Raw genomic sequence first — 57,671 nt, forward strand, 5'->3', positions numbered from 1 at the left:
CCCCCGCATCGATGATGGCCCGGATGTTCTCATAGCTGGAGACTGCAGGCCCCAGCGTTGCGACGATCTTGGCTCGTCTCATGTGTGTGTGTTCTCCATGATTTCTGCGCGCGAGGCGCTTCGGTACTCACTGCTCGGCATGATGCGTCCGACGCTTGTCGTCCGCTTGAAAGCCTAGAGGGAGATGGGCTGGTCCGTGGGACGGACCGGGAAGGGAAGCTGGGTCTCGCCCTCGAGGTACTGGTCGACGGCCGCCGCCGCAGCGCGGCCCTCGGCGATCGCCCACACGATGAGGGACTGGCCACGACCGGCGTCGCCCGCGACGAACACGCCGGGCTGGTTGGTCTGGTAATCGTGCTCCCGTGCCACGTTGCCGCGCCCGGTGAAGGGGAGCTGGAACTGCGACTCGAGGGTCTCGCCCTCCGGGCCCGTGAATCCGAGCGCGAGGAGCACGAGGTCGGCCGGGATCTCACGTTCGGTGCCGCTCTTCGGCACGCGACGGCCGTCGACGAACTCCGTCTCGGCGACGCGGATCGCCCGCACCTCGCCGGCCTCGTTGGCGAGGAACTCGACGGTCGACACCAGGTACTCGCGGTTGCCGCCCTCCTCGTGTGCGCTCGCGACCTCGAAGAGCGTCGGCATCATGGGCCACGGCTGGTGCTCGGGCCGCTCCCCCGCCGGCTGCGTGCCGATGGCGAGGTTCGTGACGGAGGCGGCACCCTGACGGTGCGCCGTGCCGATGCAGTCGGCACCGGTGTCGCCGCCGCCGAGGACCACCACGTGCTTGTCCTCCGCCGTGATCTGGTCGGCGACCGTGTCGCCGGCGCCGACGCGGTTCGCCTGCACGAGGTACTCCATCGCGAAGTGGACCCCGGAGAGGTCACGACCGGGGATCGGGAGGTCGCGTGGCACCATCGCGCCGGTGGCGATGACGACGGCGTCGTAGCGGGCGCGGAGCTCGTCCCAGCTGATGTCGACCCCGATGTTCACGCCGGCGCGGAACCGGGTGCCCTCGTCCTGCATCTGCTTCAGCCGGATGTCGAGGTGCTTCTTCTCCATCTTGAAGTCGGGGATGCCGTAGCGCAGCAGACCACCGATGCGGTCGTCGCGCTCGTAGACCGCGACGGTGTGGCCAGCACGCGTCAGCTGCTGGGCTGCGGCGAGGCCGGCCGGCCCGGAGCCGACGACGGCGACCGTCTTGCCGGTCAGTCGCTCCGGCGGGTGGGACTCGACCCAACCGTTGGCGAACGCCTGATCGATGATCGAGACCTCGACCTGCTTGATGGTCACGGCGGGCTGGTTGATGCCCAGCACGCACGAACTCTCGCACGGCGCCGGGCAGAGACGGCCCGTGAACTCCGGGAAGTTGTTCGTGGCGTGCAGCCGTTCGATGGCCGAGCGTCCCTCGCCGCGCCACATGAGGTCGTTCCACTCCGGGATGAGGTTGCCCAGGGGGCAGCCCTGGTGGCAGAACGGGATGCCGCAGTCCATGCAGCGACCAGCCTGCTTGCGGACGGTCGCGGGGTCGCTCTGCTCGTAGACCTCTTTCCAGTCCATGATGCGGACCGGCACGGGCCGGCGCTTCGGGAGCTCGCGCTCCGGTACCTTCAGGAATCCCTTGGGATCAGCCACCGGTCACCTCCAGGATTCGGTTCCATACGATGTCGCCGTCGGGGTCGAGCCCCTCGTCGAGTGCGGTCTGTCGGGTCGCCAGGACCGCCGCGTAGTCACGCGGCAGGACCTTGACGAAGCGGGCGAGTGAGTCCTCGATGTCGGCGAGCAGCCGGCCGGCCAGCGGAGAACCGGTCTCCACGACGTGCCGTTCGAGGAGGTCGCGGACGATCTCGGCGTCGGCACTGTCGAGTTCGGACAGGGTGAGCTCCCCCGAGGCGAGGGAGTCTCGGTTGACCTGGTCGCGTTCGAGGTCGAACACGTAGGCCGTGCCGCCGGACATGCCCGCGCCGAGGTTCCGGCCGGTCTGGCCCAGGATGACGGCGAGACCGCCCGTCATGTACTCGAGCGCGTGGTCACCGACGCCTTCGACGACCGCCGTGGCGCCGGAGTTGCGCACCAGGAACCGCTCGCCGACGATCCCGCTCAGGAACATGGTGCCCTGGGTCGCGCCGTACCCGATGACGTTGCCGGCGATCACGTTCTCCTCGGGCGCGAAGGCGGCGCGCTCGGATGGCCGGACGACGATCTGTCCGCCGGACAGGCCCTTGCCGACGTAGTCGTTCGAGTCGCCGATGAGCCGCAGCGCGATGCCGCCGGGGAGGAACGCGCCGAAGGACTGCCCGGCCGAGCCGCGCAGGGTGATGTCGATGCTCCCTGCCGGGAGCCCGTTCTCGCCGTGCCGCCTGGTGACCTCGTGGCCGAGCATGGTGCCGACCGCCCGCTCCGTGTTGCGGATGGGCAGGTCGACCGAGAAGTGGCCACCGTGTTCGAGCACGTCCGAGGCGGCCGTGATGAGCTGCTGGTCGAAGTGCTTCTCGAGCTCGTGTTCCTGCGGCCGGCGGTTGATCCGCGGCTCGTCGTCGGCGAAGACGGGACCCACGAGGACCGGGGCCAGGTCGAGCCCGGACGCCTTCCAGTGGTCGATCGCCCGGTCGGCGTCGATCAGTTCGTTGTGGCCGATCGCCTCCTCGAGCGTCCGGAACCCGAGCTCGGCGAGGTACTCGCGCACCTCCTGGGCGATGAACTCGAAGAAGTTCACGACGAACTCCGGCTTGCCGGTGAACCGCTCGCGCAGCACCGGGTTCTGCGTCGCGACGCCGACCGGGCAGGTGTCGAGGTGGCACACGCGCATCATGACGCACCCGGAGACGACGAGCGGTGCCGTCGCGAAGCCGAACTCCTCCGCGCCGAGCAGTGCGCCGATGACGACGTCGCGTCCGGTCTTCATCTGACCGTCGACCTGCACCACGACGCGGTCGCGCATGTTGTTGAGCATGAGGGTCTGCTGCGTCTCAGCGAGACCCAGCTCCCAGGGCGTGCCCGCGTGCTTCAGGGAGTTCAACGGGCTCGCGCCGGTTCCGCCGTCGTGACCGGAGACGAGGATGACGTCCGAGAGCGCCTTCGCGACGCCTGCGGCCACGGCACCGATGCCGGACTGGCTGACCAGCTTGGTGTGGATCCGGGCCTTCGGGTTCGCACGCTTCAGGTCGAAGATGAGCTGCTTGAGGTCTTCGATGGAGTAGATGTCGTGGTGCGGCGGCGGCGAGATGAGGCCGACGCCCGCCGTGGCATGACGCGTCCGCGCCACCCACGGGTAGACCTTCGTCGGCGGCAACTGCCCGCCCTCACCGGGCTTCGCGCCCTGGGCGAGCTTGATCTGGATGTCGTCGGCGTGCGTGAGGTACATGCTCGTCACGCCGAACCGGCCGGAGGCGACCTGCTTGATCGCGCTGCGGCGCGTCGGGTCGAGGAGCCGGTCGACGTCCTCGCCACCCTCACCGGTGTTCGACTTGGCACCGATGCGGTTCATCGCGATCGCCAGCGTCTCGTGCGCCTCACGCGAGATGGAGCCGTAGCTCATCGCGCCGGTCGAGAACCGCTTCACGATCGAGGCGACCGACTCGACCTCGTCGAGCGGGACGGGCGGGCGGGCACCGGTGCGGAGGGTGAACATCCCGCGGAGCGTCATGAGCTGGGCCGCCTGGGAGTCGACCATGTGGGTGTACTCGCGGAAGATGTCGTACCGGCGCGTCTTGGTCGCGTGCTGGAGCTTGAAGACCGTCTCCGGGTTGAAGAGGTGCGGCGAACCGTCGCGACGCCACTGGTACTCACCGCCGGACTGCAGGCGCTCGTGGGCCGTCGATGCGGCGTCCTCGGGGTAGGCGTACCGGTGACGCTTCGCGTTCTCCTCGGCGATCACCTCGATGCCGACACCGCCGAGCTTCGTCTCCGTACCCGTGAAGTAGCTGTCGACGAGCTGCTGGCTCAGGCCGACGGCCTCGAAGGCCTGTGCTCCGGCGTAGGAGGACACCGTGGAGATGCCCATCTTCGACATGATCTTGAGCACGCCCTTGCCGAGCGCCTTGATCACGTTCTTGACGGCCTGCTCGCGGGTGACGCCCTGGATGAGGCCGCTGCGGACGAGGTCCTCGCAGCTCTCCATGGCCAGGTACGGGTTGATCGCGGAGGCGCCGAAGCCGATGAGCAGCGCGACGTGGTGGACCTCGCGCACGTCGCCGGCCTCGACGACGAGCCCGACCTTCATCCGGTTCTCGGCGCGGATGAGGTGGTGGTGCACGGCGGCGAGCGAGAGTAGCGACGGGATCGGCGCGAGGTCGGAGTTCGAGTCGCGGTCGCTCAGGACGATGAACTCCGAGCCGGCGAGGATCGCCTGGTCGACCTCGTCGCACATCTCGCGCAGGCGCGTCTCGAGTCCGGCCGAGCCGTCCTCGACGCGGTAGAGCGCCTTGACGGTCGTCGTCAGCGGGCTCGCCGGGTTCGGGTCGATGTGCTGGATCTTGGCGAGCTCGTCGTTGTCGATGACCGGGAAGTCGAGGACGACCTGCTTGGCGTGCTCGGGGCCCCACGAGAGGAGGTTGCGCTCCGGGCCGAGCCCGAGCTTCAGCGAGGTGACGACCTCCTCGCGGATCGAGTCGAGCGGCGGGTTGGTGACCTGGGCGAACTGCTGCACGAAGTAGTCGAACAGGAGCCGAGGGCGGTCGGAGAGCACCGCGATCGGGGTGTCCGAGCCCATCGCGCCGAGCGGCTCCGCACCGTTCTGGCCCATGGGCTGCAGGAGGATGCGCACCTCCTCCTCGGTGTACCCGAAGGTCCGCTGGCGGCGGGTGACGGATGCCGGCGTGTGCACGATGTGCTCGCGCTCCGGCAGGTCGCTCAGGTTGATGCGTCCGGCGTCGAGCCAGTCGCCCCAGGGTGCCGAAGCCGAGAGCTCGTCCTTGATCTCGTCGTCCTCGATGATCCGCCCGGCCTCGGTGTCGACGAGGAACATCTTCCCGGGACGCAGGCGGCCCTTGCGCTTGACGCGGCTCGGGTCGACGTCGAGGACGCCGATCTCGCTACCCAGGACGACGAGACCGTCGGTCGTCTCCAGCCACCGACCGGGACGCAGGCCGTTCCGGTCCAGGGTCGCGCCGACGAGTGAGCCGTCCGTGAAGGTGAGGGCGGCCGGACCGTCCCACGGCTCCATCTGCATGGAGTTGAACTCGTAGAAGTCGCGTCGCTCCTGCGACAGCCCGGTCTGTTTCTCCCAGGCCTCGGGGACCATCATCATCATGGCGTGCGGGAGGGACCGTCCGGTCAGTGTCAACAGCTCGAGGACCTCGTCGAACGAGGCGGAGTCGCTCGCTCCGGGCGTGATGATGGGGAGCAGCGGGCGGATGTCGCCGATGAGCTCGGACTCGAGCTGCGACTGCCGCGCGCGCATCCAGTTGCGGTTCCCCTCGACCGTGTTGATCTCGCCGTTGTGCGCCATCATGCGCAGCGGCTGGGCCAGCGGCCAGGACGGGAACGTGTTGGTGGAGTACCGCGAGTGGACGATGGCGAGCTTGGTCGCGAACCGCTCGTCGGACAGGTCGGGGTAGAACGGTTCGAGCTGGAGCGTCGTGACCATGCCCTTGTAGACGAGCGTGCGGCTCGACAGGGAGATGAAGTACGCCCCGAGCTCGCGCTCCGCCCGCTTCCGGAGCCGGAAGGCGAGTCGGTCGAGGGCGATCCCGGTCGGCGTCGAGGCTCCGGACCCGGTGACGAACAGTTGCTCGAACGCCGGCATGGCCGCACGGGCGAGCTTCCCCAACTCGTCGGGGTCGACCGGCACCTCGCGCCAGCCGAGGACGGTGAGTTCCTCCTCGGCGGCGATCGCGGCGATGCGGGTCTGGAGCTGTGCGCGCTCGGAGGCATCGGTGGGCAGGAAGGCGATGCCCACGGCGTACGCGCCGAGCGGCGGCAGTTCGAATCCGGCGACGCCGCGCAGGAAGGCGTCGGGCATCTGGGTGAGGATGCCCGCGCCGTCGCCGGTCCCGGCGTCGGAACCGATCGCGCCGCGGTGCTCCAGGTTGCGGAGCGAACCGAGCGCCGCGTCGATGATGCTGTGCGAGGCCTCGCCCGTCAGGGTCGCGACCATCGCCAGGCCACAGGCGTCCTTCTCGTTCGCCGGGTCGTACATGCCCTGCTTGGGCGGAACCGAGCTGAACGAAGCGTACGGTGCATGCGCCATGGAATTACCGTCCTCACGAAAGGGGATCAGAAGGGGACGTCGCTGGCCCTGGGATGAAACGGGTGATGGATCCCCTGCTGAGCCGGGATCCACCGGGCCGACGAGGGTGCGTTCAGCCTAGGAGCGAGAGCCGGTCTTGCTTGTGGCGACCGTGGCTTCGGACGACGGAGTGGAGGACGCAGTGCGGTCTGATCCGTCGGCATCGTCGTCGGCGGAGGCACTGCGCAGCCCCAGGTTCTCCGCGTCGGTGTCGTAGTAGTCTACCGCAGCCTTCGGATCGGCCCAGGAACGGCCGGGGACGTACGGCGACGGCTCGGCGCCCGTGTGGCGACGCGACTGGATGACGATGATCGCAAGTCCGACGACGATCGCGAGGATCGCGGCCCAGACGTTGGCGCGGATGCCGAAGAGGTACTCGCTCGGGTCGATCCGGATGGTCTCCCAGACCGTGCGACCGGCTCCATACCAGATGAGGTAGACACCGAACAGGCGGCCCCACTGCGGGTTGAAGCGGTGTCCGATCCAGAGGATGACGGCCACCCCCAGCAGGTTCCAGATGATCTCGTACAGGAACGTGGGGTGGAAGAGCGTGCCGGCGGGCAGACCGATCGGGAACGCGGGGTTGCTGGCCTCGATCTCGAGGCCCCAGGGCAGGTCCGTGGGGAGCCCGTAGAGCTCATGGTTGAAGTAGTTGCCGAGGCGACCGAACGCCTGGGCGAGCAGCAGGCCGGGCGCGAGGGCGTCGGCGAAGGTCCAGAACCGGATCCCCGTCATGCGGCAGCCGATGTAGGCGCCGACCGCTCCACCGATGAGCGAACCGAAGATCGCGATGCCGCCCTCCCAGATGTAGAGCGTCCGCAGGAGGTCCGCACCCGGGTAGAAGTAGTCGCCGGGGTGGGTCAGGACGTGGAAGATCCGCGCACCGATGATCCCCAAGGGGATGGCCCACAGGATGATGTCGAGCACGATGCCCGGCTCGGCACCGCGCTTCGTCAGCCGCCGGGAGGTGAGGATGGTGGCGGCGATGATCCCGGCGATGATGCAGAGCGCGTACATGTGCACCGTGAACGGGCCCACGCTGAAGGTCGCGATGTCCGGGTTCGGGCTCGGGATGCTGAGGGGTGCAATCACTGCAGTGGTCGCCTTTCGTTACGAACTCTGATCGAGTGTAGGGCTTTCAGCATCGCGGACGTGCTGAGGATACCCTCAGCGGGCGGTGCCGGCCGCGAGTGAACGGGCGACCTCGGTGATCGCCGGGACACCGCCGTCGGCGAGTGCCTTGACGAACACGGATCCGACGATGGCTCCGTCGGCGTACTCGAGGACCGAGCGGACCTGCTCCGCGGTCGAGATGCCGATGCCGACGCACGCGTGCTGTGCCCCGGCCGTGCGGAGCCGACCGACGAGGGTCTTCGCGGCGGCGTCGAGGTCCTGCCGGGCACCGGTGATGCCCATCGTGGAGACGGTGTAGACGAAGCCGCGGGAGTGTTCGGTCACGAGCGACAGGCGCTCGTCGCTCGAGGTCGGGGCTGCGAGGAAGACCCGGTCGAGGCCGTGTCGTTCGCTGGCGTCGAGCCAGTCCGCGGCGGCGTCGGGGGTGATGTCGGGCGTGATGAGCCCGGCTCCCCCGGCCGCTGCGAGATCGGAGGCGAACCGGTCGACGCCGTACTGCAGCACCGGGTTCCAGTACGTCATGACAAGGACCGGGACGTCCACGGCGGCGCGGATGGCGCTGATCGCCGTGAAGACGTCGCGCAACCGGAACCCCTCCGCGAGAGCCGTCATCGTCGCGGCCTGGATGACCGCTCCGTCCATGACGGGGTCCGAGTAGGGCACGCCGAGCTCGAGGACGTCGACGCCGTTCTGCGCGAGCGCGATGGCGGCGTCGATGCTCGTCTGGAGGTCGGGGAACCCGACGGGGAGGTATCCGATGAGGGCGCCGCGGCGGTCCACGGAGGCCGCGTCGATCGCCGATGCGACCGGTGAGACCGTCGTGTGACCGGTGGCCGGGGCGGTCATGCGTTCCGCCCGGCCTCGTCGAGGAGACCGAAGTAGGTCGCAGCCGTCTCGACGTCCTTGTCTCCGCGCCCGGAGAGGTTGATCAGGATGGTCGCCTCGGGGCCGAGCTCCTTGCCGAGGACGATGGCCCCGGCAAGCGCGTGTGCGGACTCGATCGCGGGGATGATGCCCTCGGTGCGGCTCAGGAGTCGGAAGGCCTCCATCGCCTCGGCGTCCGTGGCAGGGACGTACGTCGCCCGCCCGGTGTCGGCGAGCCAGGCGTGCTCCGGTCCGACGCCCGGGTAGTCGAGCCCGGCGGAGATCGAGTGGGACTCGACGGTCTGGCCGTCGTCGTCCTGCAGGACGAAGGTGCGGGCACCGTGGAGGACGCCCGGACGACCGCGTCCGATGGACGCGGCATGCCGTGGGGTGTCGACGCCCTCGCCGGCCGCCTCGACCCCGTAGAGCGCGACGTCCGCGTCGTCGAGGAAGGCGTGGAAGATCCCGATCGCGTTGGAGCCGCCGCCGACGCAGGCGACGACCGCGTCCGGGAGTGAACCGTTCAACTCGAGGAGCTGTGCGCGGGCCTCTTCGCCGATGATCTTCTGGAAGTCGCGCACCATCACTGGGAACGGGTGTGGGCCAGCTGCGGTGCCGAAGATGTAGTTCGTCGTCTCGACCGAGGCGACCCAGTCGCGGTACGCCTCGTTGATGGCGTCCTTGAGGGTCCGCGATCCGGTCGTCACGGGGATGACGGTCGCGCCGAGGAGTCGCATCCGGGCGACGTTGAGCGCCTGGCGTTCGGTGTCGACCTCGCCCATGTAGATCGTGCAGTCGAGGCCGAAGAGTGCGGCCGCGGTGGCCGTGGCCACACCGTGCTGACCGGCTCCGGTCTCGGCGATGACGCGGGTCTTGCCGATGCGCTTCGTGAGGAGCGCCTGGCCCAGGACGTTGTTGATCTTGTGCGAGCCGGTGTGGTTGAGGTCCTCGCGCTTGAGGAAGATGCGCGCGCCGCCCGCCGATGCGGCGAAGCGGGGCACCTCGGTGATGATCGACGGGCGGCCGGCGTAGTCGCGGAGCAGCGTCGTGAGCTCGGCCTGGAAGCTCTCGTCGGCCTTGGCGGCCTCGTAGGCCGTCGCGAGTTCGTCGACCGCGGCGATGAGCGCCTCAGGCATGTAGCGTCCGCCGAAGTCGCCGAAGAACGGGCCTGCCTCGTCTCGGAGGTGCGTCGATTCCGCGTGGGCGGGGGTGGCTGGTGACATGGTCATGCGGTGGCTCCCAGGAACTGTTCGAGGGTGGCGACGGGGTCGCCGGTGACGAGCGCCTCGCCGACCAGGACGACGTCGGCGCCGTCACGTCGGTAGGCGGCGACGTCGGCGGCGCGGAGCACGGCGGACTCGGCCACCTTGACGGCGTCGGCGGGGAAACGGTCGGTCAACGAGCCGAAGAGGTGTTGGTCGAGTTCGAAGGTGCTGAGATTCCGCGCGTTGACGCCGATGAGCCGGGCGCCGATGTCGCTCGCCCTCGACAGCTCATCGGCTGAATGGGTCTCGACCAGTGGCGTCATGCCGAGCTGCACGACGAGCTCGTGCAGCGACGACAGCGTGGCCTGATCGAGTCCGGCGACGATCAGGAGCACCAGGTCGGCGCCGGATGCCCGGGCTTCGAACACCTGGTACGGCAAGGAGATGAAGTCCTTGCGCAGGACCGGTATGCGGATCGCGGCCCGGACGGCCTCGAGGTCCTGCAGCGAACCACCGAACTTCCGGCCCTCGGTCAGCACACTGACCGCGCTGGCTCCACCCCGCTCGTAGAGCGAGGCGAGGAGCGCCGGGTCGGGGATGTCGGCCAATGCGCCGCGTGACGGGCTGGACCGCTTGACCTCGGCGATGATCTTGACCTGGTCGGCCGGGGCGAGCGCAGCGAGGGCGTCGATGGCCGGAGGGGCCTCGACGGCAGCGGCTTCGACGACTGCAGCCGGACGGCCAGCGAGGCGCCCGAGGGCGTCCTCCTTCGCGCCGGCCATCAGGTCGGCGAGCATGCTCAGTGCTCTTTCGCCACGGTCTTGGACCCACCGACGCCGTATCCCGCCTTGGCGAGGACACCGCCCGTGATCCACCCGAGGAGGAGGAGGCCGGCCGACGCCCACACGAGGACGGGCATGTCGAGCCAGAAGAAGACCGTACCGGCGGCGAACGCGACCAACATGATGATCACGGCCGTCCAGGCGGCGGGCGAGTGTCCGTGGCCGGGGTCCGAGGGGTCGGTGCTCATGGTTCTCCTTCTGTGCGAGTGCGGGTTCCAGTGTACCGGCAAGCGGTGCGCGGTTCCGTGCGTGGGCCACGAGTTCCCAGGTGGCCCGGGGTGCCGTCGTGAGTCGGCGGAGCGGTCAGCGCGTCGGGTCGTCGCCGCGGCTGAGGTCGTCCCAGGCGCCCACCGGGTCGGCGCTCGGGGCCGTCTCCACCTGGGTGAACCGGACCGCCTGGTACTTCTTCGACGGACCGGGCCACCGGCGGTGGGTGAGCACGGTCGCGAGCCCGGCGAGGCCGAGCACGACGCCGAGCACCAGGGTGATCGCCGGCCACGCGGTGAGCGTGGTCGCCGCGACGAGGTCGATGGTCGACTGACTTCCGGCCACGCCCGTGGCCTCGGTCACGGCCGCCGCGCCTGCGGTCGCCGGCGAGGCGAGCACCGCGATCGACGAGATCATGACGCAGGCGCCGATCACGGCCTCCAGCAGGCCGAGGATGATGCGGAACACCGGCCCGGCGATGGCCAGTGCCGCGACGAGGGCGAGACCGGCCAGGGCGAGTGCGGACAGAGCGGGAGCGGCGACGGAGCCGACCACGTCGAGCGCGCCGGAGTGTGGGCCGACGCCCACGAGGCTGATCGAGAGCCAGGTCTGGGTCCATGCCGCGAGGATGAGCGCGTCGGCGAGGACGGCGGTGACGAGGAGCAGGGTCTTCAGGCGGCGCTGACGACTGCGCAGAGCTCGTGACTCGAGCTCGTCAGCCGCGGACGGTTCGTCGGGCCTCGGCGGCTCCACCGGTCCGGACTGGGGTGCTGCAGTGCTCTCGGTCATGCTCCAACTCGATTCATGGTGTCGGCGTCGGTGCTGTGACGACGTCGAGGCTCCGGCCGTCGAAACAGCTGCGCGTCCCCGTGTGACAGGCGGCACCGTGCTGATCGACCTCCACCAACAGGGTATCCCCGTCGCAGTCGTAGGCGAGCGACCGGACGAACTGCACGTGGCCGGAGGTGTCCCCTTTGCGCCAGTACTCCTGTCGTGACCGGGACCAGTAGGTGACCCGCCCCTCGGTCATCGTCCGGCGGACGGCCTCGGCGTCCATCCACCCGAGCATGAGCACCTCGCGTGAGTCCCACTGCTGCACGATCGCGGGAAGCAGGCCATGCGCGTCGAAGGTGAGCTGGCCGATCGCGGTCTCCGGGTCGGCGCCCACCGGGATGGTGATGTCCGCGCTCATGCCCGCACCGTCCAACCGGCGTCGGCGAGTTCCTGTTTGACCTGGCCGATCGTCAACTCGCCGTTGTGGAAGACGCTCGCGGCGAGGACGGCGTCGGCACCCGCGGCGATGGCGGGTGGGAAGTCGGCGAGGCGGCCTGCTCCCCCGGACGCGATGACGGGAACCCGGCTGATCTCGCGCATGGCGCTGATGAGCTCGGTGTCGAACCCGGCCTTGGTGCCGTCGGCGTCGATCGAGTTCACCAACAGCTCGCCCGCACCGCGTTCGATCGCCTCGGTCGCCCAGGCGAGCGCGTCGAGCTCGGTCTCTCGTCGGCCGCCGTGTGTCGTGACGATCCATCCGGATGCGCTGCCGGCGTGTCGCTTCACGTCCAGGGAGAGGACGAGGACCTGAGCGCCGAATCGGTCGGCTATCTCCCCCAGCAACTCCGGCCGGGCGATCGCGGCGCTGTTCACGCCGACCTTGTCCGCTCCGCTGGCCAGCAGCCGGGAGACGTCCTGGGTCGAGCGGACCCCGCCGCCGACCGTGAGCGGGATGAAGACCTGCTCGGCGGTGCGGCTGACGAGGTCGTAGGTGGTGTCGCGTTCGGCTACGGTGGCCGTGACGTCGAGGAAGGTCAGTTCATCGGCGCCCTGCTCGGCGTAGCGCTTCGCGAGCTCGACCGGATCGCCGGCATCGCGGAGGTCGAGGAAGTTGACGCCCTTCACGACGCGCCCGTCGGCGACGTCGAGACAGGGGATGACTCGGGTGGCGAGTGACACGGAGGCCTCCGCAGGGCGACTGGGGCGGGTGATGATGGAGGGGCGACTCAGAGTCGGGCGGCGTGGATGGCCGTGACGAGGATGGCGCGTGCGCCGAGCTCGTAGAGGCGGTCCATGACGTCGTTCGCGTCGCCGCGAGGGATCATGACCCGGACCGCCACCCACTCTGGGTCGCGGAGCGGCGAGATCGTCGGCGACTCGATGCCACCGGCGACGGCGGTCGCCTGCTCGAGCAGCCGGACCGGGAGGTCGTAGTCGACGAGCACGTACTGCCGCGCGACGAGCACGCCCTGCAGGCGGCGGATGAGCGTCGCCGTGGTGGGCTTCGTCTCCGGCGACGCGATGAGCACGGCGGTGGAGTCGAGGATCACCGGGCCGAAGATGCCGAGGCCGGCCTTCCGGAGGGTCGTGCCGGTGGACACGACGTCCGCCACCGCGTCCGCGACCCCGAGCTGGACCGCCGATTCGACCGCACCGTCGAGGTGGACGAGCGTGGCATCCACACCGGCGTCGCGGAGGAAGTTGCCGACGAGGCCGGGGTAACTGGTGGCGACGGTCTTCCCCGCGAGATCGGAGAGCTCGGAGAATTCGTCGGCCGGACCGGCGAAGCGGAACGTCGAGCCGCCGAAGCCCAGCTCGGCGAGTTCGGTGGCGGCGGAGTGCGAGTCCAGGAGCAGATCGCGCCCCGTGATGCCGATGTCGAGGGCGCCGGAACCGACGTAGGTCGCGATGTCGCGCGGACGGAGGTAGAAGAACTCGACGTCGTTCCGTGCGTCGACGACGTGGAGCTCCTTGGTGTCGCGACGGGTCGCGTAGCCGGCCTCCTGCAGCATCTCGACGGCGGTCTCGGACAGCGAGCCCTTGTTGGGCACGGCGACTCTCAGCATGGGGTGACTTTCGTGTTGTGCGACGGTGTCTCGACAGGGTGATCAGGAGGCGCGGCGGATGCGCCGCGACGAGCTCCTACAGATGTCGGTAGACGTCGGCGGGGGTGAGCCCCTTCGCCACCATCATCACCTGCACGTGGTAGAGCAGCTGGGAGATCTCCTCGGCCGTCTCGGTGTCGCTCTGGTACTCGGCGGCCATCCACACCTCGGCGGCCTCCTCGACGATCTTCTTCCCGATGCCGTGCACACCCGTGTCCAGTTCGCGGACGGTGCCGGAACCCTCCGGCCGGGTCTCGGCCTTCAGGCGCAGCTCGTCGAACAGCTCGTCGAAGGTTTTCACGTGCTCCAGGGTACCGGTTCCGGGCGGCGGTGCGCACCGCGGACGCGCTCGACCGGCCCGCCGGGTCAGTGGGTGTGCGTCGACGCCTCGGCGGCGGCCCGGAGGAGCGCGATGTTCGACGCCGGATCGGAACCGCTGTAGACCGCCGACCCCGCGACGAAGGTGTCCGCGCCGGCGGCGGCAGCGATCCCGATCGTGTCCGCGGAGATCCCGCCGTCGACCTGGAGCCAGACGTCGAGACCGGTGCGCGCGACCTCGGCCGACAGCGCCTGCAGCTTCGGCATGGTCTCCGGCATGAACGACTGTCCGCCGAACCCCGGCTCGACCGTCATGACGAGCACCTGGTCGAACTCCGGCAGGAGTTCCAGGTACGGCTCGATGGGCGTGCCGGGCTTCACGGCGATCCCGGCGCGTGCCCCGATGGAACGCAGGCGTCTGGCGAGGGCGACGGGGTCGCTGGTGGCCTCGGCGTGGAACGTCACCGAGTACGCCCCGAGCTCGGCGTAGCCGGGAGCCCATCGATCGACGTCCGAGATCATGAGGTGGACGTCGAGCGGGACCGGAGACACGTCCTGGATGCGACCGACCATCTGCGGACCGAACGTGAGGTTCGGGACGAAATGGTTGTCCATGACGTCGACATGGACGAGGTCGGCGCTCGCGATCCGCTCCAGGTCGGCCTGGAGGTTCACGAAATCGGCGGACAGGATGCTCGGGTTGATGCGCGCGGACATGTGCTCGAGCCTATCGATCGACAGCGGGTCCGGCCGACTCCGCGGGCTTGCGAAGGAGGGCGATGTACATGGCGTCGGTGCCCTGGCGGTGCGGCCAGAGCTGGACCGCGCCACCGGGTGCCGCGGCGTCGAGCGGTTCGGTCGTGACCTGGTCGAGCACCGCGGAGGTGTCGAGCCGCTCCATCCCGGGATGGGCTCGCAGGGCGCTCTCCACGATCAGTGCCGTCTCGCCGACGTGCGGCGAACACGTCACGTACGCCACGATCCCGCCGGGAGCGAGCGCGGTGATGGCGGCATCGAGCAGTGAGCCCTGCAGACGGGTCAGCTCGGAGACGTCCTTCGGCGTCTTCCGCCACCGCGCCTCCGGTCGTCGTCGCAGCGCGCCGAGCCCGGTGCACGGGGCGTCGAGGAGGATGCGGTCGTAGGTCTCGGGATGCGCTGCCGCGAGCGTCGTGCCGTCGGCGGTCGAGACCGACACGTCGAGCGGGACACCTGCGAGGGCGCGCTCCACGAGACGGGCCCTGGCGGGGACCAGTTCGTTCGCGTCGAGGCGTGCCTCCCCGGCGAGGGCCTCGGCGGCCAGCAGCGCCGCCTTGCCCCCAGGCCCCGCACAGAGGTCGAGCCATCGCTCGCCGGACCGCACCGGCACCGCCCGCGTCAGCGCGAGCGCGGCGAGCTGCGAGCCCTCGTCCTGGACGCGGAGGCGCCCGCCGCCGGCTCCGACGAGTTGCACCGGGTCGCCGCCGGCGCTGCGGAAGCCGTACGGCGAGAACCGGTTGGGTTCGGCGTCCTCCGGCCGGTCGGCGAGCCCCGGGAGTGCGATGAGGTTCACCTGCGGGGCGAGGTTGTCCGCGGCCAGTGCGTCCTCGAGTTCGTCGCCGCGGTCCTGCAGATCGAGCGCCTGTCTGATGGCCCGAACGACCCACGCCGGGTGTGCGGTGCTCACGGCCAGGCGATCGGTGTCGTTCGTGGCCTCAGCCAGCAGGATCCGCTCCCACTCGGCGGGTTCGGTCCGCGAGATGGTGCGGAGGACGCCGTTGGTGAAGCCGGCTGCGGACCGTGAACCCGCGGAGCGGGCGAGCTCGACCGACTCGTTCACGGCGGCGTGGCCTGGGACGCGCATGGAGAGCAGCTGATGGGCTCCGAGCCGCAGGACGTCGAGGATCGCGTCGTCGATCTCGGTCACGGGACGCTTGGCAGCGTGCGCGATGACCCGGTCGTAGTACCCGCGTCGGCGGAGGGTGCCGTACGTCAGCTCGGTCGCGAGGCCGGCGTCCGCCGGACTCAACTTCGCCTCGGCCAGCCGGTGCGGCAGGAGGAGGTTCGCGTAGGCGTCCGAGGTGCTGACGGCGTGGATGACGTCGAAGGCCACTCGGCGTGCCGGCTGCACGGTCGCCGAGTCACGCGGACGCGTGGGACGCTGGCGTCCTCGACGGGGTTCCACGTCGCGGGGCCGTCGGTCGCGGCGTCGCTGGCCCTCGGGCTGCTGGCCGCTCACGCGGTGACCAGCCGATCGGTTCCCGTGGACGCACCGCGCCACCAGTCGGCGGCCGGCATCGCCGTCCGTCCCGCCGGCTGCACCTCCAGGAGTTGCAACGGGGTGTCCGCCGTGCCGACCAGGACGACGCCGTCGACGGACACGATCGTCCCCGGCGCCGGCGGATCCGTCGGCATGGTCGATGCGGGGACGGCGCGGTGCACCTTCACCCGTGCCTCGTCGAGGACGGTGAACGCACCCGGCTCGGGGGTGACCCCGCGGATCTGCGACCACACGTCGGCGACGGGGCGGTCCCAGACGATCCGGCCGTCCTGGCCGTCGAGCTTCGGCGCGAGGGACACCTCGCCCTGCTGCGGGGCCGCGACCGCGGTGCCGGCGGCGATGGCGGCGACGACCTCGGCAGTGAGCGGTGCGCCGAGCTCGGCGAGCCGGTCGAGGAGCTCCCCCGACGTCTCGCCCTCGCCGATCGGCGTCTCCACGGTGGCGAAGACGTCTCCGGCGTCAAGAGCCGGCACGAGCTGGAAGACCGACGCGCCGGTGACCGCGTCTCCGGCCATCACGGACCGCTGGACGGGCGCCGCGCCGCGCCAGGCCGGTAGCAACGAGAAGTGCAGATTGATCCAACCGTGTGCCGGCGCGGACAGGAGGGGTTCGCGGACGAGCCCGCCGTACGCGACGATCACGCCGAGTTCCGCACGGAGCGCGACGATCCGCGCCGTCGCGTCGTCGTCGAGACGTGCGGCGCGGATGACCGGGAGCCCGAGCCGTTCGGCGGCCGCTGCCACCGGCGACGGGGTCAGGACCCGCTTGCGGCCGAGCGGGGCGTCGGGTCGGGTCACGACGGCCGCGATCTCGTGCCCGGCCGAGACGAGGGCGTCGAGCGTCGGGACGGCGACGGCGGGGGTGCCGGCGAAGACCAGCCTCATGCGGTTCGGACTTCGTGGACGGGGTGGATCATGACAGCATCTCCGGATCGTCGAATCGTACTCTGAGTGTAGGCGGGGCTTTCGGCGCCCGCCTGCCGGGGGTCGGCCGTCGACGCTTCGCCGCCTGCGCGACGACGGTCGCCCGCAACTGCTCGGCGACCGCCCTGGCATGGCCGTAGTCGACCCGCAGGATCGCGACGCTGTCGCCCGCCTCGTCGACGGTCGGGCCGAGCACGCGGCTCCGGTGTTCGGCGGGCAGCGCGGCGAGAGCGGCGTCGACGGCGTCGCGGGTGCCGGTGAGGGTCGCGCTCCGGACCGCGGGAGGGAACCCGAGCTCTCGGCGCTCGGCGAGCTCCTCGCTCGCGAACCGCGGTTGCTGCCAGAGGGCGAAGGCGTTCGCCACGGGGGCCTCGACGCCGATCAGCAGCACCGGCGCGCGTGGAGCGGCCAGGGCTGCGGCGTTCGACCACCACCGTAGGCAGTCCTCGGCGACACGGAGCGACTCCCGCGCCAGCATGCGGTCGGCGTCGACCAGGAGGACGGCGGCATAGCCGCCCGCAGCGACGGGCTCCGCGCCTCGGGTCGCGATCACCAGCGCCGGCTCCGGGCCGACCTCGAACTTGGGGGTGTCGCCGTCCGACACCACGACCCGGTACCGGGGGAACGCCCGGCCAAGTTCCTCGGCGGTCCGGCCGGTGCCGGCGGCCGTGACACGGAACGCGGTGTCGTGACAGGTCTCGCACGACCACCCAGCCGCGAGGTGACCGCACCACCGGCAGGAGGGCTGCGAACGGGCTGTGACGAGTTGGAGCGGACCGTGGCACACCGAGCAGTGGGCCCTCGTCCCGCACCGACGACAGGCGAGGTGCGGCGCGTACCCCGGCCGCGCGACCTGGACCAGCACGGGTCCGTGATGCAGTGCCTCGTCGACCGCGCGCCAGGCGCTCGACGGGATCCTCGCCTGGCTCGTCATGGCGTCGTCGCCACTCGCCCGGGACACGACGACTCTCGGTCGTATCGGCGGGGTCGGTGCGACCTCGCGCAGCCAGCCGAGTTCGACGAGTCGCTGCGCCTCGGTACTGCGTGAGTGCGCGGCGAAGACGAGGGCGGATCCGCTCATCTCCTGCCGGGTCAACGCGACATCGCGCGCGTGCACATAGGGGGCGAGCTGTTCCTGGTGGAGGGGGTCGCCGTCGTCCCAGAGGGCGATGAGTCCGAGGTCGTGGGCCGGTGCATAGACGGCCGACCGGTTGCCGACGACGATCCGGGGCACCGGATGCAGTCCGTCCAGGTAGGAGCGGTAGCGAGCAGCCGGGGTCTGCTTGGCGTCGGCCCTCGCGACCGCGGCACCGACACCGAGGTCGTCGAGCGCCGCCAGGAGGTGTTCGACGTCCCGGTAGTCGGGGACGCACAGGATCGCACTCCTCCCCTCGGACAGCTGGTTCACGGCGAGAGCCGCCAGCGTGAAGGACCAGTCGGGGAGCCACACGCCCGCGCTCGTCGCGGTCAGGGTGGGGATCGCGCTGATCGCGTATCGCTCCCCCGGCACGAGACGGTCGAGGGTGCCGGGGGCGAACCCCGGGACGGTGCGCCGCTCGACCGACGGAGGCTCCGGCGGGGTCGCGGCCGCCCAGGTCTTCTCCACCCGGACCTGTCGCGGCGGGATGGCGAGACGCAGGACGTCCATGGCGCTGCCGGCGCTGCGATCCGCGACACGGCGTGCGAGCGTCCACAGGCTCGGGGTCAGGACCGGCACCGACGAGACGACCGAGCTCAAGGGGCTGAGCGCTCCGCCGAACTCGCTCGAGTCGGCGAGGTCGACGATGAACCCGTTCGCCGACCGACCCGCCGAGCGCAGCGGGACCGAAACGCGCGCGCCGAGCACGGCGTCGTCGGCCAGTTCGTCGGGGATGGCGTAGTCGAACAGGTGGTCGAGCTGTGGCAACGGGGAGTCGAGCACCACCCTGGCGACCCTCGCGCCGACCACGGCTACAGCCCGGCTGCTGACCGCAACGCCTCCACCCGGTCGAGACGCTCCCACGTGAAGTCGGGGAGCTCGCGGCCGAAGTGCCCGTACGCCGCCGTGGCGGCGTAGATGGGGCGGATCAGGTCGAGGTCGGCGATGATCGCGGCCGGACGGAGGTCGAAGACGTCGCGGATCGCGCGCGTGATGTCGGCCTCCGGCACATGGGCCGTCCCGAAGGTCTCGACGTAGAGTCCGACCGGCGCGGCCTTGCCGATGGCGTAGGCGACCTGCACCTCGAGACGTTCGGCGAATCCGGCGGCGACCGCGTTCTTCGCCACCCAGCGCATGGCGTACGCGGCCGAGCGGTCCACCTTCGACGGGTCCTTCCCGCTGAAGGCCCCACCGCCGTGTCGAGCCGCTCCGCCGTAGGTGTCGATGATGATCTTGCGTCCGGTGAGCCCGGCGTCGCCCATCGGGCCACCGACGACGAAGATGCCGGTCGGGTTGATCAGGTGCGTCACGTTCGAGCTGTCGAGCTCGACCGTCGCGAGGACCGGTTCGATGACGTGACGCTGGACGTCGCGGCGCAGCTGCTCCGTGGAGACACCCGGATTGTGCTGCGTGGAGACCACGACCGTCTCCACGGTCTTCGGGAGGAAGCCGTCGTACCCGATGGTGACCTGGGTCTTGCCGTCCGGGCGCAGGTAGTCGAGCTGGCCGGACTTGCGTACCTCGGCGAGTCGCTCTGCGAGACGGTGCGCGATCCAGCTGGGCAGCGGCATGTACTGCGGCGTCTCGGTGGTCGCGAACCCGAACATGATGCCCTGGTCGCCGGCGCCCTGGAGGTCGTAGGCGTCGACGCTGGACTGTTCGCGGGATTCGAAGGCGTGGTCGACTCCGGCGGCGATGTCGGCGGACTGCGAGCCGATCGACACGCTCACACCGCAGGAGTCGCCGTCGAATCCGATGTCGGACGAGGTGTAGCCGATGGACCGGATGCGCTCGCGGACGATCGTCGGGATGTCGACGTAGCCGCTCGTGGAGACCTCGCCGGCGACATGGACGAGCCCGGTGGTGACGAGTGTCTCGACGGCGACTCGACTGCGCGGATCCACCTCGAGGAGCGCGTCGAGGATGCTGTCCGAGATCTGGTCGCAGATCTTGTCGGGATGCCCCTCGGTCACGGATTCGGAGGTGAACAGGCGCAGCTCGGTCATGCGGTCTCCCGTCGGAAGTGGTGATGCGATGGTGGAGGGATCGGCCGTCGTGGTGTTCCGGGGCCCGACCGTTGATCACTCTAGTCGAGGCCTCGGACACGTCGTCCGCCTGTGACGCAGGGCGTCGCGGTGGTGGGAACGGGCCCGACACGACGAATCCGCCGGTCGTCTGGCGCCCGGCGGATTCGTCGTGGTGAAGCGTTATTCGGCGATCGGCTTGATCTGGAGCTTGTCCTCGTTGATCTCGTGCATCGCGATCGAGAGCGGCTTGTCCTCGACGGACGAGTCGACCAGCGGCCCGACGTTGTCGAACAGGCTGCCCTCGTGGAGGTCGGCGTAGTAGTCGTTGATCTGGCGCGCGCGCTTGGACGCGAAGATCACGAGTGCGTACTTGGACTCGACCTTGGTGAGCAGGGAGTCGATGGGCGGGTCGATGATGCCCTTGAGCTTGTCAGCCATGCAGGTTCACACTCCTCGTGTGGTTGTGTTCGGGGAAGATCGGATCGATGCGGGGTGCGCGTCGGACGTCAATCCCCGTGAATCTTCATCAAGTCTACGACCTCTTGGGCCGCGCGGGCCACGTCGTCGTTGACGACACGGTGGTCGAACTCGTCCGCGGCGGCCAGTTCGACCTTCGCAGTACGCAGTCGGCGCTCCCGTTCCTCCTCGTCCTCGGTGCCCCGTCCGACGAGTCGACGGACCAGTTCGTCCCAGCTCGGCGGCAGCAGGAACACCAGGGTCGCCTCCGGCATCGCCTCCCGGACCTGCCTGGCACCCTGGATGTCGATCTCGAGCAGCGCGCTGTCGCCGGCTGCGAGCGCACGCTCGATCGGCTCGCGTGGCGTGCCGTAGCGGTACGCGTTGTGGACCGTGGCGTGCTCGAGCAGGCGGTCGCCCTCGATGAGGCCGTCGAACTCGTCGTCGGTCACGAAGTAGTAGTTCACCTCGTGCTGCTCCCCGGGCCGCGGCTTGCGCGTCGTGGCCGAGACGGAGAGGTGCACCTCCGGGTAGTGGTCGCGGATGTACGCGGCGACCGTCCCCTTGCCGACGGCCGTCGGACCGGCGAGCACGACGAGTCGGCTGCGCGCCGTGCCCGGGTAGCGCTCGGCGATGAAGGCGCGGAGGCGATCCCGCTGCAGTCGACCGAGACCGCCGAGGCGCTTGACCGAGGAGATACCGAGCGATTCGAGGATCCGCCCGAGTTTGGTGACGCCGACACTCGGGATGCTGAGGAGGTATTCGGTGATGCGGATGCCGCCCTCGATGCCGTCCGGATCGGCGGTCGCGGCGTCGAGCACCTCCAACGGGGTGCGGGCGCCGGAGGCGATGGAGGCCTTGACGGTCGCGCGGGCGCGACGTTTGCGAACGGCCTCACGTGACGCGGCGGCCCGGTCGACCTCCGGCATGTTCCTGCTGGGCTGGTTCTGCTCCTGGTCAACCACGGGCGCTCCTCACGGCTGCGACGGAACGTTCGACGGCGTCCGCGATCCCCGAGGGTCCGGCGGCGAGGATGCTCCGGGACTCGGAGACGATGACGCCCGGCGCGAGGTCGCCGTAGATGGATCCGAGGTCGGCGACCGCGGCTCCCTGGTGGCCGAAACCGGGTGCCAGGATCGGGAGCGTGGTCGTCGGCGGTACCGCCGTCAGGCCGAACTCCTCGAGACGGAGCGTGGCACCGATGACCGCGCCGATCGAACCGGTCGATCCGGGGTGGTGCCGTGCGTTCCAGTGGTCGATCTCGTCGAGCATCGACGCCGCGACGGTGAGGCCGGCGCCGTCCTCGGCGAGCTGGACGTCCCGACCCTCCGGGTTCGAGGTCGCCGTCAGTACGAACACGCCCTTGCCGTGCTGCTCGGCGAGCTCGAGTGCCGGGTGCAGTGAGCCGAAGCCGAGATAGGGGTTCACGGTGAGGGCGTCGACCTCCAGCGGTGAACCGGGGGTCAGCCACGCCTCGGCATAGCCCTCCATGCTCGTCCCGATCTCGCCGCGCTTGGCGTCGCCGATCACGAGGAGCCCGGCGTCGCGTGCCGCTGCGAGGACCCCTTCGAGGGCGATGTACCCGGCCGATCCGAACCGTTCGAAGAACGCCACCTGCGGCTTGACGATCCCGGCGCGACCGGCTGCGGCCTCGACGACGGCGAGGCCGAAGGCCCCCGCGCCGGCGGCGGTGTCGGGCAGTCCCCAAGCCTCGAGCAGGAAGCGGTGCGGATCGATGCCGACGCAGAGTCGGCCCGACCGGACGAAGACCTCGTCCAGCCGGGTTCCGAAGGAAGCCGTCACGAGCGCGCAGCCCGATCGAGTGCGTACTCCTGGAGGGAGCGGACCTCGAAGCCACCGCCGAGCGCCTCGAAGGAGCCGACCGCGGCGGTGAGCTGCGCGATCGTCGTGAAGAGCGGCTTGTCGGCCGCGACGGCGGCCGCGCGGATCTCGTAGCCGTCCGCGCGAGCCGACCGGCCACTCGGGGTGTTGATGACCATGTCGACCTCGTCGCGGTTGATCAGGTCGACGATCGAGTCGTCCTCGCCCGCGGCCGTGGTCTCGCTGTACTTGCGCACCGTCCGGGCACTGATGCCGTTCCGGTTCAGCACTTCGGCCGTGCCGTCGGTCGCGAGGATGTCGAACCCGAGCTGCTGGAGGCGCAGCACGGGCAGGATGATCGAACGCTTGTCGCGGTCGGAGACCGAGACGAACACCGTTCCGCTCGACGGCAGGCCGCCGTAGGCCGCCTCCTGGCTCTTCGCGAACGCGCGCGGGAAGTCCTTGTCGATGCCCATCACCTCGCCGGTGGAGCGCATCTCCGGGCCGAGCACGCTGTCGACGATCTGGCCGTCCTTCGTGCGGAAGCGCTTGAAGGGCAGCACGGCCTCCTTGACCGACACCGGGGAGTCGATCGGGACACGGGATCCGTCGACCGGGGGCAGGAGCCCCGAGTCCTTGAGCTCGGCGACCGTCGCGCCGGTCATGATGAGCGAAGCGGCCTTGGCCAGCGGGATGCCGAGCGCCTTCGACACGAACGGCACCGTGCGGGACGCACGCGGGTTCGCCTCGATGACGTAGAGGATGCCGGCGCCGATCGCGAACTGGACGTTCAGGAGACCACGCACGCCGATCCCCTGGGCGATCGCGAGCGTCGCGTTCCGCACGCGGTCGATCTCGGCGCGACCGAGCGAGACGGGCGGCAGGGTGCAGCTCGAGTCGCCCGAGTGGATACCGGCCTCCTCGATGTGCTCCATGACGCCGCCGATGTAGAGCTCCTCGCCGTCGAACAGGGCGTCGACGTCGATCTCGATCGCGTCGTCGAGGAAGTGGTCGACGAGCAGCGGCTGGGCCGGGCCCACGATGCCCTGGTCCTCGATGCGCACGAAGTAGTCCGTGAGCGATGCGCTGTCGTAGATGATCTCCATGCCGCGTCCGCCGAGCACGAAGCTCGGGCGGACGAGGACCGGGTAGCCGATCTCCTCGGCGACGCGCAGCGCACCCTCGATCTCCACCGCGGTGCCGTTCTTCGGTGCGACGAGGCCGGCGGCGTCCAGGATCTCCTGGAACTGGCCGCGCTCCTCGGCGAGGTCGATGGCGGTCGGCGTGGTGCCGAGGATCGGGACGCCTGCGGCCTCGAGACCCTTCGCGAGCCCGAGCGCCGTCTGGCCGCCGAGCTGGACGACGACACCGACGAGTTCGCCCGACTCGCTCTCGGCGTGGATGACCTCGAGGACGTCCTCGAGCGTGAGCGGCTCGAAGTAGAGCCGGTCGCTCGTGTCGTAGTCCGTCGAGACGGTCTCCGGGTTGCAGTTGATCATGATCGTCTCGAAACCGGCGGCCTGCAGCGCGAAGGACGCGTGCACGCAGGAGTAGTCGAACTCGATCCCCTGGCCGATGCGGTTCGGGCCGGACCCGAGGATGACCACCTTGCGGCGGTCGCTCGCGACCACCTCGGTCTCCGTGTCGTAGCTCGAGTAGTGGTACGGGGTGAGGGCCGGGAACTCGCCGGCGCACGTGTCGACCGTCTTGTAGACCGGGCGGACACCCAGGATGTGGCGGACCTCACGCACCTCCTGCTCGCCGAACCCGCGCAGCCGACCGATCTGCGCGTCCGAGAAGCCGTGGTTCTTCGCGGTCCGGAGCACCTCGGTGTCGAGGCGGTCCGCCGCGGCGATCCAGTCGGCGACGTCGTTGATGAGGACGATCTGGTCGATGAACCACGGGTCGATCTTGGTGGCCTCGAAGACCTGCTCGGCGGTGGCACCCTTGCGGAGCGCCTGCTGCACGACGACGATGCGGCCGTCGGTCGGGGTCTTCATGACCTCGAGCAGCTCTTCGACGCTGCGGGACTCATCGCTCCAGTGGAAGCTGGAACCGCGCTTCTCGAGCGACCGCAGCGCCTTCTGCAGGGCGGTGGCGTAGTTGCGTCCGATCGCCATCGCCTCACCCACCGACTTCATGGTGGTCGTGAGCGTCGGGTCGGCGGCGGGGAACTTCTCGAACGCGAAGCGCGGGACCTTCACGACGACGTAGTCGAGCGTGGGCTCGAAGCTCGCGGGCGTGACCTTCGTGATGTCGTTCGGGATCTCGTCGAGTCGGTACCCGATGGCCAGCTTCGCCGCGATCTTCGCGATCGGGAAGCCGGTCGCCTTCGAGGCGAGGGCACTCGAGCGCGAGACGCGCGGGTTCATCTCGATGACGATGATGCGGCCGTCGGCCGGGTCGACCGCGAACTGGATGTTGCAGCCGCCGGTGTCGACGCCGACCGCGCGGATGATGTCGATGCCGATGTCGCGGAGCTTCTGGTACTCGCGGTCCGTCAGCGTCAGGGCGGGGGCCACCGTGATGGAGTCCCCGGTGTGCACGCCGACCGGGTCGACGTTCTCGATCGAGCAGACGACGACGGTGTTGTCGGCCGTGTCGCGCATGAGCTCGAGCTCGTACTCCTTCCAGCCGAGGATCGACTCCTCGAGGAGCACCTCGGTGGTCGGGCTCTGGTGGAGGCCGTCACCGACGATCCGGCGCAGTTCCGCCTCGGTGTACGCGAAGCCTGAGCCGAGGCCGCCCATGGTGAACGAGGGGCGGACGACCAGCGGGTAGCCGAGGTCCTCGGCGTAGCCGACGGCCTCCTCGACCGTGTGGGCGATGTACGAGCGGGCCACGTCCGCGCCCGCGTCGAGCACGAGCTGCTTGAAGATCTGGCGGTCCTCGCCCTTGTTGATCGCCTCGAAGTTCGCGCCGATGAGCTCGACGTCGTACTTCTCGAGGATGCCGTGCTCGTGCAGCTGGATCGCGGCGTTCAACGCCGTCTGGCCGCCGAGGGTCGGCAGGATCGCGTCGGGCTTCTCCTTCGCGATGATCGTCTCGATGACCTGCCAGGTGATCGGCTCCACGTAGGTCGCGTCGGCGAAGTCGGGGTCGGTCATGATGGTCGCCGGGTTCGAGTTGACGAGGATGACGCGGACGCCCTCCTCGCGCAGCACGCGGCATGCCTGGGTGCCCGAGTAGTCGAACTCGGCGGCCTGCCCGATGACGATCGGCCCGGAGCCGATGACGAGGACGCTGTTGATGTCGTCGCGCTTGGGCACTAGTTGTTCTCCTTGGTGCTGGAAGTGGTGGCGTGGCCGGTCACGAGGTCGCGGAACCGGTCGAACAGGTAGACCGCGTCGTGCGGACCCGAGGCGGACTCGGGGTGGTACTGGACCGAGAACGCGGGGATGTCGATGCAGTTGATGCCCTCGACGACCTCGTCGTTCAGGCTGTAGTGGCTGACCTCCGCGAGGCCGAACCCGGCGGGCGTCTCGTGGCGGCCCTCGATCGGCAGGTCCACCGCGAAGCCGTGGTTCTGCGAGGTGATCTCCACCCGACCGGTCGCCTTGTCGAGGACCGGCTGGTTGATCCCGCGGTGGCCGAACGGCAGCTTGTAGGTGTCGAATCCGAGCGCGCGGCCGAGCAGCTGGTTGCCGAAGCAGATGCCGAAGTACGGGACGCCCGCGCGGAGCACGTCCTGCAGGAGGGCGACGTGCGCGTCGCTCGCAGCCGGGTCGCCGGGTCCGTTGGAGAAGAATAGGGCGCTCGGTTCGAGCGCGAGGACTTCGGCCGAGGTCACCGACTGCGGCAGCACCACGACGTCGAAGCCGCGAGCGGCGAGGTGGTTGAGCGTCGAGGTCTTGACGCCGAGGTCGAGGACCGCGACGGAACCGACGCGCTCCCCCACCGCCGGCACGGTGTACTGCTCGGTCGTGGAGACCTGGCTCGACAGGTTCAGACCGGCCATCTGCGCGCCGGCGCGGACGAGACTGAGCTGTTCGGCGCCGGACAACTCGAAGTCCTCACCGGAGAACACGCCGCCGCGCATGGAACCGGCGGAACGGATGTGCCTCGTCACCGCGCGGGTGTCGATGCCGCTGATGCCCACGACGCCGTCCTGGACGAGTTCGTCGTCGAGCGAGCGGTCCGCTCGGAAGTTGGAGACGACGCGCGACGCGTCGCGCACCACGTATCCGGCGACCCAGACACGGGCGGACTCCATGTCCTCGCGGTTGACGCCGGTGTTGCCGATGTGGGGCGCGGTCATCAGGACGATCTGTCCGGCGTAGGACGGGTCGGTCAGCGTCTCCTGGTAGCCGGTCATGCCGGTGGCGAAGACGACCTCGCCGAGCGTGCGGCCGGTCGCGCCGTAGGCGTGCCCGACGTAGCGGTTGCCGTCCTCGAGGACGAGTACCGCTGGACTGGGTGGGGTGAAGGAGGTCATGGTCAAGCCCTCTCGTGAGGCGGTGGGGTGGAGTCGTCGGCCGAGGTGACGTCGGCGACGGTGTCTGAGGTGCCGGTCGGCCGGAGTCCGGCGTCCGCGGCGGGGATGATGCTCGTGACGATGTCGATGATGCGGGCGCGGTCCGCCTGCTCGAGGACGCGGAAGGTGCTGTCCGCGATCACCGTCGGGACGGGACGCCAGCTCAGGCGGATGAGCCCGCCCGGCTCGACGACCCGGTCGATCGTGAGGTTGGTCTGGTCGACGCCGACGATGCTCGTTGCCGGGATGAACGTCGGCCGCTCCCCCGGGACGTCGACGACGACTCCGGCGGCTCCCAGTTCGAGCGTGACCCGGGATCGGTAGCGCAGTCCCTGCAACGCCAGCCGTTCGAGCGGCTGGTCGTGCTTCGACGTCGCGACGTAGAGGACCTCGACCGTCAGTGACGGGACCGGCCGCGGGTCGGGGAGCTCTGCGAGGGGACCGACCTGGGCGTCGCGCGCGACGCGGCGTCGCCAGGCGAAGCCCATGAGGGCGAGGACGCCGAGGAGGACGAGGGCGACGAGGACGGCCGCGAGGATCCGCCCGTCCATCAGCGCTCGACCTCCGCGGATCGCGCGGCGCGGCGTGCTGCGGCCGCGACCTGCTCCGTCGGGAGCACGGCGCCGTCCAGGACGGTCGCGTAGCCACGGTGGAAGGTGGCGACGACGCGGCCGGGCAGCTCCAGGCCGAGGTAGGGCGAGTTCACGCCCTTGCCGGCAAGGTCGGCCGTGCCGAACGGACGAGTGGCGGCGGTGTCGTAGAGCACGACCTCCGCCGGAGCTCCGGCCTCGATCGAAGCCCCCTGCCCGGTGATCCGTCCGATCCTCGCCGGCGTCGCCGAGAGCACCCGGGCGACGTCGTTCCAGTCCAGGAGCCCGGTCGCGACCATCGACGCGTGCACGACGGAGAGGGCGGACTCGAGGCCCACCATGCCGTTCGCGGCGGCGTCCCACTCGCAGTCCTTGGCCTCGACCGGGTGCGGTGCGTGGTCCGTCGCGACGATGTCGATCGTGCCGTCCGCGAGTGCCTCGCGCAGCGCCTGGACGTCCTCCGCCCGTCGCAGGGGCGGGTTCACCTTGTACCGGGCGTCGTAGCTCGCCACCAGCTCCTCCGTGAGCAGCAGGTGGTGCGGCGTGACCTCGGCCGTGACGGGGATGCCTCGGGCCTTCGCCCAGCGGATGACGTCGACGGACCCTGCCGTCGAGACGTGGCAGATGTGGAGGCGGGAACCCACATGCTCGGCGAGGAGGACGTCGCGGGCGATGATCGACTCCTCGGCGACCGCAGGCCACCCGGTGAGCCCGAGTTCGCCGGAGAGGGCGCCCTCGTTCATCTGCGCACCGACGGTGAGCCGGGGTTCCTGCGCGTGCTGGGCGATCACGCCGTCGAAGGCCTTCACGTACTCCAGCGCGCGGCGCATGAGCAGCGGGTCGGACACGCAGAGACCGTCGTCCGAGAAGACCCGGACCTCGGCACGTGAGGAGGCCATGGCGCCGAGTTCGGCGAGCCGCTCTCCGGCGAGGCCGACCGTCACGGCACCGATCGGCTGCACCGTCGCGTACCCGGCGCGTTCACCGAGCGACTGTTCCTGCTCGACGACCCCGGCCGTGTCGGCCACCGGCGAGGTGTTGGCCATCGCGAACACCGCGGTGAAGCCGCCGGCGGCTGCGGCACGCGTACCGGTGAGCACCGTCTCGCTCTGCTCGAACCCGGGTTCCCGGAGATGCGTGTGGAGGTCGACGAGCCCGGGGAGAGCGAGAAGGCCGTCCGCGTCGACGACGGTCGCGCCGACGGCGCTCAGCCCGGTGCCGCGTTCCGCGATCCGTCCGTCGCGCAGGAGGAGGTCGGTGCGTGTCCCGTCGGCGAGCGTCGCTCCGGTGATCAGCGTGACGTCGTGGTTCGAAGTGGGCTCAGACACGGGTGGATTCCTCTCGATCGCCGGACAGCAACAGGTACAACGCGGCCATCCGGACCGACACCCCGTTGGCGACCTGTTCGAGGACGGTCGACCGGGGTGAGTCGGCTGCCCCGGACGAGATCTCCAGACCGCGGTTCATCGGCCCGGGGTGCATGACAATGCTAGCCGGATCGAGGCGGGCGAGTCGCTCGTCGTCGAGCCCCCAGCGCCTGGAATACTCCCGGCTGTTCGGGAAAAAGGCGGCGTGCATGCGTTCGGACTGGATCCGGAGCATCATCAGCACGTCGGGACGCTGGGCGATCGCGTCGTCCAGGTCGTAGCGGACGGTGGCCGGCCACGGGCCGAGGTCCACCGGAAGCAGTGTCGGCGGGGCGACGAGAGTCACCTCGGCGCCGAGCGTGTCGAGCAGCCAGACGTTCGAGCGGGCGACCCGGGAATGCAGGATGTCGCCGACGATCGTCACCGCCACCCCGTCGAGCGCGCGACCGCGGGAACGCTCGCCGTGGAGGCGCTTGCGCATTGTGAACGCGTCCAGGAGGGCCTGCGTCGGGTGCTCGTGCGTCCCGTCCCCCGCGTTCAGGATGCCGGCGTCGATCCACCCGCTGTCGGCGAGGGTCTGCGGCGCACCGGAGGCGGAGTGTCGGATCACGACGGCGTCGGCGTGCATCGCGGCGAGGGTCTGTGCGGTGTCCTTCAGGCTCTCGCCCTTCGAGACGCTCGACCCCTTCGCGCTGAAGGTGATGACGTCTGCGGACAGCCGTTTTGCGGCAGCCTCGAACGAGATGCGCGTGCGGGTCGAGTCCTCGAAGAAGAGGTTGACGACCGTCTTCCCACGGAGGGTCGGGAGCTTGCGGACCTCACGGAACTGCGTCTCGGCCATGTCCTCCGCGACGTCGAGGATCTCGATCGCCTCGTCGCGGGTGAGGGTCTTCGTCGACAGCAGGTGCCTCATTCGCCGCTCCCGTCGATCGTCACGGAGTCGTCGCCGTCGAACTCGGTGAGCCGGACGAAGATGCGCTCCGCCTGCGAGGAGGGCAGGTTCTTCCCCACGAAGTCGGGCCGGATCGGGAGCTCGCGGTGCCCGCGGTCGACGAGCGCGGCGAGCCGCACGACGCGCGGGCGGCCCAGGTCGGTCAACGCGTCGAGTGCGGCGCGGATCGTGCGTCCCGAGTACAGGACGTCGTCGACGAGGACGACCGTGCGCCCGTCGATCCCCTGCGGCGGCAGTGTCGTGGGCTGCGGTGCACGGGTCGGGTGCTTCGCCAGGTCGTCGCGGTACATCGTGACGTCGAGTGCACCCGAGACGATGGTCGCGCCCGAGATCGAGGAGATCGTGGCGGCGATCCGCTTCGCGAGGATGACCCCGCGCGTCGGGATGCCGAGGATCACGAGGTCGTCTGCTCCGCGGTTGGACTCGAGGATCTCGTGGGAGATCCGAGTCAACGCCCGCGCGATGTCAGCTTCGTGCAGCACGGTACGTGCGCTCATCGCCGACTCCCTTCTCCGCCTCTCTGGACGGTCTTAAAGGTTGTCTTGGTCAACACCCGAGCCTAGCAGTCGGATCAGGCCTCGTAGAGCTCCAACGGGAGGCCGTCGGGATCGAAGAAGAACAGCATCTTGCGCGAGGTGTGCGGGTCGATCCGGACGTCTTCGACGCGGACACCCAGCTCGACCAGCCGCGCGTGGCCGGCATCGACGTCGTCGACGGCGAAGGCGAGGTGCCGCAGCCCGAGCGCTTCGGGCCCGGATGCGCGCGCCGGCGGGTCAGGGAAGGAGAACAACTCGATGAGGTACTCACCGTTCAGGGCGAGGTCGCCCATCCAGGAGTCGCGCTCGGCCCGGTACACCTCGGTGAGCAGCTCACAGCCGAGCACCGAGGTGTAGAAGCGCTTGGAGCGCTCGTAGTCGCTGGCGATGATCGCGATGTGGTGCACGCGCTTCAGCGGCAGGGCTGCACCGGTCTCGTCGCTCATCGTCACCGCGGGTTGATCTGCGAGATCTTGCCGAGCAGGCCGTTGATGAAGCCGGCCGAGTCGTCGGTCGACAGCGTCTTGGCCGCCTCGACCGCTTCGTCGATGGCGACGCCGTGCGGCACCTCGTCGTTGAACAGGATCTCCCAGATCGCGATCCGGAGGATGGCCCGGTCGACCGTGGGCATCCGCGCGAGCGTCCAGCCCTGCGCGTACGTCTCGATCTGCTCGTCGATCTCCTCGGCGTGGTCACCGACACCGTCGACGATCTCCCTCGCATACAACCACGAGGCCTGGCGGTCGGGCTCGCTGACGGCGCGAGACGCTTCCGCGGACAGGACTTCAGCGAGGGTCTGCTGACGGACGTCGGCCTGGTACAGCAGATCGAGGGCGCGCTTGCGCGCCTTGGTACGAGCGCTCACTCGTTGACGCGACCGAGGTAGTCACCCGTACGGGTGTCGACCTTGACCTTGGTGCCGGTCTCGAGGAAGAGCGGGACCTGGATCTCGTAGCCGGTCTCGACGGTCGCCGGCTTCGTGCCGCCGGTCGAGCGGTCGCCCTGGAGCCCGGGTTCCGTGTAGGTGACCTCGAGGATGACCGACGCGGGGAGCTCGACGTAGAGCGGGTTGCCGTTGTTGAGTGCGACCGTGACGTCCTGGTTCTCGAGGAGGAAGTTCTTGGTGTCGCCGACGACGACGGCGGGGATGGTGATCTGATCGTAGTCGCTCTTGTCCATGAAGACGAAGGAGTCGCCGTCCGCGTACAGGTAGGTGAAGTCGCGGCGGTCGACGTTCTCGACGTCGATCTTCGTGCCGGCGTTGTACGTCTTGTCGACGACCTTGCCGGTCATGATGTTCTTCATCTTGGTGCGGACGAACGCGCCACCCTTGCCCGGCTTGACGTGCTGGAACTCGATCACCGTCCAGAGCTGCCCGTCGATGTTCAGGACGATGCCGTTCTTGATGTCAGCGGTAGAAGCCATGCGCGAGAATGTCCGTTCGTGGAAAGTGTGCGGCCGGATACGACCCAACGAACGAGTGTAACCGCTGCGAGGACCCGTGACCAATGCACCCGTGGTGGACCAGGGCGCCGCGCACGTCACTCGGCGCTGCGGCGCACCACGAGGTCGAGGGCGAGGCGGTACGAGTCGAATCCGAAACCGGCGATCACGCCGGTCGCGACACCGGAGATCACGCTCGTGTGACGGAAGGCCTCGCGGGCGTGCGGATTCGAGAGGTGCACCTCGACGAGCAGGAGGCCAGCCTTCGTGACCATGGCCGCCGCGTCACGGAGCCCGTAGCTGTAGTGGGTGAACGCCGCGGGGTTGAGGATCACGGACGTGCCGGAGTCGACGGCCTCGTGGAGCCAGCCGATCAGCTCGCCTTCGTCGTCCGTCTGGCGCAGGTCGATCCGCGTCCCGTCGCCCGCGTCGGCCTCGAGCATTGTGCGCAGCGCAACGAGGTCGGCCGAGCCGTAGACGTCGGGTTCACGGCTGCCGAGGCGTCCGAGGTTCGGTCCGTTGAGGACGAGTACGGTGGTCATGAGTCGAGGGTATCCGTTTGGGACGAGCGCTCGCGGAGCGCACCGGCGTCGGTCAGGAGCCGATCTCCTGGTAGGCGGCGAAGAGCAGCGAGGTCTCGGGCCCCTGGAGGACGGTCGGCTTGGCGAGGTCGTCGAGCACGATGAACCGCAACATCGAACCGCGCGTCTTCTTGTCGCGCTGCATCGTCGCGAGCAGCGTGTTCCAGCGGCCCACCGGATAGGCGATCGGCAGGCTGAGGAGCTCCAGGACGCGACGGTGGCGGTCGACGACCTCGTCCGACAGCCGGCCGGCGAGGCGGGACAGCTCGGCGACGTACATCATGCCGATCGCCACCGCGGCACCGTGCCGCCACTGATACCGCTCGGCGTGCTCGATGGCGTGCCCGAGCGTGTGCCCGTAGTTGAGGATCTCGCGCAGGCCCTGCTCGGTGAAGTCCTCGCTGACGACGTCGGCCTTCATCCGGATCGCGAGCTCGATGCAGCGGCGGAAGGCCGGTGTCTCGGGGTCGGTCGCGGCGTCGACGTCGGCCTCGATGAGATCGAGGATCTCCGGGTAGCGGATGAACCCGGCCTTGGCCACCTCGGCGAACCCGGCGAGGATCTCGTTCTTCGGGAGGGTGTCGAGCGTGTCGAGATCGCAGACGACGGCTGCCGGGGCGTAGAAGGCGCCGACGAGGTTCTTGCCTTCCGCGGTGTTGATGCCCGTCTTGCCGCCCACGGCCGCGTCGACCATGCCGAGGACCGTCGTGGGGACCTGCACGAGTCGGACGCCGCGCAGCCAGGTGGCAGCGACGAAGCCTGCGAGGTCGGTGACGGCGCCACCGCCGAACCCGATGACCGCGTCGGAGCGCGTGAAGTCTGCCTGCCCGAGGACTCCCCAGCAGAACGCGGCCACCTCGACCCGTTTCCCTGCCTCGGCGTCCGGCACCTCGGCGAGCAGCACCTGGTACCGATCGCTCAGGGTCTCGCGCAGTTTGGCAGCCTTCTCGCCCAGCGTCGCCGGGTGGACGATGAGGATCCGCTGCACGCCGGTCCCGAGGGCGTCGACGAGCACGTCCTCCAGCCCTCTCCCGATCGTGATGGGGTACGGGGAGGATCCCGTCACCTCGATGACGGTCCGCTCGGTCGGGGTGGTCGGTTCGGTGCTCATGCAGGCTCCTTCACCCAGGCGACGAGCTCGTCGACGATGCCTGAGATGGGTCGGTGCGAGGTGTCGAAGGTGACATCCGCGAGTCGTTCGTACACGGGACGCCGGGCGGCGGCGATGCGCGACCACGCGCCGGGGTCGTCACGGAGGAGTGGACGCTTGTCGAGGTTGGCTCGTGCCAGCACGGCCTCTTCGGTCACCGTCAACAGCACGACGCGTGCATCGGCGAGCTGACGCTGCGTGTCCTCGTCGAGCACCGCTCCCCCGCCGAGCGACACGATCGCCGGCTGCTCGAGTGCGGCGGCGACCGCCGCCCGCTCCAGGGCGCGGAAGTGCGCCTCGCCGTGTCGCTCGAAGATGCGCGCGATCGCTCCGTGCTCGCCGGAGACGACGTTGTCGGTGTCGACGAACGGCAGGCCCAGGCGCTTCGCCAGCTGCTTGCCGACGCGGCTCTTCCCCGACCCCATCGGTCCGATGAGGACGACGGGGAGTCGGAGATCGGCGGCCTGCTCAGGCATCGGCGCTGGAGGCGTGGTCGCCTCGCGTGCGCAGGTTCGACGGGATCGCTGCCAGGTATCCGTCGAGGTTGCGCTTCGTCTCGGGGACGGAGTCGCCACCGAACTTCTCGAGCACCGCTTCGGCGAGGACCAGGGCCACCATCGCCTCGGCCACGACACCGGAGGCCGGGACCGCGCAGACGTCCGAGCGCTGGTGGTGCGCGGTGGCGGCCTCGCTCGTCGCGACGTCGACCGTGCGGAGCGAGTGCGGGACGGTCGCGATCGGCTTCATGCCGGCGCGCACGCGGAGGACGGTACCGGTGGTCATGCCACCCTCGGTGCCGCCGGCGCGATCGCTCTGCCGGGCGATGCCGTCGCTCTCCTGGACGAGCTCGTCGTGGGCCGCGGAGCCGCGACGCGTCGTCGTGAGGAAGCCGTCGCCGACCTCCACACCCTTGATGGCCTGGATGCCCATGAGCGCTGCCGCGAGGCGTGCGTCGAGTCGGCGGTCCCAGTGGACGTAGGAGCCGAGTCCCGGTGGGAGTCCGTAGGCCAGGACCTCGACGATGCCGCCGAGGGTGTCACCGTCCTTCTTGGCCGCGTCGACCTCGGCGACCATGCGCTCCGAGGTCGCCTTGTCGAAACAGCGCAGCGGATCGGCGTCGAGCGCGTCGACGTCGGCCGGGACCGGCAGCGGGCTGTCTTCGGGAACGCGCACCGGGCCGATCGACAGCGTGTGGCTGACGAGGGTGATGCCCAGCTCGCCGAGGAAGGAGCGCGCGACGGCGCCGAGGGCGACGCGCGCAGCGGTCTCGCGTGCGCTGGCGCGTTCGAGCACGGGACGCGCCTCGTCGAAGCCGTACTTCTGCATGCCCGTCAGGTCGGCGTGGCCGGGGCGCGGACGGGTGAGCGCGGCGCTGCGGCCACGCGACTTGTCGGAGATCTCGGTCGGCTCGGGGCTCATGACCTCGGCCCACTTCGGCCACTCGGTGTTGCCGATGCGGATCGCGATCGGGCTGCCCATGGAGAAGCCGTGGCGGACGCCGCCGGACAGGTTGAGCTCGTCCTCCTCGAACTTCATGCGGGATCCTCGGCCGTAGCCGAGCTTCCGTCGGGCGAGGTCGGCGCGGACGCCGTCCATGGAGATGGGGACGCCGGACGGGAGTCCCTCGAGGACGGCGATGAGTTCCGGGCCGTGAGACTCTCCGGCAGTGAGCCAACGAAGCATGGTCCTATCCTTCCATAGAGCCGGGACGCGACCGTGCGCCTTCGGTCGACGGCCCGGCGGGTGTGCAGGTGGGCGACGGATGCGTCCGGAGCGGTCAGTGCGAGGCGACCGGCGCCCCGGTGTGATCGAGGTGGACCGTTCCGAGCATCGCACCGAGCACCGTCGTCTCGTCGTCGAGCGGCAGGAGCGGATCGCCGAGGACGAAGATCCGGACCTGGAGCAACGCCTGGTGCACGAGCATCGACAGGCCGCTGAGGACCGACCCGCCGGCCTGCGACCACGCCTCCGCGAGCACACTCGGCCACGGGTCGTACGCGACGTCGAGGAGGAGCGCGCCTGGAGCATGGGACAGGACCGGACCCGGTTCAGTGAGGGCGCCGCCCGGAAGGGTGCTGATCACGAGTGGTGCGTCAGGCGTCTCACCGTCGAACGGCCCTGAGGCGAACCGCAGCCCCAGCCTGCCGGCGAGGTCCTCGAGTGGTCGCGCCTGGGCCGGTCGTCTGAGCGCCACGTGGACGTGCTCGGCACCGAGGTCCGCCGCCGCCATGATCGCCGAGGAAGCCGTCGCTCCCCCGCCCAGGACGACCGCGGACGCGATCGTGTCGACACCGGCCGCCCCGATCGCGCGGACGATGCCGCCGACGTCGGTGTTGAACCCCTCGATGCGACGGGACCCGTCCTCGGCTCGTCGGAGACGCAGCGTGTTGACCGCCCCGGTCTCGGTTGCGGCGCGGTCGGCCACGTCGGCCAGCTCGAGCGCGCGATGCTTCAGTGGCATGGTCAGCGAGAGCCCCCGCCAGTCCGAGCCGAGGTCGTCGAGGAAGGCCGAGAGCTCAGCCGCCTCGAGTTCGTGGCGACCGTAGTCCCAGTCGAGCCCCAGCACCCGGTAGGCGGCCTCATGCAGTGCCGGCGACTTGGAGTGGGCGATGGGCGCGCCGAGCACGGCGAGCCGCGGCTGCCCGTCCTGGCCGTGACCCGGCCCTGTTCCACGCATGTGCGCCACGCTCCCGCTACTGGTACTCGGGGTGCTCGTCCATCCAGGACAGCCACTTGTCGACCGCGGCCTCGTGCTCCTCCTGGGTGGTGGAGAAGATCGTCTCACCGGAATCGAGGTTCCAGGTGACGAAATAGAGCCAGGGTCCGTCGGCCGGATGCAGGGCGGCATCGATCGCGAGGTCGCCCGGGTTCGAGATCGGTCGCACGACCATGCCCGGATGGACGTAGGTGTTGTACGGGTTCGAAGCGTCGGCGCGCTCGGCGTCCGTTGTCGACACCCGGTGGGTGTTGCCCGTCCCGTACGCGACCGTCGCGTCGGACTGCAGCAGACCGCTCTCCCACTGGGCCGGGTCCAGCCGGTTGAGGAAGACCCGTGACACCTTGTAGTAGTCGTCGCGGAGGCCCGCCTCCTTCTGGATGAGCGAGGCCAGGACGATGGTCTTCCAGCGGTCCTCGGGCTTCACCCCGGCGTCGTCGAGCGCCTGGAACGACCGGTTCACGAGGGTCTGGAGGACGGCGTGCGCATCGCCGCCGTCGGGGAGGCTGTAGGTCGCCGGGAAGAGGAACCCCTCGAGCGAGGTCGCCTCGGCGGGGAGACCGAAGGACGCGACGTCGGCGGCCGCAGCCTGGAGCTCCTCCAGCGGGATGCCGGTGCCCTCCGCGATCGACGGCAGGGCGTCCTGCTCGGCGGTGCCCTCGGGGATGACGAAGGTGTCCTCCATGCGGTTCGCCTCATCGGTCAGGGCCGCAAGGGCGGACTTGGCGCTCATCTTGAGCTTCAGCTTGTAGGCACCAGGGAAGAACTCCGGCTGGGTGGGCTGTGCGAGGAGGAGGTCGTAGAAGGCGTCGAACGACTTCGTGACCCCCGCGTCGTGCAGGCTCGTCGCGATGTCCTCGCCGATGTCGCCCTCGTTGACCATGACGACGGCCTCGCCGCTGCCGGCACCTTCGTAGTCGTTCGGTTCCTCCCATCCGAGGACCTTGCGGATCTGCGGCTCGTAACTCGTCCACACGACCGCGGCGCACGCGACGAGACCCCCGACGACCACGATCGACACGATGAGCGCGATGAGCCCGCGACGACCACGACGGCGCTTCGGCGGTTCCCCGCCGGCCAGCGCACGACGGCGCCCCCGATGGATCGGCTGCGGCCCGCTGTCGTTCGCCGTGTCGTCCTCAGCGAGCAGGTCCTCGAACGCGGGGATGGTCATGGTCCTGGCCCGGGACACCGATGACTCGGTGTCGTCGGACTCGGGCGCACGTGAGGTCGATCCGCTCAAGGGTGTGGCGCTCGCGGCCGGCTCGCCGACGCTGGAGTCACCGGACGACGCGGCGGTCGAGGGGGCGTCGACGGACGTGGCGTCGACCGATCTGGAGCCGGCCGGGGCCGGTCCGGCCGTGTCGCTCGCGGCGTCTTCATCGACGGGCTCGGGCGGCGTCGAGGCGGCTTCGGCGGCCTCCCGCCGCTGACGTGCCTCGCGTCGGGACAGTGGCACCGGCTGCTCCCCCGCGGCGTTCCGTTCGGACGTGAAGAGGTCGGCGAGCGGATCGTCTGCTGGGTTGTTCTCAGGTGTCAGATTCGACACAGGCACGTCCTGTTCACGGGTCGACGGGGCTTCCGGGGGGTCGCCCCGAACCGCGTTCGGCGTCGAGGGCGTACTGCAAGAGTATGACGGCCGCCACCTGATCGACAATCGAGCGCGTCTGCTTCTGTCGTTTCCCAGCGGAGCGCAAGGCGCCGTGGGCGGTCACCGTCGTCAGCCGCTCGTCGACGAGACGGGCCGGGACACCGGTGATCGACCTGAGCCGGGCGGCGAACTCCCGGGCGTCCTGTGTGGACGCCGTGTCCTTCCCCGACAGGGCGATCGGGAGACCGACGACGAGCTCCACGGCGCCGAGTTCTTCGGCGATGACCGCGATCGCCCGGATGTCGGCGTCGCCGCCCAGGTCCCGTGGGACCGTCTCCACCGGCGTGGCCAACAGGCCGTCGGGATCGCTTCTCGCGACCCCGACCCTGGCCTTCCCGACGTCGATCCCGAGTCGGACACCGCGACGGAACCCGTCCGTCATGTCAGGCGATCTCGCGGGCGATCGCCGCGAGGGCGTCGCCGAGCGCGGTGGCGTCGACGCCGCCACCCTGTGCGAGGTCGTCCTTCCCACCACCGTTGCCGCCGAGGACGCCGGCCGCGACCCGGACGAGGAGGCCTGCCTTGAGTCCGGCGTCGCGGGCACCCTGGTTCGTCGCGACGACGATCGCGGGCTTCCCACCGACGACCGCGCCCAGGGCGACGACCGCCGGGCTCGCGCCGAGCTGCTCGCGGAGCTGCGTGACGAGCGTCCTGACGTCGTTCGGTGACCCGAGCTCGCCCAGGTGCTCGGCGACGAGCGACACCGGGCCGACGCGGTGAGCGGTCTGCGCCAACGCCGGGAGACGTTCGCTCAGCCCACGGGCTTCGAACGCGGCGATCTTCTTCTCAGCCGCCTTGAGGTTCGCGACGAGTTCGGCGATGCGGTCGGGCAGCTGTTCCTTCGGCGTCTTGAGGCTGCCGGAGAGCTGTGACACGAGCGCACGCTCGGCGACGAGGTCGCGGAAGGCCTCGAGACCGACGAGCGACTCCACCCGACGGTTCGTCGAGCCGACGGACGATTCGCTGACGAGGTTGATCAACCCGATCTCGGCGCTGGAGGTGACGTGGGTGCCCGCACACAGCTCACGCGACCACGGCCCGCCGATGTCGACGACGCGGACGGTCTCGCCGTACTTCTCGCCGAACAGCGCCATGGCGCCGAGTGCCTTCGCGTCGTCGAGCGCCATCTCGCGGGTGGTCACCTGCAGGTTGTCGCGGATGGCGTTGTTGGAGATCTCCTCGATCTCCGACTTCGTCGCCGGCGACAGCGGCTGGTTCCAGGTGAAGTCGAGCCGCAGGTACCCGGCCTTGTTCGACGAACCGGACTGGTGGGCGCTTTCGCCCAGCACCTGCCGCAGGGCGGCGTGGATGATGTGCGTACCGGAATGCGCCTGCTGGGCGCCGCGTCGGTAGCTCGCATCGACGATGGTCGTCGCCGGTGCGTCAACGCCCACCTCGCCCTGGCTCACCTGCACCTTGTGCGCGATGAGACCCTTCACCGGCTTCTGGACGTCGAGCACCTCGAGCTCGTATCCGGGTCCGACGATGACGCCCTGGTCGGCCTCCTGCCCGCCGGACTCGGCGTACAGCGAGGTCTCCGCCAGGATCACCTCGGCGATGTCACCGGCGACCGCGCGCTGCACCGGGTGGCCGCCGACGATGATGCCGAGGATGCGGCTCTCGGTCTCGAGCTCGGTGTAGCCGGTGAACACGGTCTCGCCCTTGGCGCGGATGTCGCTGTAGACCGAGAGGTCGGCGAGGACGCTCTTCTTCGCCTTCGCGTCGGCCTTCGCGCGCTGGCGCTGGGCGGTCATGAGCGAATCGAACGCGTCTCGGTCGACGGAGAGGCCGGCCTCCTCCGCGATCTCGAGGGTCAGGTCGATGGGGAACCCGTAGGTGTCGTGCAGGAGGAACGCGGAATCCCCGGCGAGGGCCGTCCGGCCTGAGCCCTTGGTCTGCTCGAGCGCGAGGTCGAGGATGGTCGTGCCGCTGGCCAGTGTTCGGAGGAAGGTCTCCTCCTCGGCGTAGGCGCTCTGCGAGATCCGGCCGAAGTCGGTCTCGACCTCGGGGTAGGCGGCCTTCATGGCGTCGCGCGACGCGGAGAACAGCTCGGGGAACGTCGCGGTGTCGACGCCGAGGAGACGCATCGCACGGACCGTCCGTCGCATGAGGCGGCGGAGGATGTACCCGCGTCCCTCGTTCGACGGCGTGATGCCGTCGCTCATGAGCATGAGCGAGGAACGCACGTGGTCGGCGATGACGCGCATCCGGACGTCGTCGTCGTGGTCGGCGCCGTAGCGACGTCCGCTCAACTCGGCGGCGCGATCGAGGACCGGGCGCACCTGGTCGATCTCGTACATGTTCTCGACGCCCTGCTTGAGGAAGGCCACCCGCTCGAGCCCCATGCCGGTGTCGATGTTCTTCTTCGGGAGTTCGCCGACGATGTCGAAGTCGACCTTGCCGCGGACGTTCTCGATCAGGTACTGCATGAACACGAGGTTCCAGATCTCGACGTACCGGTCGTCGTCGGTCGCCGGGCCGCCGTCGGCGCCGTACGCGGGACCGCGGTCGAAGAAGATCTCCGAGCACGGGCCGGCCGGTCCTGGCTGACCCGTCGACCAGTAGTTCGTGTCCTTGTCGAGCCGCTGGATGCGGTGCTCGGGGAGCCCTGCGACGCGCTTCCAGAGGTCGATCGCCTCGTCGTCGTCCTTGTACACGGTGACCCAGAGGTCCTTCTCGTCGAAGGCGAGGCCGCCGCTCGACTCACTGCCGGTCAGGAGCTCCCACGCGTAGGTGATCGCCCCCTCCTTGAAGTAGTCGCCGAAGGAGAAGTTGCCGTTCATCTGGAAGAAGGTGCCGTGCCGGGGCGTCTTGCCCACCTCTTCGATGTCGTTGGTGCGGATGCACTTCTGGACGCTCGTGGCGCGGTCGAACGGCGCGGGGACGACACCGGTGAGGTACGGCACGAACGGCACCATGCCGGCGACCGTGAAGAGGAGCGAGGGGTCGTCGCTGACGAGCGAGGCGGAGGGGACGACGGTGTGCCCCCGATCGCCGAAGAAGGTGAGCCAGCGGGAGCGGATGTCAGCGGTGTCCATGGTGTCCGTACGTCAGGGGTGTGCGTGTCGATGTTCGTGCGCTGCGGCGATGCCCGTCCGGGCGTGCCGCTACGGCTTGGTGAGGTCTTCTGCGGCGTCCTCGACGCGCGCGACGACGGTCTCCGCCGTGTCGCGCAGCTGCGCCTCGCGCTCCTTGTAGGCGTCGCCGACGGTGTCGGTGAACTCCCTGACGCGTGAGTCCAGCTCGGAGAAGAACCGCTTGCCGGACTGTGTCTTGTTGATCTCGTGGGCGACGACGAAGCCGGCGCCGATGCCGACGATCAGCCAGAACACGTTCTTCATGGGGAACTCCTCATCTGCGGTGCGACCACCCGGGCGTCGCCGGGCGTACCAAGCATCCATCGTAGTCGAGCGCGGTGGACCGATGGCGTCGTACGACGACGAAGAGGCACCGGCCGGAGCCGATACCTCTTCGTGTGGTGCCCGGAGCCGGGCCGCAGTCCTAGCGGGCTGCGTAGTACTCGACGACGAGCTGCACTTCACAGGTCACGGGGACCTCGGCGCGCTTCGGGCGACGCTCGAGACGTGCCTGGAGCTTGTCGAGCTCGACCGAGAGGTACGCGGGCACCTTCGGCAGGACGTCGACGTGACCACCGGCAGCGGCGACCTGGAAGGGCTCGGTGCCCTCGGAGCGCGGCTTGACGTGGATGAGCTGACCCGGCTTCACGCGGAAGGACGGGCGGTCGACGAGCTGGCCGTCGACCATGATGTGGCGGTGCACGACCATCTGGCGGGCCTGAGCCGTGGTGCGGGCGAAGCCGGCACGGAGGACGAGCGCGTCGAGACGGGTCTCGAGGATCTCGACGAGGTTCTCACCCGTCAGGCCCTGGGTACGACGTGCCTCCTGGAAGGCGATCTTGAGCTGAGCCTCGCGGATGCCGTACTGGGCGCGCAGACGCTGCTTCTCGCGCAGACGGACGGCGTAGTCGCTGTCGGCCTTGCGCTTGGTGCGGCCGTGCTCACCGGGAGCGTAGGGACGCTTCTCGAGGTACTTGGCGGCCTTCGGGGTGAGGGCGATGCCGAGTGCCCGCGAGAGGCGGGTCTTGCTGCGGGTACGTGACTTGGTAGACACGGTTTCCTTTCGATGAAGTCTCAAACGATGAATGACCGGCGCGAAGACGCGTCGGTGATCCGGAATCACACCGGACAAAGTCAGAGGGGTCTGCCGGGGCTGTTCGGCTACAGAACACGCCCGTCGAACACGGTGATCGAGCAGCCGCGCAGTCACACCGGTTCTAGGCGGATCAATACTAGCACGATGTGCCCCGGTCGCCGGGCCGCCGTGACCAGACGATCACTCGCCCCGGACGATCTTCCGGAGTTTGTCCAACCGCGCCGAGATGTCGCGTTCGTGGCCGTGATCGGTGGGCTGGTAGTACCGGACGTCGCGCAGCTCGTCGGGCAGGTACTGCTGGGCGACGACGCCGATCGGGTGGTCGTGAGGGTAGCGGTAGCCCTTGCCGTGTCCGAGGCGCTTGGCGCCCGCGTAGTGGGCGTCGCGCATCGGCTTCGGAACACGGCCGAAGGCTCCGGCCCTGACGTCGGCGATGGCCTGGTCGATGGCGACGTAGGCCGCGTTCGACTTGGCGGCCGTGGCCAGGTACACCACGGCCTCGGCGAGCGGGATGCGACCCTCGGGCATGCCGATGAACTGGACGGCGTCGGCGGCCGCCACGGCGATGGGCAGCGCCTGTGGGTCGGCGATGCCGATGTCCTCGGCCGCGGAGATGATGATGCGGCGGGCGATGAAGCGCGGGTCCTCCCCCGCCTCGATCATCCGAGCGAGGTAGTGCAGCGCGGCGTCGACGTCGGATCCGCGGATGCTCTTGATGAACGCGCTGATGACGTCGTAGTGCTCGTCGCCGTTGCGGTCGTATCGGAGCAGGGCGCGGTCGACCGCCTGCGAGACGAGCTCGTCGGTGATGACGGGACCGCGGGGCGCCCGCGTCGCGGTGTCGGAGTCGTCGTCCACCCCGTCTTCGTCGTCTTCGTCGTCTTCGTCGTCCTCATCGCCGACGTCGAGGAGGCCCGCGTCGTCGAGATCGAGCTCGTCGGGGTCGACCGGAGCGCCGAGATCGGAGTCGGCGGCGATCGCGGCCGCCTCCAACGCCGTCAGAGCCCGTCGGGCATCGCCGGAGGACAACTGGATGATCGCGGCGCGGGCCTCAGGCGTCACGGTGAAGCGACCGGCCAGGCCGCGCGGGTCGGTCACGGCGCGGTCGATGAGGATGCCGAGGTCGTCGTCGCTCAGCTGCTCGAGCGTGAGGAGCAGTGAACGCGACAGCAGCGGGGAGATGACGGAGAACGACGGGTTCTCGGTCGTCGCGGCGACCAGGATGACCCAGCCGTTCTCCACGCCGGGGAGCAGGGCGTCCTGCTGCGCCTTCGTGAACCGGTGGATCTCGTCGAGGAAGAGGACGGTCGAGCTGCCGTAGAGGTCGCGGCTCGACATCGCCTCCTCCATGACCTGCCGGACGTCCTTGACGCCCGCCGTCACGGCCGAGAGCTCCACGAACCGGCGGCCGGAGCTGTGCGCGATGGCCTGCGCCAGCGTCGTCTTCCCGGTGCCCGGAGGACCCCAGAGGATGACGGACACGGCCGCCTGCGTCCCCTCGTTGTCGCTCGCCAGGCGGACGAGCGGCGAGCCGGGACGGAGCAGGTGCTGCTGGCCGGCGACCTCCTCGAGGCTGCGGGGCCGCATGCGCACGGCGAGCGGTACCGGTGCGCCGGCGATGCCGGGTCCTCGACTGAACATTCCACCAGGCTAGCCGCAGCCTGCGACACGCGGACCCGCTGCAGCACGGGGTCGCCGCCGTCGTGTGCCGTTTGGTCCGCGCGGAGCGCTCCCCGTAAGGTTCTCCTGGGCAGTCCGCCGCGGGCGTGGTGCCAGATGACAGCGCGATGCCGCCGCTCGGCCGACGGCACCTGGAGGGAACGACGTGGCAACGAGCAAGGGTCCGGACAAAGAGGCACGCGCAGCACGCGCACGGCTGCGCGCCTACAACGCCCGGCGCACCGTGCACGAGCACCGCTCCAAGCGCCGCGTCCGCGACAACGTGATCGCCGCTGCGGCGCTCGTCGTCGTCCTCGCCGGTGCCACGGCTGCGCAGGTGTTCTTCTTCGCCGGCGGTCCGGGCACCCCGGTCGCGACGCCCACCGCCTCCGCCGAGGCCGGGGCCTGCGGTGTCACCGGGGCCACCGACGGCGCGAACACCGGCGAAGTCCCCGCGAGCACGATCGCCGAGGACCGCGACTGGAGCGGTGAGATGACGATCAACGACGTCGTCATGAACCTCACCCTCGACGGAGCCTGCGCGCCGCAGGGCGTCTCCTCCTTCATCTCCCTCGCCCAGTCCGGCTTCTACGACGGCGTCACCTGCCACCGCCTCACGACGAGCGGCATCTACGTCCTGCAGTGCGGCGACCCCGACGGCACCGGCACCGGCGGCCCCGGGTACAGCTACGGCCCGGTCGAGAACGCACCGACGGACGACGTCTACCCGGCCGGCACCATCGCCATGGCGCGCCAGGGAGGGAACGGCTACAGCAACGGCTCGCAGTTCTTCCTCGTGTACCAGGACTCGACCATCCCGTCCGACGCCGCCGGCGGCTACACCGTGCTCGGCCAGATCACGAGCGGTCTCGACCAGCTCGTCTCGGGTGTCGTGTCCGGCGGTGTCGCAGACGGCAGCGGTGACGGTGCTCCGGCGGTCCCCGCCACCATCACCTCGGTGACGGTCCAGTAGCGCGTGCAGTAACCTGCACCAGACGGAACCGACCGGCGCAAGCGGTCGCCCCGAGCAGGACTCGGGGTAATAGGCTTGTGGATCGATCACGATCGCCACGAACGGCGGTCAACACACAGCAAGGGTGATGCGCGTGACCAGTCCAGAGATCGAACCGTGGGGTCGTGTCGACGACGACGGCACCGTCTACGTCCGTGAGGCCGACGGCGAACGAGCGGTCGGACAGTACCCCGACGGTTCCAAGGAGGAGGCGCTCGCGTACTTCGAGCGCAAGTTCACGGACCTCGCCGGACAGGTGACGCTCCTCGAGCAGCGCGCGAAGCGCGGTGCCCCGGCGACGGACGTCGCGAAGGCCGTGAAGTCGATCACCAAGCAGGTCGAGTCCGCCAACGCGGTCGGCAACCTCCAGGCGCTCCTGACCCGCCTCGCGGCGCTCGACGGCACCGTGAGCGAGCTGACCGAGGCGCAGAGCCAGGAGACCAAGGCAGCTCTCGAGGAGGCGGCACGTGCGCGTCTCGCGATCGTCGAGGAGGCCGAGCAGCTCGCGCAGCAGGATCCGGCACGGGTGCAGTGGAAGCAGACCTCGGCGCGGCTCGACGAACTCTTCGCCGAGTGGCAGCGCCAGCAGCACGACGGACCTCGTCTCGCGAAGAACGACGCCAACGACCTCTGGAAGCGGTTCCGGACGGCACGCGCGACGATCGAGCAGCACCGTCGTGCGTTCTACACGGAGCTCGACTCTGTCCACAAGGAGGCACGCGCGATCAAGCAGAAGCTCGTCGAGCGCGCCGAGGCCCTCATCGCCAAGGGCGCCGAGTGCATCCCCGCCTACCGCAGCCTGCTCGACGAGTGGAAGGCCTCCCCTCGTGCCGGGAAGCGCCAGGATGACGCGCTCTGGGCGAAGTTCAAGGCCGCGGGCGACGCGATCTACGGTGCGAAGGCCGAGATCGACGCGCGTGACAACGAGGAGTTCCAGGGCAACCTGGATCTGAAGCTCGCGGTGTTGGCGGATGCCGAGCCGATCCTGGCCGACACGAACCGGGACTCGGCGCGCAAGGCGCTCACCGACATCCAGCGTCGGTGGGACGAGATCGGAAAGGTCCCGCGCGAGCAGGTCCGCGTCGTCGAAGACCGTCTCCGCAAGATCGAGACCCACGTCAAGCAGCTCGAGGACGAGCACTGGAAGCGCAACAACCCCGAGACGAAGGCGCGCACCGAGGGGCTCGCGAGCCAGCTCGCCGACGCCATCGCCAAGCTCGAGGACGAGGTCGAGGCGGCACGAGCCTCCGGTGACGCCGACCGGCTCACCGCGGCCATCGAGGCGCTGGATGCACGCAAGGCGTGGCTCGGGGCGATCCGCTAGGCGGATCCGCTCCACCAACCGCGTGACGGTCGCGGTTCTCCACAGATCCGTCGACGATCCTCCTGCTGCCGGACGGCTGCAGGAGGATCGTCGTATGTCCACGGCACTCCAGACGTCCTTCCCCATCGAGCCAGGCTGCGCTGCGGATCCTTCGGCCTCCACGAGCCGCCTCCCCGCCTACCTCCAGCCACCCGAGCTCTCCGTCGCCGAGCTCGCCGCCGCGCGGCTCGACGGCGAGCTCTTCGCCTTCGAAGACGGCTACTGCAGTGTCGACGAACCCGACACCGTCCGGCTGCGCGCGGCGGTCCTCGAACAGCTGCCCGGGCTGGCCGGCGCGGTCATCGCTGAGACGAGTGCCGCCTGGCTGCACGGCGCGGCGCTCATCGCACCGAGGGTCCACACGGGCTTCGTGTCGATGGAACGGCGAAGCGCGCGTTCGCCCCGCTTGCGTCTGCGTCAGGTGTCACTCCGCGCCGAGGACAACGAGCGGTGCGGCGCACTGCGGGTCACGACCCCCACGCGCACGGTCGCGGATCTGGCACGGCGCACCGGGGCCGACGCGGAGGAGGCCATGACGACGATCCGCAACTACTTCCTGCTCGGGCTCACCACCCCTGAGGAGGTCGTCGCATGGGTCCGCTCCGTCCCGCGGGTCCTCGGCGGCACACGGATCGTCCGTGTCGTGTCGAGTGCCACCGAGGTGATGCTTCCCGGCCTCGAGCCGACTCGGAGCGAACTGGCGTCCTGGTCGCTCCCGCTCAGCCGCCGTTGACCCGGTAGACGTCGTAGACGGTGTCGATCCGCCGGACCGCGTTCAGCACTCGGTCGAGGTGGGTGGTGTCGCCCATCTCGAACACGAAGCGGCTGATGGCCAGGCGGTCGCTCGAGGTGTTCACCGTCGCCGACAGGATGTTGACGTGATACTCGGACAGCACCCGCGTCACATCCGACAACAGTCCAGCTCGATCGAGTGCCTCGACCTGGATCTGGACGAGGAACACGCTCTTCGACGACGGCGCCCACTCCACATCGATCATGCGCTCGGGCTCCTGCAGGAGGCCTTGGACGTTGTGGCAGTCCGAACGGTGGACGGAGACGCCGGAGCCCCGCGTGACGAACCCGACGATCTCGTCACCCGGCACCGGGGTGCAGCACTTCGCGAGCTTGACCAGGATGTCGGGAGCACCGAGCACGAGGACCCCGGAGTCGCTGTTCTGCAGCCGCTCACGGCGGCTCCCACGCACCGGGACGGTGTACTCGGCGTGCTCGCTGTCGGCGTCCTTCTGCAGGAGCGCGACCACCTTCTCGAGCACGGACTGCGTCGAGACGTGGCCCTCGCCGACGGCCGCATAGAGTGCCGTGACGTCCTCGTAGCGCAGCTGCGCCGCGACCTCGGCGAACGAGTCCTGGTTCATGAGCTTCTGGAGCGGCAGGTTCTGCTTGCGCATCGCCCGTGCGATCGCGTCGCGCCCCTGCTCGATCGCCTCGTCGCGACGCTCCTTCGTGAACCACTGGCGGATCTTGTTCCGCGCCCGAGGGCTCTTGACGAAGTTCAACCAGTCCTGGCTCGGACCGGAGTCGGGGTTCTTCGAGGTGAAGACCTCCACCACGTCGCCGGTGTTGAGTGAACTCTCCAGCGGCACGAGCCGCCCGTTGACCCGGGCGCCCATCGTCCGGTGGCCGACCTCCGTGTGGACGGCGTAGGCGAAGTCGACCGGCGTCGCGCCGGCGGGCAGGCCGACGACACGCCCCTTCGGGGTGAAGACGTAGACCTCCTTCGCACCGATCTCGAACCGCAACGAGTCGAGGAACTCCCCCGGGTCCGCCGTCTCCGCCTGCCAGTCGGAGATGTGGGCGAGCCAGGCCATCGAGCTGTCGGGCTCGGCGGAGGACGCGGCCTTCCCGCTGTTCATCCGCTCCTTGTACTTCCAGTGCGCGGCGACGCCGAACTCGGCCCGCTGGTGCATCTCGTTCGTGCGGATCTGGATCTCGACGGGCTTCCCGCCCGGTCCGACGACGGTGGTGTGCAGCGATTGGTACAGGTTGAACTTCGGCGTGGCGATGTAGTCCTTGAAACGCCCTGGGACGGGCGTCCACCGTGCGTGGATCGACCCGAGGACCGCGTAGCAGTCGCGCAGCGAGTTCACGAGGACACGGATGCCGACGAGGTCGTAGATGTCGTCGAACTCGCGGCCGCGGACGACCATCTTCTGGTAGATCGAGTAGTACTGCTTCGGGCGACCGGCCACCTTGCCGCGGATCTTCTGCGCCTTGAGGTCCTCGTTCACCGCGTCGATGACGTGCTGCACGTACTCCTCGCGCTGCGGTGTGCGCTGCTTGACGAGCGATTCGATCTCGGCGTAGAGCTTCGGGTACAACACGGCGAAGGACAGGTCTTCGAGCTCCCACTTGATCGCCTGGATCCCGAGGCGGTGTGCGAGCGGTGCGTAGATCTCGAGGGTCTCCGTGGCCTTCTTCGCCGCCTTCTCGGCCGGGACGAATCCCCAGGTCCGGGCGTTGTGCAACCGGTCGGCGAGCTTGATGATGAGGACGCGGATGTCCTTCGACATCGCGACGATCATCTTCCGGACCGTCTCGGCCTGTGCGCTGTCGCCGTACTTGACCTTGTCGAGCTTCGTGACGCCGTCGACGAGCATGGCGACCTCGTCACCGAAGTCGGCGTGGAGTTGGTCGAGCGAGTAGTCGGTGTCCTCGACGGTGTCGTGGAGGAGGGCCGCGACGATCGTCTTCGGTCCGATGCCGAGGTCGGCCAGGATCTGGGAGACGGCGACCGGGTGCGTGATGTACGGCTCGCCGCTCTGGCGTTTCTGGCCGGAGTGGGCCCGCTCGGCGACCGTGTACGCACGCTCGATGAGCGCCAGGTCGGCCTTCGGATGGTGCTGCCGCACCGTCCGCATCAGGGTGTCGACGGCGCCGGCCGGCTGCGCCTTCGAGAAGATCCGTGGGACGAGACGGCGCAGGGAGGCCGTCGAGGATGTCGTGGTGTCCGCCATCTCAGGCCTCCCTGCGCTCGTGCACGCGGTTGTCGGTCGCTGTCAGGGTCAACGCGCCAGCGGCGCGTCTGCTTCCGTGCGTTCGCCCACGGCGTCATCCGAGGTCTGAGCGCGATCGCGCGCCTGCAGCACGCGCTTGTCGTGCTTGGCGATGCGAGGCTCGTTGTGCCGGAAGTTCGCGTAGAGCGGTGCAGCGACGAAGATCGTCGAGTACGTGCCGACGAGGATACCGACCAGCAGGGCGAGCGAGATGTCGCGCAGCGTGTCGGCACCGAGGACGAAGGCGCCGAAGAACAGGATCGCCGCGACCGGGAGCGCCGCCACCACGCCGGTGTTGATCGAGCGCACCAGGGTCTGGTTGACCGCGAGGTTCACCGACTCCCCGAACGTCCGGGCCGCGCCGTCGGCGTCGAGCGTGGTGTTCTCGCGGATCTTGTCGAACACCACGACGGTGTCGTACAGCGAGAACCCGAGGATGGTGAGGAAGCCGATCATGGCGGCCGGCGTGATCTCCCAGCCCGTCGCGGCGTAGACACCGGCCGTGATGATGAGGTCGTGCATGAGGGAGAGCAGCGCGGCCGCGGACATCTTCCAGGTGCGGAAGTACAGGGCCATGAGGATCGCCGCGAGCACGAGGAACACGATGAGGCCGACGATCGCCTGCTTGGAGACGTCCTGACCCCATGACGGGCCGATGAACGAACTCGTGATGTCGGACTGTTCGACGCCGTAGGCCTCGGCCAAGGCTGCCGACACCTGCTGGGTGACCTTGTCGTTCTTCAGCTGGTCGGTCTGCACGCGGACCGAGTTGCCGCCCACGACGGTCACGTGGGTGGTCGCGCCGCTGACGACGGACGCGACCGCGTCTTCGGCCAGCGTCTGATCGGTGCTCTTGACGTCGGCGATCTGGAACTGCGAACCACCGCGGAACTCGATGCCGAAGTTGAATCCGCCCTTGACGACCGGGATCAATACGGAGAGGACGACCGCGACGATGGCGATCGTATACCAGATCTTGCGCTTGCCGACGAAGTCGTAGGAGCGTTTCCCGGTGTAGAGCTCGTTTCCGAACCGTGCGAACGCACCCATCAGGAGTCCTTCCCATCGGTCGGCAGATCGTCTGCTCTGGTGTCGGAGCCGCCTCCGACGAGGGCCGCCTGCTTGCGCTCGGCGATCGTCTGGCGCTTGGCCGCCTCACGGCTGCTGGACGCGGCCTTGGCGCCGGGCACCGAGACGGGCTTCCGGAACTCCGCGCGACCACGGTAGATGGCGCCGAGCGCCGACGGGTCGAGACCGGTGAACGGCTTGCCGCTGTTGAAGAGCTTCGTCTGGCCGAGGAGCTGCATCATCGGGTGCGTGAACAGGAGCACGACGATGACGTCGATGATCGTGGTGACGCCGAGGGTGAGGGCGAAGCCGCGGACGTTGCCGATCGCGAGGACGTACAGCACCACGGCGGACAGCAGGTTGACACCCTTCGCCGCGTAGATGGTGCGCTTGGCGCGCTTCCAGCCGGCTTCGACGGCGGACTCCAGACCCCGGCCGTCGCGGAGTTCGTCCTTGATGCGTTCGAAGTACACGATGAACGAGTCCGCGGTGAAACCGATGGCGACGATGAGGCCCGCTATACCGGCGAGGGAGAGCCGGAAGCCCTGACGCCAGGACATGAGCAGGATCACCACATAGGTGAGCACTGCGGCCGCGACGAGCGAGGCGATGGTGACGGTGCCGAGGAGCCGGTACTGGAACAGCGTGTAGATGACGACCAGGATGAGCCCGATGAGACCGGCGATGAGGCCGCTCTCCAGCTGCGTCGAACCGAGGGTCGCCGAGATGGTGTCCTGGCTCTGTACGACGAAACTGATCGGCAATGCGCCGAACTTGAGCTGATCGGCGAGGGTCTTGGCGGACTCCTCGGTGAAGGAGCCGCTGATCTCCGGCTTGCCGTCGGAGATGACGGCGAGCGACTGCGGTGCGGAGATGACGTTGCCGTCGAGCACGATCGCGAACTGGTTCTGCGGGCTCTGCAGCGAGGTCAGACGGCCGGTGACGTCGGCGAAGAGCGCAGTGCCCTTCTCGTTGAAGACCGGGTACACCGCCCACTCGCCCGTGCTCGCACCCGACGACGTCGTCTTGATGCCGGCGCTCGCGTCGGACAGGTCTTCTCCGGACACCTCGACCGGGCCGAGGACGTACTTGAAGGTGCCGTCGAGGTCGCAGGTGATGAGCGGCTCGGCTGCGGGAGCGGCGGTGGCGTCGAGCGAATCCGCATTCGCAGCGCAGTCGTAGGCCTGGAAGGCGGCGTACAGCGCGGGCGTCACCTGCGACAGGTCGCTCGCGTTGGTCGGCGACGCGGTCGGCGTACTCTCGAGGCCCGGGTCCGGCGTCGGATACGGGGTCGAGGCGCCGTCTTCACCGATGAAGGTGTTGGACGGCTGACCGGGGGTCAGCTGCTGCGAGGTGAGGACCGGACGGAACTCGAGCTTCGCGGAGCTCTCGATGCGGTTCAGCGTCGCTTCGTCGGGGGTTCCCGGGATCGAGACGACGACGTTCTGACCCTGCGTCGTGATCTCCGCCTCCGAGACGCCGGACGCGTCGACGCGCTGGCGGATGATCGCGACGGCCTGGTTCAGCTGCTCGTTGGAGACCGTCTGGCCGGACTCCAGCTTCGGCGCGAGGATGATCTGGGTGCCACCCTCGAGGTCGAGGGCCAGCTTGGGCGCCCATGAGCTGTTCCCCCAGAGGACCCCGGCCGCGTTGATCGCGAACAAACCGATGAGGATTACGCCAAGCCAGGTGAGCGAACGCCACGCTTTCTTGACCGGAGTCGACTTTGCCAAACTCGGAACTCAGCTTTCTCTGCCGGCGGTGGCACGACGGCCACCGCCCGGGAAGGGGTTGGGACTAGTCGTCGCTTTTCTGCGGCTTCGAGGTGTCCTCGACGCGCTGGCCGAATTCGGGCTTGGAGAGGTCGAGCGACGATGCGTCGTCGGGGATCGACTCGACGACCGGAGCCTCTTCCGCGGTCTCGGCGACCGTCGGGGCGACGACCGCACCCGCGTAGCGGGGGTCGATGGTGACGATGACGCCGGGGGCGATCTCGACATCGGCCTTGCGGGAGTCGCGGTCCATCGAGATGAGGGTGCCGTAGACGCCGAAGCCGGTAAGCACCTCGGCGCCGGGGACGAGCTTCTGCTCCGTCTCCGCGGCCTGCTTCTTCCGCTTGTTGTTGCTCACCATCATGAACACGATCATGACGCCGGCGAGGCCGAACAGGACGAGGGTCATTGCATCCACGATGGGAACCTTCCAGAGGAGATTGAGGGCGGGAGACGTTGGGAACGCACCGCCAAAGGGAAATTATAGGCCATCGAGGGTCGAGCCATGCTGAGAAGGTGTTCTGCCGAAGTGCCGCCACGCGGCCGGGGTCGCCACGCGGCCTCGTGGCGTGCGCGTGATGAGGCCGATCCTGACGAGGAACGGCTCGACGACGGACTCGATCGTCTCCGCTTCCTCGCCGACCGAGACGGCGAGCGTGCTGAGCCCGACCGGACCTCCGGCGAAGCGGTCGAGCATGCCCTCCATGACCGATCGGTCGAGTCGGTCGAGACCCAGGGCGTCGACGTCGTAGAGCTCGAGCGCGGCCTGGACGGTCTCGAGGTCCGCGCGGCCACCGTGTACGAGTGCGTAGTCCCTGACGCGGCGGAGTAGGCGGTTGGCGATGCGCGGCGTACCCCGACAGCGCCCGGCGATCTCGGCGACGGCCCGAGCGTCGATGTCGAGCCCGAGCATGTCGGCGGTGCGGTGCAGCACCTGTTGCAGTTCCGGCTCGTCGTAGAACTCGAGGTGAGCGGTGAACCCGAAGCGGTCGCGGAGCGGGTTCGGCAGCAGGCCGGAGCGGGTGGTCGCCCCGACCAGGGTGAACGGTGCCAGTTCGAGCGGAATGCTCGTCGCGCCGGCACCCTTGCCCACCATGATGTCGATGCGGAAGTCCTCCATGGCGAGGTACAACATCTCCTCGGCAGGGCGGGCCATGCGGTGGATCTCGTCGATGAAGAGCACCTCGCCCGGGGTCAGTGACGACAGGACCGCGGCGAGGTCGCCGGCGTGCTGGATGGCCGGACCACTCGTGAGCCGGAGCGGTTTCCCGGTCTCGTGCGCGACGATCATCGCGAGGGTCGTCTTGCCGAGTCCAGGAGGGCCGGCCAGCAGGATGTGGTCGGGGGTGCGGTTCTGCATCCCGGCGGCCGTGATCAGGAGTTGCAACTGACCGCGTGCCTTGGACTGACCGACGAACTCGGAGAGCGACCGCGGACGGAGGGCCCCTTCGAACGCCAGTTCCGCGTCGGACTCGGCGGCTGGATTGGTGAGGTCTTCTGGAGCGTCCGTCACGAGGTACGGCCTCCGGCGTGCGCCGGGCCGAGTCTGCCGAGGGCCAGGCGGATGAGCGACGGCACGGTCGAGAGGTCGGCCGCACTCGCGGAGGCGGAGGCCTCCACGACCGCCTGCGTCGCCGTCTTCTCCGGCCAACCGAGACCGATGAGCGCTGTCACGACCTGATCGGCGATCGCGGCTGCGTTCACGGTGGTCGCCGGAGCTTCAGGCGTCGTCCTGGTGACGCGGAGCTTGCCGGCGAGCGAGACGGTGATGAGCTTCGCCGTCTTCGGCCCGATCCCGGAGACCTTGCGGAACGGGGCGTCGTCGTCAGCGGAGATGGCGGCGGCGATCTGCTCCGGCGTCAACGCCTCCAGGACGCCGAGTGCCGACTTCGGGCCGACCCCGGTGACGCTCACCAGGAGCTCGAACACGGACAGCTCCTCAGCGGATCGGAACCCGAACAGGGAGAGCGAGTCCTCCCGCACGATCAGTGTCGTCGAGAGGAGCGCTTCCGTGCCGACCCGGAGGGAGAGGGCATGGGCCGGCGTGACCTGGACGGCGAATCCGACGCCGCCAACCTCGATCACGACGAGGTTGCCGACCGCGCTCAGGACGGTGCCGCGGAGGGAGGAGATCATGCTTCCAGCCTAGGGCTCCGCGCTGCCCGGGCCCGGACGGCCGCGTCGCGCGTTCCGCCGCCGCGTTCCGCCGCCGCCCACGCACGCTGGGCCGGAGTGAGTGCTCCACTCCCCTGCGGCCCAGCGCCGACGGGTGTCGCTGCCGTCGACACGACGGGTCGCCAGGCGTGGCAGATCGCAAGTGCGAGCGCGTCGGCGGCGTCAGCGGGCTTCGGGAGTTCGTCGAGACCGAGGATCCGGGCGACCATGGTCTGCACCTGGAGCTTGTCCGCCCGGCCGTAACCGGTCACCGCTGCCTTGACCTCACTCGGGGTGTGCAGGCCGACGGGGATCCCGTTCGCGGCCGCAGCGTGCAGTGCGAGCCCACTCGCCTGGGCGGTGCCCATGACCGTCCGGACGTTGTGTTGCGCGAACACCCGCTCGACGGCCATCGCGGTCGGCGAAGTGCGCTCGATCGCCTCGGCGATACCCTGCGCGATCATGAGGAGTCGCTGCTCGAGTGGGGCGTGCGCGTCCGTCCGGATGACGCCGTACTCGACCATCGTGGCCTGCCGTCCCGGCAGGACGTCGACGACCCCCACCCCGCATCGGGTCAGGCCGGGGTCGATGCCGAGGACGCGCAGAGTCATGTTCCGACCTTAAGCGCGGGCGATGCGCCGGACGCTCCGCGAGGGCGGAGTGTCGTACATCCGTTCGAACGGGCTTCGCACGGCACGGGTGCCGGACTACTCGTCGTCGGCCTCCAGCTCGGCCTGCACCTCGGGGGTGAGGTCGAAGTTGCTGTAGATGTTCTGGACGTCGTCGTTGTCCTCGAGCGCGTCGATCAGCTTGAAGATCTTGCGCGCCGTGTCGGCGTCGATCTCGACCTTGAGGTTCGGGACGAAGGCGACGTCGGCGGAGTCGTAATCGATACCGGCCTCTTGCAGGGCGGTCCGGGTCGCGACCATGTCGCTCGGCTCGGTGACGACCTCGAAGGTCTCGCCCTCGGTGTTCACCTCTTCTGCGCCCGCATCGAGGACGGCGCCGAGGATGTCGTCCTCCGTGGTCCCCTCGGCCTGGACGACGATGAGGCCCTTGCGCTGGAAGTTGTAGGCGACGGAGCCCGGATCGGCCATGGTGCCGCCGTTGCGGGACATCAGCGTCCGGACATCGGCTGCTGCACGGTTCTTGTTGTCGGTGAGGCACTCGACGAGCAGGGCGACGCCGTTCGGACCGTAGCCCTCGTACATGATCGTGGTGTAGTCGACGACCTCACCGGTGAGGCCGGCACCGCGCTTGACGGCGCGGTCGATGTTGTCGTTCGGGACCGAGGTCTTCTTCGCCTTCTGGATGGCGTCCTGCAGCGTCGGGTTGCCCGCGAGGTCTGCGCCGCCCATCTTGGCCGCGACCTCGATGTTCTTGATGAGCTTGGCGAACGACTTCGCGCGACGGCCGTCGATGACCGCCTTCTTGTGCTTGGTCGTCGCCCACTTGGAGTGTCCGGACATGTGCTCCCTAACTGCGTGAAAAGAACCTGACCAGTCTAGGCCAGCGACCCGGAACTCGCGATCACGCCGCGACGGGCCACGGGATCGGGCGCCAGCGCCTCAGCGGGATCGCTCGACCTTGTCGAGGAAGTAGGCGTGGAAACGGGTGTCGCCCGTGACCTCGGGATGGAAGGACGTGCCGAGGAGGTTCCCCTGCTCGACGGCGACCATCCGACCGTCGGGCAGCGAGGCGAGGGGTGTCACCGACGGACCGGCGGCTTCGACCACCGGCGCGCGGATGAACACGGCGTGCACGGGCGGGTCGCCGAGGACCGGGATCGACAGGTCCGTCTCGAAGGAGTCGAGCTGCGACCCGAAGGCGTTGCGCCGGACCGAGACGTCGAGCCCGCCGAGACTCTGCTGGCCGGCGATCCCGTCGAGGATCCGGTCGGCCAGGAGGATGAGCCCGGCGCAGGTGCCGTACACGGGCAACCCGGCGGTGATCGCTTCGCGCAACGGTCCGGCGAGGTCGAAGGAGCGAGCGAGCTTGTCCATCACGCTCGACTCGCCGCCTGGCAGGACGAGTCCGTCGATGCCGGTCAGTTCCGAGGGACGCCTGATGAGGCTGACGTCCGCCCCGAGGCCGGTGAGGACGGCCGCATGCTCGCGGAAGTCCCCTTGCAGGGCGAGGACGCCGACGCGTGCCGCCCCGGTCACGACGTCACCTGGTTCAGGGCGGACGCGGGGCTACCAGCCACGCTCGGCGAGGCGGTGCGGTGCGGCGAGGTCGGCGACGTTGATGCCGACCATCGCCTCACCGAGACCGCGGGACACCTCGGCGATGACCTGAGGGTCGTCGAAGAAGGTCGTCGCCTTGACGACGGCCGCCGCCCGCTGGGCCGGATTGCCGGACTTGAAGATGCCGGATCCGACGAACACGCCGTCGGCACCCAGCTGCATCATCATCGCGGCGTCGGCCGGCGTCGCCACACCCCCGGCGGTGAACAACACGACCGGGAGCTTGCCCGTCTCGGCGATCTCGACGACGAGGTCGTACGGGGCCTGGAGGTCCTTCGCCGCGACGTACAGCTCGTCCTTCGACATCGACGACAGGTGTGCGATCTCGGAGCGGATCTTGCGGATGTGCTTCGTCGCCTCGGACACGTCGCCGGTGCCGGCCTCGCCCTTCGAGCGGATCATGGCGGCACCCTCGTTGATGCGCCGCAGTGCTTCTCCGAGGTTGGTGGCGCCGCACACGAACGGGACGTCGAAGCCCCACTTGTCGATGTGGTTCACGTAGTCGGCCGGGCTCAGGACCTCGGACTCGTCGATGTAGTCGACGTCGAGCGCCTGGAGGACCTGCGCTTCGACGAAGTGGCCGATGCGAGCCTTCGCCATGACGGGGATGGACACCTCGGCGATGATCGATTCGATGAGGTCGGGATCGCTCATCCGAGCCACGCCGCCCTGGGACCGGATGTCCGCCGGAACGCGCTCGAGGGCCATCACGGCGACGGCTCCGGCGTCCTCCGCGATACGGGCCTGCTCGGCGGTGACGACGTCCATGATGACGCCGCCCTTCAGCATCTCCGCGAGTCCGCGCTTCACGCGGTTCGAGCCGTGCTGTCCAGTGGTCGTGCTGCTCTCGGTCATGATGGCGAGCGTACCGCCGGGTGGCCTGACGGTGCTCCGTCCACAGGCCGGAAATTGGACTTGGCTGGGCCGGTCCACCTGGACCGGCCCACGATGGATCAGGTCGAGGTGGGCCAGGCGTCCGCGATCGACTGCCGGACGTCGCCGAGCAGCTGCGGGAGCGCCTTGGTCTGGGCGATGATCGGGAAGAAGTTGGCGTCCGTCGCCCAGCGCGGGACGATGTGCTGGTGCAGGTGCGCCGCGATCCCGGCACCGGCCACGGCACCCTGGTTCATGCCGAGGTTGAAACCGTCGTTCCTCGAGACGGACCGGACGACCCGCATCGCCGTCTGCGTCAGAGCGCCGATCTCGGCGACCTCCTCCGTCGTCGCGTCGTCGTACATCGCGACGTGGCGGTACGGGCAGACGAGCAGATGCCCGGAGTTGTACGGGAAGAGGTTCAGCAGAACGAAGGCGTGCTCGCCCCGATGCACGATGAGCGCTGACTCGTCGTCAAGCGTCGGCGCGATGCAGAACGGACAACCGTCGTCGGATGGTTGGCCCTGCTTGATGTAGACCATCCGGTGGGGCGTCCAGAGACGCTGGAACGCGTCCGGGA

54 protein-coding genes and 1 pseudogene (2 of these 55 running past the window's edge) are annotated in these 57,671 nt (G+C 69.4%); 3 read left to right on the forward strand and 52 right to left on the reverse strand.

Features of this window, described 5'->3' with window-relative positions:
• The 41 genes and pseudogenes from pyk to QRN44_RS16910 all read right to left on the reverse strand — a co-directional run.
• Nucleotides 1–82, reverse strand: the 5' end (the start) of a protein-coding gene (gene pyk, locus QRN44_RS16710) for a pyruvate kinase (protein WP_064296910.1). 1,334 nt of this gene lie to the left of the window's left edge; only the first 82 of its 1,416 coding nucleotides appear in the window; the start codon lies at nt 80–82; its stop codon lies off the left edge, out of view.
• Between the two features lie 92 nt (nt 83–174).
• Entirely contained in the window at nt 175–1,632 is a 1,458-nt protein-coding gene (locus QRN44_RS16715) for a glutamate synthase subunit beta (protein ID WP_121290658.1), read from the reverse strand.
• Nucleotides 1,625–6,187 (reverse strand): glutamate synthase large subunit, encoded by a 4,563-nt coding sequence (gene gltB / locus QRN44_RS16720; protein WP_285039678.1) that lies wholly within the window; start codon nt 6,185–6,187, stop codon nt 1,625–1,627. The genes QRN44_RS16715 and gltB overlap by 8 nt, the downstream gene beginning before the upstream one ends.
• 117 nt (nt 6,188–6,304) lie before the next feature.
• Nucleotides 6,305–7,318, reverse strand: a complete 1,014-nt coding sequence (gene lgt, locus QRN44_RS16725; RefSeq protein ID WP_079002517.1) for a prolipoprotein diacylglyceryl transferase — start codon at nt 7,316–7,318, stop codon at nt 6,305–6,307.
• 75 nt (nt 7,319–7,393) lie between these two features.
• Nucleotides 7,394–8,206 (reverse strand): tryptophan synthase subunit alpha, encoded by an 813-nt coding sequence (gene trpA, locus QRN44_RS16730; RefSeq protein WP_285039679.1) that lies wholly within the window; start codon nt 8,204–8,206, stop codon nt 7,394–7,396.
• On the reverse strand, nt 8,203–9,453 hold the full coding sequence (trpB, locus tag QRN44_RS16735) for a tryptophan synthase subunit beta (protein ID WP_502928649.1): 1,251 nt from the start codon (nt 9,451–9,453) through the stop codon (nt 8,203–8,205). The genes trpA and trpB overlap by 4 nt, the downstream gene beginning before the upstream one ends.
• Nucleotides 9,450–10,226 (reverse strand): indole-3-glycerol phosphate synthase TrpC, encoded by a 777-nt coding sequence (trpC, locus tag QRN44_RS16740; RefSeq protein ID WP_121290664.1) that lies wholly within the window; start codon nt 10,224–10,226, stop codon nt 9,450–9,452. The genes trpB and trpC overlap by 4 nt, the downstream gene beginning before the upstream one ends.
• A gap of 2 nt (nt 10,227–10,228) precedes the next feature.
• Nucleotides 10,229–10,459: a DUF6704 family protein gene (locus QRN44_RS16745; RefSeq protein WP_064293851.1), complete on the reverse strand. Its 231-nt coding sequence runs from the start codon at nt 10,457–10,459 to the stop codon at nt 10,229–10,231.
• Between the two features lie 115 nt (nt 10,460–10,574).
• Complete coding sequence (locus tag QRN44_RS16750) at nt 10,575–11,267, reverse strand: Trp biosynthesis-associated membrane protein (RefSeq protein WP_175115839.1); 693 nt, start codon at nt 11,265–11,267, stop codon at nt 10,575–10,577.
• 13 nt (nt 11,268–11,280) lie between these two features.
• Nucleotides 11,281–11,670 (reverse strand): phosphoribosyl-AMP cyclohydrolase, encoded by a 390-nt coding sequence (hisI, locus tag QRN44_RS16755; protein ID WP_175115840.1) that lies wholly within the window; start codon nt 11,668–11,670, stop codon nt 11,281–11,283.
• A complete protein-coding gene (hisF, locus tag QRN44_RS16760; protein WP_079002513.1) occupies nt 11,667–12,431 on the reverse strand; it encodes an imidazole glycerol phosphate synthase subunit HisF in 765 nt (254 codons plus the stop codon). The genes hisI and hisF overlap by 4 nt, the downstream gene beginning before the upstream one ends.
• 47 nt (nt 12,432–12,478) lie before the next feature.
• Nucleotides 12,479–13,318 carry an ATP phosphoribosyltransferase gene (gene hisG, locus QRN44_RS16765; protein WP_064293848.1) on the reverse strand — a complete coding sequence of 280 codons (840 nt, stop codon included), beginning with the start codon at nt 13,316–13,318 and terminating at the stop codon, nt 12,479–12,481.
• A gap of 76 nt (nt 13,319–13,394) precedes the next feature.
• The gene (locus QRN44_RS16770) at nt 13,395–13,658 is read right to left on the reverse strand and encodes a phosphoribosyl-ATP diphosphatase (RefSeq protein WP_064293847.1); all 264 of its coding nucleotides are present in this window, start codon (nt 13,656–13,658) and stop codon (nt 13,395–13,397) included.
• A 65-nt stretch (nt 13,659–13,723) separates the two neighbouring features.
• A complete protein-coding gene (gene rpe / locus QRN44_RS16775) occupies nt 13,724–14,392 on the reverse strand; it encodes a ribulose-phosphate 3-epimerase (RefSeq protein ID WP_121290668.1) in 669 nt (222 codons plus the stop codon).
• Between the two features lie 10 nt (nt 14,393–14,402).
• Entirely contained in the window at nt 14,403–15,782 is a 1,380-nt protein-coding gene (locus QRN44_RS16780) for an RsmB/NOP family class I SAM-dependent RNA methyltransferase (protein ID WP_285039680.1), read from the reverse strand.
• 104 nt (nt 15,783–15,886) lie between these two features.
• Nucleotides 15,887–16,816, reverse strand: coding sequence for a methionyl-tRNA formyltransferase (gene fmt, locus QRN44_RS16785; protein WP_285039681.1), 930 nt, complete (start codon nt 16,814–16,816; stop codon nt 15,887–15,889).
• A 28-nt stretch (nt 16,817–16,844) separates the two neighbouring features.
• Nucleotides 16,845–18,779: a primosomal protein N' family DNA-binding protein gene (locus tag QRN44_RS16790; RefSeq protein WP_285039682.1), complete on the reverse strand. Its 1,935-nt coding sequence runs from the start codon at nt 18,777–18,779 to the stop codon at nt 16,845–16,847.
• 26 nt (nt 18,780–18,805) lie between these two features.
• On the reverse strand, nt 18,806–19,999 hold the full coding sequence (gene metK / locus QRN44_RS16795) for a methionine adenosyltransferase (RefSeq protein WP_064293843.1): 1,194 nt from the start codon (nt 19,997–19,999) through the stop codon (nt 18,806–18,808).
• 201 nt (nt 20,000–20,200) lie between these two features.
• On the reverse strand, nt 20,201–20,458 hold the full coding sequence (gene rpoZ, locus QRN44_RS16800; RefSeq protein ID WP_056005756.1) for a DNA-directed RNA polymerase subunit omega: 258 nt from the start codon (nt 20,456–20,458) through the stop codon (nt 20,201–20,203).
• Between the two features lie 68 nt (nt 20,459–20,526).
• Complete coding sequence (gene gmk / locus QRN44_RS16805; RefSeq protein WP_064293842.1) at nt 20,527–21,405, reverse strand: guanylate kinase; 879 nt, start codon at nt 21,403–21,405, stop codon at nt 20,527–20,529.
• A 28-nt stretch (nt 21,406–21,433) separates the two neighbouring features.
• Nucleotides 21,434–22,279, reverse strand: coding sequence for an orotidine-5'-phosphate decarboxylase (gene pyrF / locus QRN44_RS16810; RefSeq protein ID WP_285039683.1), 846 nt, complete (start codon nt 22,277–22,279; stop codon nt 21,434–21,436).
• Nucleotides 22,276–25,566, reverse strand: coding sequence for a carbamoyl-phosphate synthase large subunit (gene carB, locus QRN44_RS16815; protein WP_285039684.1), 3,291 nt, complete (start codon nt 25,564–25,566; stop codon nt 22,276–22,278). The genes pyrF and carB overlap by 4 nt, the downstream gene beginning before the upstream one ends.
• The gene (carA, locus tag QRN44_RS16820) at nt 25,566–26,732 is read right to left on the reverse strand and encodes a glutamine-hydrolyzing carbamoyl-phosphate synthase small subunit (RefSeq protein ID WP_064293840.1); all 1,167 of its coding nucleotides are present in this window, start codon (nt 26,730–26,732) and stop codon (nt 25,566–25,568) included. Before carA ends, carB begins: the two co-directional genes overlap by 1 nt.
• A gap of 2 nt (nt 26,733–26,734) precedes the next feature.
• On the reverse strand, nt 26,735–27,322 hold the full coding sequence (locus QRN44_RS16825; protein WP_285039685.1) for a PH-like domain-containing protein: 588 nt from the start codon (nt 27,320–27,322) through the stop codon (nt 26,735–26,737).
• On the reverse strand, nt 27,322–28,689 hold the full coding sequence (locus QRN44_RS16830; protein WP_436278705.1) for a dihydroorotase: 1,368 nt from the start codon (nt 28,687–28,689) through the stop codon (nt 27,322–27,324). Before QRN44_RS16830 ends, QRN44_RS16825 begins: the two co-directional genes overlap by 1 nt.
• Complete coding sequence (locus tag QRN44_RS16835) at nt 28,682–29,641, reverse strand: aspartate carbamoyltransferase catalytic subunit (RefSeq protein ID WP_071260160.1); 960 nt, start codon at nt 29,639–29,641, stop codon at nt 28,682–28,684. The genes QRN44_RS16830 and QRN44_RS16835 overlap by 8 nt, the downstream gene beginning before the upstream one ends.
• A pseudogene (gene pyrR / locus QRN44_RS16840) lies at nt 29,638–30,183 on the reverse strand (bifunctional pyr operon transcriptional regulator/uracil phosphoribosyltransferase PyrR); the annotation flags it as partial. The gene QRN44_RS16835 and the pseudogene pyrR, both read right to left, overlap by 4 nt.
• Nucleotides 30,184–30,251: 68 nt before the next feature.
• Nucleotides 30,252–30,662: a VOC family protein gene (locus QRN44_RS16845; RefSeq protein ID WP_071260157.1), complete on the reverse strand. Its 411-nt coding sequence runs from the start codon at nt 30,660–30,662 to the stop codon at nt 30,252–30,254.
• 2 nt (nt 30,663–30,664) lie between these two features.
• Nucleotides 30,665–31,081, reverse strand: a complete 417-nt coding sequence (gene nusB / locus QRN44_RS16850; RefSeq protein WP_064293834.1) for a transcription antitermination factor NusB — start codon at nt 31,079–31,081, stop codon at nt 30,665–30,667.
• Complete coding sequence (efp, locus tag QRN44_RS16855) at nt 31,078–31,641, reverse strand: elongation factor P (protein WP_056005785.1); 564 nt, start codon at nt 31,639–31,641, stop codon at nt 31,078–31,080. Before efp ends, nusB begins: the two co-directional genes overlap by 4 nt.
• 116 nt (nt 31,642–31,757) lie before the next feature.
• Entirely contained in the window at nt 31,758–32,201 is a 444-nt protein-coding gene (locus tag QRN44_RS16860) for a type II 3-dehydroquinate dehydratase (RefSeq protein WP_285039687.1), read from the reverse strand.
• 52 nt (nt 32,202–32,253) lie between these two features.
• Nucleotides 32,254–33,351, reverse strand: coding sequence for a 3-dehydroquinate synthase (gene aroB / locus QRN44_RS16865; protein ID WP_121290680.1), 1,098 nt, complete (start codon nt 33,349–33,351; stop codon nt 32,254–32,256).
• On the reverse strand, nt 33,348–33,866 hold the full coding sequence (locus tag QRN44_RS16870; protein ID WP_064293831.1) for a shikimate kinase: 519 nt from the start codon (nt 33,864–33,866) through the stop codon (nt 33,348–33,350). Before QRN44_RS16870 ends, aroB begins: the two co-directional genes overlap by 4 nt.
• Complete coding sequence (gene aroC / locus QRN44_RS16875; RefSeq protein ID WP_064293830.1) at nt 33,859–35,073, reverse strand: chorismate synthase; 1,215 nt, start codon at nt 35,071–35,073, stop codon at nt 33,859–33,861. The genes QRN44_RS16870 and aroC overlap by 8 nt, the downstream gene beginning before the upstream one ends.
• A 94-nt stretch (nt 35,074–35,167) precedes the next feature.
• On the reverse strand, nt 35,168–36,067 hold the full coding sequence (locus QRN44_RS16880; RefSeq protein WP_175115850.1) for a shikimate dehydrogenase: 900 nt from the start codon (nt 36,065–36,067) through the stop codon (nt 35,168–35,170).
• A 16-nt stretch (nt 36,068–36,083) separates the two neighbouring features.
• A complete protein-coding gene (mltG, locus tag QRN44_RS16885) occupies nt 36,084–37,655 on the reverse strand; it encodes an endolytic transglycosylase MltG (RefSeq protein ID WP_285039688.1) in 1,572 nt (523 codons plus the stop codon).
• Between the two features lie 13 nt (nt 37,656–37,668).
• Nucleotides 37,669–38,139: a Holliday junction resolvase RuvX gene (ruvX, locus tag QRN44_RS16890; protein WP_064293828.1), complete on the reverse strand. Its 471-nt coding sequence runs from the start codon at nt 38,137–38,139 to the stop codon at nt 37,669–37,671.
• A 1-nt stretch (nt 38,140) separates the two neighbouring features.
• Nucleotides 38,141–40,795: an alanine--tRNA ligase gene (gene alaS, locus QRN44_RS16895; protein ID WP_285039691.1), complete on the reverse strand. Its 2,655-nt coding sequence runs from the start codon at nt 40,793–40,795 to the stop codon at nt 38,141–38,143.
• A 69-nt stretch (nt 40,796–40,864) separates the two neighbouring features.
• Nucleotides 40,865–41,098 carry a hypothetical protein gene (locus QRN44_RS16900; RefSeq protein WP_064293826.1) on the reverse strand — a complete coding sequence of 78 codons (234 nt, stop codon included), beginning with the start codon at nt 41,096–41,098 and terminating at the stop codon, nt 40,865–40,867.
• Between the two features lie 160 nt (nt 41,099–41,258).
• The gene (gene rpsD / locus QRN44_RS16905) at nt 41,259–41,888 is read right to left on the reverse strand and encodes a 30S ribosomal protein S4 (protein WP_064293825.1); all 630 of its coding nucleotides are present in this window, start codon (nt 41,886–41,888) and stop codon (nt 41,259–41,261) included.
• A 222-nt stretch (nt 41,889–42,110) separates the two neighbouring features.
• Complete coding sequence (locus QRN44_RS16910; protein WP_285039692.1) at nt 42,111–43,571, reverse strand: replication-associated recombination protein A; 1,461 nt, start codon at nt 43,569–43,571, stop codon at nt 42,111–42,113.
• A gap of 184 nt (nt 43,572–43,755) precedes the next feature.
• Between QRN44_RS16910 and QRN44_RS16915 the strand changes: the two genes are divergently transcribed.
• The 3 genes from QRN44_RS16915 (at nt 43,756) to QRN44_RS16925 (ending at nt 46,697) form a co-directional block, all read left to right on the forward strand.
• The gene (locus QRN44_RS16915; protein WP_071260142.1) at nt 43,756–44,562 is read left to right on the forward strand and encodes a peptidylprolyl isomerase; all 807 of its coding nucleotides are present in this window, start codon (nt 43,756–43,758) and stop codon (nt 44,560–44,562) included.
• Between the two features lie 133 nt (nt 44,563–44,695).
• Nucleotides 44,696–45,925: a DUF349 domain-containing protein gene (locus QRN44_RS16920; protein WP_502928650.1), complete on the forward strand. Its 1,230-nt coding sequence runs from the start codon at nt 44,696–44,698 to the stop codon at nt 45,923–45,925.
• Between the two features lie 94 nt (nt 45,926–46,019).
• Nucleotides 46,020–46,697 carry a type IV toxin-antitoxin system AbiEi family antitoxin gene (locus QRN44_RS16925; RefSeq protein ID WP_285039695.1) on the forward strand — a complete coding sequence of 226 codons (678 nt, stop codon included), beginning with the start codon at nt 46,020–46,022 and terminating at the stop codon, nt 46,695–46,697.
• Here QRN44_RS16925 and QRN44_RS16930 read toward each other — a convergent pair.
• From QRN44_RS16930 to QRN44_RS16980, 11 genes are all read right to left on the reverse strand, one after another.
• Nucleotides 46,684–48,939 carry a RelA/SpoT family protein gene (locus QRN44_RS16930; RefSeq protein WP_064293821.1) on the reverse strand — a complete coding sequence of 752 codons (2,256 nt, stop codon included), beginning with the start codon at nt 48,937–48,939 and terminating at the stop codon, nt 46,684–46,686. The two genes, QRN44_RS16925 and QRN44_RS16930, sit on opposite strands and share 14 nt — an antisense overlap.
• Before the next feature lie 48 nt (nt 48,940–48,987).
• Nucleotides 48,988–50,028, reverse strand: coding sequence for a protein translocase subunit SecF (gene secF / locus QRN44_RS16935; RefSeq protein ID WP_285039697.1), 1,041 nt, complete (start codon nt 50,026–50,028; stop codon nt 48,988–48,990).
• Entirely contained in the window at nt 50,028–51,779 is a 1,752-nt protein-coding gene (gene secD / locus QRN44_RS16940) for a protein translocase subunit SecD (protein WP_175115855.1), read from the reverse strand. Before secD ends, secF begins: the two co-directional genes overlap by 1 nt.
• 64 nt (nt 51,780–51,843) lie before the next feature.
• Complete coding sequence (locus QRN44_RS16945; protein WP_064293818.1) at nt 51,844–52,227, reverse strand: preprotein translocase subunit YajC; 384 nt, start codon at nt 52,225–52,227, stop codon at nt 51,844–51,846.
• A gap of 72 nt (nt 52,228–52,299) precedes the next feature.
• The gene (gene ruvB / locus QRN44_RS16950) at nt 52,300–53,331 is read right to left on the reverse strand and encodes a Holliday junction branch migration DNA helicase RuvB (protein ID WP_079002493.1); all 1,032 of its coding nucleotides are present in this window, start codon (nt 53,329–53,331) and stop codon (nt 52,300–52,302) included.
• Nucleotides 53,328–53,954: a Holliday junction branch migration protein RuvA gene (gene ruvA, locus QRN44_RS16955; RefSeq protein WP_079002492.1), complete on the reverse strand. Its 627-nt coding sequence runs from the start codon at nt 53,952–53,954 to the stop codon at nt 53,328–53,330. The genes ruvB and ruvA overlap by 4 nt, the downstream gene beginning before the upstream one ends.
• Nucleotides 53,951–54,583, reverse strand: a complete 633-nt coding sequence (gene ruvC / locus QRN44_RS16960; protein ID WP_285039698.1) for a crossover junction endodeoxyribonuclease RuvC — start codon at nt 54,581–54,583, stop codon at nt 53,951–53,953. The genes ruvA and ruvC overlap by 4 nt, the downstream gene beginning before the upstream one ends.
• A 96-nt stretch (nt 54,584–54,679) precedes the next feature.
• Nucleotides 54,680–55,441 (reverse strand): YebC/PmpR family DNA-binding transcriptional regulator, encoded by a 762-nt coding sequence (locus QRN44_RS16965; protein ID WP_175115856.1) that lies wholly within the window; start codon nt 55,439–55,441, stop codon nt 54,680–54,682.
• A 99-nt stretch (nt 55,442–55,540) separates the two neighbouring features.
• Nucleotides 55,541–56,137: a pyridoxal 5'-phosphate synthase glutaminase subunit PdxT gene (pdxT, locus tag QRN44_RS16970; RefSeq protein WP_121290694.1), complete on the reverse strand. Its 597-nt coding sequence runs from the start codon at nt 56,135–56,137 to the stop codon at nt 55,541–55,543.
• Between the two features lie 30 nt (nt 56,138–56,167).
• Nucleotides 56,168–57,073, reverse strand: a complete 906-nt coding sequence (gene pdxS, locus QRN44_RS16975) for a pyridoxal 5'-phosphate synthase lyase subunit PdxS (RefSeq protein WP_064293812.1) — start codon at nt 57,071–57,073, stop codon at nt 56,168–56,170.
• Between the two features lie 98 nt (nt 57,074–57,171).
• Nucleotides 57,172–57,671, reverse strand: partial view of an HIT family protein gene (locus QRN44_RS16980; protein ID WP_121290696.1) — the 3' portion only. It continues 61 nt past the right edge of the window; only the last 500 of its 561 coding nucleotides appear in the window; the start codon falls outside the window, past its right edge; it ends in the stop codon at nt 57,172–57,174.

Origin of the sequence: Plantibacter sp. lyk4-40-MEA-4, from assembly GCF_030209415.1 — a bacterium.
Taxonomy (GTDB): domain Bacteria; phylum Actinomycetota; class Actinomycetes; order Actinomycetales; family Microbacteriaceae; genus Plantibacter; species Plantibacter flavus_A.

Coding starts and splice junctions, on each gene's coding strand:
- gltB (WP_285039678.1), bottom strand. CDS start 6,187: ATGGCGCATGCACCGTACGCTTCGTTCAGCTCGGTTCCGCCCAAGCAG.
- trpA (WP_285039679.1), bottom strand. CDS start 8,206: ATGACCGCCCCGGCCACCGGTCACACGACGGTCTCACCGGTCGCATCG.
- trpB (WP_502928649.1), bottom strand. CDS start 9,453: ATGACCATGTCACCAGCCACCCCCGCCCACGCGGAATCGACGCACCTC.
- trpC (WP_121290664.1), bottom strand. CDS start 10,226: ATGCTCGCCGACCTGATGGCCGGCGCGAAGGAGGACGCCCTCGGGCGC.
- QRN44_RS16745 (WP_064293851.1), bottom strand. CDS start 10,459: ATGAGCACCGACCCCTCGGACCCCGGCCACGGACACTCGCCCGCCGCC.
- QRN44_RS16750 (WP_175115839.1), bottom strand. CDS start 11,267: ATGACCGAGAGCACTGCAGCACCCCAGTCCGGACCGGTGGAGCCGCCG.
- hisI (WP_175115840.1), bottom strand. CDS start 11,670: ATGAGCGCGGACATCACCATCCCGGTGGGCGCCGACCCGGAGACCGCG.
- hisG (WP_064293848.1), bottom strand. CDS start 13,318: ATGCTGAGAGTCGCCGTGCCCAACAAGGGCTCGCTGTCCGAGACCGCC.
- rpe (WP_121290668.1), bottom strand. CDS start 14,392: ATGTCCGCGCGCATCAACCCGAGCATCCTGTCCGCCGATTTCGTGAAC.
- fmt (WP_285039681.1), bottom strand. CDS start 16,816: ATGAGGCTGGTCTTCGCCGGCACCCCCGCCGTCGCCGTCCCGACGCTC.
- metK (WP_064293843.1), bottom strand. CDS start 19,999: ATGACCGAGCTGCGCCTGTTCACCTCCGAATCCGTGACCGAGGGGCAT.
- rpoZ (WP_056005756.1), bottom strand. CDS start 20,458: ATGGCTGACAAGCTCAAGGGCATCATCGACCCGCCCATCGACTCCCTG.
- gmk (WP_064293842.1), bottom strand. CDS start 21,405: ATGCCGGAGGTCGACCGGGCCGCCGCGTCACGTGAGGCCGTTCGCAAA.
- carA (WP_064293840.1), bottom strand. CDS start 26,732: ATGACCTCCTTCACCCCACCCAGTCCAGCGGTACTCGTCCTCGAGGAC.
- QRN44_RS16825 (WP_285039685.1), bottom strand. CDS start 27,322: ATGGACGGGCGGATCCTCGCGGCCGTCCTCGTCGCCCTCGTCCTCCTC.
- QRN44_RS16835 (WP_071260160.1), bottom strand. CDS start 29,641: ATGAGGCACCTGCTGTCGACGAAGACCCTCACCCGCGACGAGGCGATC.
- QRN44_RS16845 (WP_071260157.1), bottom strand. CDS start 30,662: ATGAGCGACGAGACCGGTGCAGCCCTGCCGCTGAAGCGCGTGCACCAC.
- efp (WP_056005785.1), bottom strand. CDS start 31,641: ATGGCTTCTACCGCTGACATCAAGAACGGCATCGTCCTGAACATCGAC.
- QRN44_RS16860 (WP_285039687.1), bottom strand. CDS start 32,201: ATGACCACCGTACTCGTCCTCAACGGACCGAACCTCGGACGCCTCGGC.
- aroB (WP_121290680.1), bottom strand. CDS start 33,351: ATGAGCACCGAACCGACCACCCCGACCGAGCGGACCGTCATCGAGGTG.
- QRN44_RS16870 (WP_064293831.1), bottom strand. CDS start 33,866: ATGCCTGAGCAGGCCGCCGATCTCCGACTCCCCGTCGTCCTCATCGGA.
- aroC (WP_064293830.1), bottom strand. CDS start 35,073: ATGCTTCGTTGGCTCACTGCCGGAGAGTCTCACGGCCCGGAACTCATC.
- QRN44_RS16880 (WP_175115850.1), bottom strand. CDS start 36,067: ATGCGTGGAACAGGGCCGGGTCACGGCCAGGACGGGCAGCCGCGGCTC.
- ruvX (WP_064293828.1), bottom strand. CDS start 38,139: ATGACGGACGGGTTCCGTCGCGGTGTCCGACTCGGGATCGACGTCGGG.
- alaS (WP_285039691.1), bottom strand. CDS start 40,795: ATGGACACCGCTGACATCCGCTCCCGCTGGCTCACCTTCTTCGGCGAT.
- QRN44_RS16900 (WP_064293826.1), bottom strand. CDS start 41,098: ATGAAGAACGTGTTCTGGCTGATCGTCGGCATCGGCGCCGGCTTCGTC.
- QRN44_RS16910 (WP_285039692.1), bottom strand. CDS start 43,571: ATGTTCAGTCGAGGACCCGGCATCGCCGGCGCACCGGTACCGCTCGCC.
- QRN44_RS16925 (WP_285039695.1), top strand. CDS start 46,020: ATGTCCACGGCACTCCAGACGTCCTTCCCCATCGAGCCAGGCTGCGCT.
- QRN44_RS16930 (WP_064293821.1), bottom strand. CDS start 48,939: ATGGCGGACACCACGACATCCTCGACGGCCTCCCTGCGCCGTCTCGTC.
- secF (WP_285039697.1), bottom strand. CDS start 50,028: ATGGGTGCGTTCGCACGGTTCGGAAACGAGCTCTACACCGGGAAACGC.
- QRN44_RS16945 (WP_064293818.1), bottom strand. CDS start 52,227: ATGACCCTCGTCCTGTTCGGCCTCGCCGGCGTCATGATCGTGTTCATG.
- ruvA (WP_079002492.1), bottom strand. CDS start 53,954: ATGATCTCCTCCCTCCGCGGCACCGTCCTGAGCGCGGTCGGCAACCTC.
- ruvC (WP_285039698.1), bottom strand. CDS start 54,583: ATGACTCTGCGCGTCCTCGGCATCGACCCCGGCCTGACCCGATGCGGG.
- QRN44_RS16965 (WP_175115856.1), bottom strand. CDS start 55,441: ATGTCCGGACACTCCAAGTGGGCGACGACCAAGCACAAGAAGGCGGTC.
- pdxS (WP_064293812.1), bottom strand. CDS start 57,073: ATGACCGAGAGCAGCACGACCACTGGACAGCACGGCTCGAACCGCGTG.